This is a genomic window from Actinomadura sp. KC216, from assembly GCF_004348535.1.
Taxonomy (GTDB): Bacteria; Actinomycetota; Actinomycetes; order Streptosporangiales; family Streptosporangiaceae; genus Spirillospora.
The window spans coordinates 1-56,418 of record NZ_SMJX01000014.1; the positions used below are offsets into that span (position 1 = coordinate 1).

The following is a 56,418-nucleotide window of genomic DNA, read 5'->3' on the forward strand; positions in this document are numbered from 1 at the left end:
CCCTCCGGGAGCCCACCGCCCCGCCCCATCGCAGCGGTGGCAGCGACCCAGGGCGCAGCGGCCACCGGGCGCACGATCTTCAAGGCCGGGAAACGTTGCCACCGGTGGCCCATGGGCACCGCATATCGCGCACTTAGGCGTTCAGCCGGGCTTCGGCCGACGTCCGCGCGCTCTTCGTCGCCTTCCCTGCCATCGTCCGGCGGTCAGGTCTGGTCGGTGCGGCGGCCGGGATCGTGGGCGTGCGGCGGGCGCAGGGAGCTCACGACGGCGGGGTCGTCGTCGATGACGGCCTGGGCGAGGTCGGCGAGTTTGCGGTTGGTGTTGCGGGCCTGGGTGCGCAGGGCGGCGAAGGCCTGATCGAGGGAGGTCTGGTGGCGTTCGGCGAGCATGCCCTTGGCCTGCTCGATGATCACACGGCTGTTGAGGGCGATCTGCAGTTGCTGGGACAGCAGTTGATGTTCGCGGGCCGCGCGTTCGCCCAGGATGCCGATGGTGGCCACGTCGGCCATCGCCTGCCCCAGCCCCTGGATCGTGGCCGCCTCGGCGGCGGCCAGGACGGCGGAGGGCGCGGTGAACAGGTTCATCGCGCCGATGATCCGCTCGCGCATCCGCATCGGCAACGCCAGGACCCCGCCGTAGCCGGCATCGAGGGCCGCGGAGGTGAACAGCGGCCATTGGGCGGCTTCGGCGGCCAGGTCGGCGACCGTGATGGGACGGCCGGAGGCGAAGCAGTCCAGGCAGGGGCCCTGCCGGGATTGGAGCTGGAACAACTCCAGCAGCCGGGTCTGTTCGCTGGAGGCCGCGATCACCTGCAGCTCGTCGGCCTGGTCGGTGAGCAGGATCCCGGCCGCCTCCACCTCCAGCAGTTCCACGCAGCGCTCGGCCAGCCGGTGCAGGAACTCGATGAGATCGAAGTCGGCCACCAGGGTGTCGGCCAGCTCGACGAACACCTCAGCGAGTCGTTGTTGCTGTGGCATGCCTGCTCAATCCATTTCCTTGGTCCAGTGGCCGGGGTGTCCTGTCGTGCGACGCTGTCCATCGGTAGGCATCGTGTCGATCCATTCGTGTCGTCAGCCGTCGGGGAAGTCGCCGGGGTGAAACCGCAGCCGCCGGTCCACCACCCGGCGGGCCAGCCGGGCCAGCGGGACACCTTCGGTGAAGGCGCGGGCGCGTAACACCGCGAACGCGTCCTGCAGGCCGACGCCGAGCTGGACCGCGACCATCCCGGTCGCCTGGTACACCTCGATCCGGCCCTCGCCGGGCCCGCCCAGCGGCCACGCACCCTGATCCGAGGCCGCCCCGTTCGGCGTGGTCTGGCCGGCGGCCAGCATCACCGCCACCGCCGTCCGGCACAGCGTCACGGCGTCGGCGACCTGCTCCCCGGACAACGAACCCGGCCTGGCCCGGTACAGGGTGAGGGTGCCGAGCCGGATCGCCCCCACCTGCAGCGGAAAGGCGAACACCGCCCAGGCCCCTGCCGCCGTGGCCACCGGCGCGAACATCGGCCACCGGGATGCGCAGGCAGGCGAGGACACATCGGCGACCAGGACCTGGCCTCCGGAGGCCCCCGCCTCGATGGAGGGGCCTTCCCCCAGGGTGAACTGCTGCTCCTCCAAGAGCGCGGCCACCGCATCGGTGGCGTGCGCCCGCTGCCGCCGGTCCGGCCTGGTCGCCACCGACAGGGCCGCCCCGTCCACCTCCACCGCCACCACGGCCGCCTGACACACATGCGCGGCCGACACCAGCTCACCGTCCGCGCACCCGGCGACCAGCTCCCACAACCGGGCCGCCCGGGCCTCGCCCGCCGTCGGTATCGCCGCTCACCGCCTCACCCTGCCCGAGGCGACCGGATGGCCACGCCTCACCCCAGCCCCCCACAGCCTCCCGCACAGGGCCGCCGGGCACGAACACAGACCGGCATCGGTGACGGGGCCACTCCCGCGTGTGGACCACCGCGAGGTGAAGCGGCCGGGCCGCCGGCCCGGCGGCCGGGCTACCGCGTTCCTCGGGGCCCGGCGCGGCCCCGGTGCCTGGCTGGCCCGACACCAGGCATGGAAGGGTTCCACCTGCATCTCACCGCCCTGTTCTGGGTGCTCCCCCGCTGCAGGCCGTGGATTTCCTCCCCGTCCAGCAGGGATTGTTCGGCCTGTACCTGGGCTGTTCGCTCGCGCCCAATCACAAGGGCATGCCGACGCTGGGCAGGAACGACAAGACTGATTTCCTGCGCCGGCAGGTTTTGACCGCGGAACATCCGCGGTGGCCGGATCACCGATTTCGCGCTCGGTGGCTGAACTACCAGCTCGAGCACCATCTGTTCCCGTCCATGCCGCGGCATGCGGTCGGCGGCCATTGCGTCCCGAGCTGGAGTACCGACCTCGCCGGCCGGTCACCGCCGCCGGATGGTGACACTGGGCTTACCCAAGCTTTGAACGTTCCTTGTTGATCGGGCAGTGCCGCCCGCTGCCCGAGGGAACAGTGAGGGGACTAGGGGCCTGCGAGACGGTGGATGGTGCCGGTGGATCGAAGCGAGGGGTTCGGTGAGCGGCTGCTGGGCCAGTTGCTGGACCGGGCGCACGAGATGCCGCCGCAACTCATCGCACCGCTGGTGGCCGAGGAGGTGCACGCGATCGGCGGCCGCGATGTCTCGATCCTGCTGCAGGACTACGCGCAGCTCACACTGGTGTCCCTTCCGGGGCGTGGCCTCAAGGAGACCGAGCCGGTGCCGTTGGTGGGCTCCCTGGCCGGGCAGGCGTTCCTGACCGAGACCGCCGTCGAGCACGCCGAGGCGGACGGTGTGCGACTGTTCCTGCCGCTGCTGGACGGCAGTGACGAGATCGGGGTGATGGCCCTCACCCTGGACGTCGTCGACGATGACGACCGCCGGCTGCTGCGGCGGCTGGCGGGTCTGGTCGCCGACATGCTGGTCACCAAGAACAGCTACACCGACCAGTTCTTCCAGGCGCGGCGGCGGGAACCGATGAGCGTGTCCGCGGAGATCCAGTGGTCGCTGCTGCCCCCGCTGACCATGACGACGCCGCAGATCGCCGTCGCCGGGATCCTCGAACCCGCCTACGACGTCGCCGGCGACAGCCTGGACTACGCCCTCAACGACGACGTCCTGCACCTGGCCATGATCGACGCGATGGGCCACGGCCTGAACGCCGCGGTACTGGCCACCGTCGCCGTGGGCGCCTACCGGCACGCCAGACGGGCCGGCGCCGGCCTCGCAGAGCTGTACGCGTTCATGGACACCGCCATTGACGAGCAGTTCGGCCCCGACCACTTCGTCACCGCGCAGATGATGCGCCTGAACGTCGGGACGGGCCATCTTGAATGGGTCAACGCGGGCCATCCGGCGCCCCTGCTCATCCGGGACCACCACGTTCTGCGCGCCTTGGAGGGTCCCGGGACGCTGCCCGTCGGCATCGGCGGCTCGACACCCGTGATCAACACCCAACAGCTCCGTCCCGGCGACCGGATCCTGACCTACACCGACGGCCTCGTCGAAGAGCACACCGCCGGCGGGGAACAGTTCGGCGAGGACCGCCTGATCGCCACCATCGAACACGTCGAGCCCAGCGCCACGACCGTGCAGCAGATGGTCCGGGACCTCTCCCACACGCTCAAGCGGGAAAGGGGCGGGATCACCAGCGACGACGCCAGCCTCTTCCTCATCGAATGGCGCGGCGGCACCGCCGACCACCTCGCCACGCCCTCGCTGTAACCGCCCGGCCCCCGGTCCCGCGACACCGCCTCTCAGAGTCGAGGAGTGCGAGTAGGTGGGTGAACGGTGCTGCTCACCGACGGCCGGCTCGACGCCGGCATCGGCCCGCGCCGCGCTCGCCCCGCCCCAGATCGCCTCGCAGATGTTCCGGCACGACCCGCTCCGTGATGACCCGGCCGATCCAGATCCCACGGCGGACCGAACCACCGGACGGGACCTCGAACTCGCCCCTGCGGCCACCAGCAGGCGCGCGTGGGTCATTCGTCGATGGTGAGCCGCTGGATGGCTCGCCGGCGGTCCTGCTCGGTGGGCGGACGATGGTGGCGGGCGGTTTCCAGGGAGAGGCCAAGGAGATCAGCGACGACGACGGTGTCAGTCCCCTGGCGGGCCATCGTCTGGCCGGCGGTGTGGCGCAGCACGCGGGGTGTGAAGGCGCCGTCGCGGCCGAGGGGCAGTCCCGCGGCGTCGGCGATGGCGCGCAGCACGGCGTGGGCGGAACGCGACGACAGGCGAGAGCCCCGGCGGTTGAGGAACAGCGCCCGGCTGGTGTCGGCGCCCGTCCAGCCGGCCCGTTCGCCCAGCCACTCTTCCAGCACGGCACGAAGACTCGGGTGCAGGGGCACTTCACGGAATCCGCCGTTCCTGCCGTAGCGGACGATCAGGTCGCCGCCGCGGGCCGGCAGGCGCACGTCGTCGATGTCCAGCCTGCTGATCTCGACGATCCTGGTCCCGGCGTAGTAGGCGGTGAAGGCGATGGCCTTGTCGCGCGCGGAGGCGCGGGCGGCCTCCCGCAGCAGCCTGGCCTGGTCGCGTTCGTCCAGCACGCGCGGGGCGGCGGCCAGAGGAAGCGCGGCGCGTTCGGCGGACGCCGGGCCGAGCCCGCGGCGGCGGTAGAAGTCATCCACCGCGGTCAGATGCGCGTTGACAGTGGCGGGCCTGCGCTGCGCCACGGTCTCCAGGTGGACACGGTAGGCGCGCACGGCCAGGTCGCGGGCGTCAGGCTCGGTAAGCGGGTCGCCCTCGACCGTCCCGTCGACGTCGGCGGCGGCTAGCCAGGCCAGGTACTGGCGGACCCGGGAGGCATAGACGCGGACCGTGCCGGCGTCCAGCGGGCCATCGCACCGGGCGAGGGCGCGTTCGTACTCGGCGAACACCGCTTGCGCCCCCTCCGGAAGCGGAGTCGCGCGGGCGTTGGGCCGCCGCCCGCGGCCGCGTTCATGGCGCCGTCCAGGAGCTTGTTGCGGATTGCCGGGCGGGCGCCGCGGGTCATCGGCCCCGGGCTGTGGGAGCTGGGCTCCAGGCGAGGACGGCGCATCGGAAGGCACCTTGAGAAGTTTACTTCAGATATTCTGCTATATCGGAATTCCCGCAGTAGGGTGAAGGTATCCGGCAACGACGACATCCCCACCCTGAGGGTGACCCGCCAAACCGGCTCACCTCACAAGAAGGGGACGTTCATGCCGATCTTGAATCGTGCTCGTCGACCCGATCTGCCCGGGACGATCCCGGACGGGTTGGCTTCCCGGATGGACCAGGTCTGGCCGGCTGTGATCGCGCTGGCCGCGGTGATCGTGTTCATCGTCTTCCTGGTCCTGGCCGGCCTGCCGATGGCTCTGGCCATGGCGCTGACGACCCTGGTCGCCGGCGCGATCCTCGTCACCCTGGTGACCGGGACCGCCTGGCTCACCGGACTCCGCCGCCTCGCCCCGCAGCTGCGGGGACGCCACTGACCGGCCCGGCCGGCCCGTCCCGATCGACCACCCACCCCCGGGGGACTGCCCTGCGGCCCCCCGGGGAAAAGGGCACAGCGCCGGGCGCTATTGAGTCGGTCGGATCTTTGCCGCCGCGTCATGGAGCAGGCCGGGCGCCAGTCGGCGATGGACTGCGGACAGCGGGGACCACACGAGACGGCCAGGGATCCTGGTCGTGACGGAGGATGGTCACCAGCGGCACACGCCCGTCAGCTGCCTGGACGAGGAGGTTGCCGGTCAGGAACCAGGAGGCGGCCTCGAGCCGGAACCAGTTCTGGCCGCGCCCGGTGATCTGCCATCCGGCCACGGTGTCCGACGATCGGCCCTTGGCGAGCCGCAGACCGAGCAGGACGCGCCAGATCAGCCGTTCCGCGAGGGTGGGGACGTCGCCGAACATCGCCCGGTCCACCGTTCCGGCACCGCGTCTTTGTCCGTGATGAGGGTGAACATATCGGCGTGGCCAACGCATTTGCCTTCAGCCGACGGCTGCCCGGCGACAACGCCGGATTCCGCGAGGTCTCGCTACGAAGCAAGGGCGTCGAACTGCCAGCGCGGCCAGCCTGCTTGACCAACCGTCCCCACCCTTCGCTGCGCCCGAACTGACTGCCGATCACCTTCACTGGTGGCAGATCCCCCGCTGACGTGTGGCTGGCCACCGCCCACTGCCACGCGCGCAACTGGACGTCCGGATCTGCTGTTCTCGCCGTACGGTGAAGAATGTGATGGCTGTCCCACGCGGTATCGACTCCGTCACGCCCGTGGGACGCCTCCGAGGCACGAGAGCAAAGCCGCTGACGCTTGGAGCCTTCTCGGAGTTCCGTCCCGAGCGGCTGGCTGCTTCAGAGCTCCTCTGCGGGACGCTGTGGCCAGGCAGGTTCTCCATGAGAGTCCTCAGAGGGTCGACGAGTCGCCGTGGGGCCTATGGGCGGTCTTAGAGGTCCTATGCGCGGCATCCGACCGGAATGCGGTGGGGCGCGCCGAGCGGTGAATGTGCGGGCCATGTGCCGTCGGTGCGTGTCGCCCCTCGGACACATTTCACGTTCAGGTGCTAGGTCTCTGACCTGGCGCTTTTACCTTTTCGTGGCATGGGGCCAGACCCACCGACCGACAAAAACGCAGGTCGGCGCCATGGGGGGTCATGTCCGCGGGTTCTCCCGATTAGTGCACGTCTTGGCGTAGCGCCTCTCTGTCGATGGGTACAGCCGATCGGAGCTCACAGCTGCGGACGGCACCGGCACTGCGTGGCGGCGGCGCTGGTATCTGGTGCGGGACCGGGGGGTTCCGTCCACTCACTGCTCCCCATCAACCGATCATCAGCCGGCACGAGCCGTGTGCGCTTCGACACCTTGATGATCTCATCGCCCCGGCTTCGGGCGATCAGGATGGTGTCTGTACTGGCGATGGAACCTCTCTGCCTCATTAGGTAGAAGGTGACCACGTAACGACAACTCACCGTGCCAAGTGGCGGCGACCAGGGTCGCATCCGTTACCTGGGCAACCCGTCAATCCCCTTGCATGTGCGAGAGGTTCTTGGGCCGGTCCGGTCAGAGCGCGAGGCACTGCTGTGGCCGTCCCGGCACCGGTACGCCGCCCGGTTGTTGACCCGGCACGGCTCCAGCCGCCGCCCGCAGATTCCGCAGGCAGATGGAGGCGAGCGCCGCGCCGCCGCTCAGTCCGCCGAGGAAGGGGAACTCCGTTGCAGCGCACCGGGTTCGCCGAGGGCGGCCAGTGAGCGCTCGGCCACCGCGCGGAACGCGCTGATCGGTGTTTACAAGCTGACCCCGGGACGAACAAGGGAACGCGCTGTCCACCACCACACCTGAGCGCAACATTGACGCCCGACGCTAGCCTCCATTACTTCGGCGGACGCGCCCGCATCGACGATTGGGCGGAAGGCCACCTGTCCTGGCGGACGGCGGAGTGGACCTGGTGGGTCAGTTCCCGGGCGACGACCTCGACGCCGGGTGGCGTCCGTCCCGCTCGCGGGGTGCACAGGACGACCGAGCGCCAGACTTTGGGATCGCACAGGGGAGCGGCGCTGAGCGTGCCGTTCGCGACGCCGGTGTCGATCCCCACCCCGGCAGGATCGTCCAGCCGTGACCGGCGAGGACGAGCCTCTTTTGCACCTGCATGGAGTTGGTTTGGACGACCACGTCCATCTGGGTCTCGTCGACCCTCGCCCGTGCCGCGGCGGCGTCGATCAGGGCGCGCAGCCCGTGCCCGGTCGCGGTCATGATATTTTCCGCGACCCGCGCGAACGGGACAGGACGGTCGGCGTGCAGGCACGCAGAGGGCGGTGCCACGGCCCACGGCCGCCCGCGGACGAGGGGCTGGGCGTTGAGCGACGGGGTGCTGTCCATGTCGTAGAGGAGAATGAGATCCAGGTCTCCCCTGCCGAGCCGCAGTTGCAGGTGGCCGGAGTAGGCGGTGAACAGGCGCAGGTCGATGCCGGGCTGGTCACGGGCGAGGGCCGCCACCAGCGGCCCGGAGAGCAGGTCCGCCGTGCTCTCCAGCAGGCCGACGGTCACGATCCCGGTCACCATGCCGGGGGAGGGCCGGACCTCCGCGCGGGTCCGATCCAGTTCGCCCAGGGCACGACGGGCGTGCTCGATCACGACGACCCTCGCCTGCGTGGGGCGCATAACCTGCCGGGTCCGTTCGCGAATGGTTGACTGCGTGCCGCTTCATGAGCCCGGGGGTGGTCCGGATGGGATTCCCGTGTTCCGGCGGTGACGTGGTGACATCTGGCGGAGTTCGCATCGACGTCCGCCAGATGTTCGTGTGAGCATGGCGTCCAGAATGACCACTACCGCCCGGGCCTCTGGGCTCAGGGTCCCGGGCCTGGACATCGCCGCTCACTCCGCCCCAGGTGGGCCAGGAGTGCGACGAAGGTGCCGGCGGTCGGGGTGATAAGGACCGGCTCGGCGAACAGGCCGGCGCGGCGCTGGTCGTCGCCGACGGAGTCCCGGGCGTACGCCCAGACCTCCACGACCTCCTCGTCGGCCGGGTGATCGATTTTCGGCGCGCTCCAGCACAGAACCTCGCGCAGCAACACCACCGCGCGCTGCGTGGCCGGCAGCAGCTGCAGAGCCGCGACGAAGGCCAGCGCTACCGACTCGCGTTCCTCCACCACCCGGACAGGGTCGAGCACAGCGGGCACGCGCCTGATAAGTGCGCAGGCTCCGCCACGCCCGCAGCATGGTGGCCTGAATCGCCTCCTCGGCATCGGTCAGCGACCCGAGCATGCGGTAACGGTGCAGATGCAGGGCCCGCCGACGCGGCGCCGGCAGCGTCTCGAACGCCACCTCGTCGCCGGACCGCGCGCGGCCGCCAGCGGCCCCGCCACAGCACATGACACCCGAAGAGCGTCTTTGGGACCTGGTCGAGCCGACGCTCACCGATCCCACCGTCACCCGGTCGACCATGATGGGGATGCCCTGTGTCCGCCACCGCGGACGCTTCTTCGCCGCACTGAATACGCGCAACCAGACCTTGCTGGTCAAGCCACCCCAGGACAGGTCGCGCAACTCATCGCCGAAGGCGTCGGTGAGCCGTTCACACCGGCGGGACGAAGGTTCCGCGAATGGGTCGCCCTGCCCGACGATCGAGTGGAACGACGGCTGCAGCCCGGCAGCCTGCCCGGGGTTCCTTCCGAGGGGTTCGCGCTGGTCGACCCCGGCGACCTGGCGATCCGCCGACCCTGAACGGACGCCCGGCCCCTCGGAACCAAGCGCCGCCCTGTGATCATCACCGCAAAATTTCGCGGAATTGTGCGCTCCATTGGTGTGCACTTTGGCGTCACTCATTTGTTCGCACCTTTGAGGATTGTCGCGTCCCGCCCGAGCTCGTCATTATTGAGGAAATCTGTTCTCGACGGGATGTAATTGCCATGGCGCTGCGAAGACCTTATGCCGGCGACCACGAAACGCTGGTGGACCTTGTGCGACGACGTGCGCTCGAGCGGCCGGAGCGGCGTACGTTCACGTTCCTCGTCGACGGCGGGGAGCGCGAGGAGAGCATCACCAACGCGGAATTGGACGCGCAGGCACGCGCCATCGCCTGCCTATTGCAAGAGCGCGAGCTGAGTGGCGAGCGTGTTCTTCTGCTCTTTCTCCCGGGCCTCGAACTGATCACCGCACTCTTCGGATGCCTTTACGCTAAGACCGCCGCCGCCCTCGCCTATCCCCGACAATTCGGCCGTAACCGGTCTCGGCTGCTGTCGATGGCCGCCGACTCACAGCCGAGTGCGCTGCTGACGACGTCGATGATGGCGAAACAGAGTGCACAGGCCTTCGCCGATGCGCCGCTGCTCGACGCGCTGCCGAAGCTCACGACCGACGACGTCGATCCGGCGAGGGCGGCGAGTTGGAGGAATCCGGGCATCCGCCCCGACGACCTGGCGCTGCTGCAGTACACCTCGGGTTCCACCCGGGCGCCCCGCGGTGTGATGGTGACGCATGCGAACCTGATGCATAACCTCGGGTCCGCCACCGGTTCCTTTCTCGGGATCACCGCCGACAGCCGAGGGGTCCTTTGGCTGCCCCCCTATCACGACATGGGGCTGATCGGCGGCATCTTCGCATGGCCGTACCTCGGCGCCACGGTGACCTTGATGTCGCCGATGGCCTTCCTGCAGCGGCCGGTGCGGTGGCTTCAGGCCATCTCCCGGACCAAGGCCACGGTCAGCGGGGGCCCCAACTTCGGCTACGACCTGTGCGTTCGCAAGATCACACAAACCGAGTCGGCCGGTGTGGACCTCACGAGCTGGACGGCCGCTTGGAACGGCGCCGAGACCGTGCGCACGGAGACACAGGCGCGGTTCGCGGAGACCTTCCGGAGTCGCGGCTTCCGCGGCGAGGCGTTCCGGCCCTGCTACGGGCTCGCGGAGGCCACGCTCATCGTCACCGGGTGCTCGTGGCCGGCGACGTCCGTCAGCCGTCCGGCCTCGCCACGGGCGGCTGACGGCGCCGGCGCCCGAGAGACGGGAAGCATCGTGAGCTGTGGCCGTCCGTTGAGGGGCCAGCGGGTCGTCATCGCGGATCCGGAGCACCGGACGCGCCGCGCGCCCGGAGAGGTCGGCGAAATATGGGTGGCGGGCCCGAGCGTGGCCGCCGGGTACTGGGGCCGTCCCGAGGAGAGCGCGCGCGTCTTCGGCGCCACGCTCGCCGACGGTGACGGCCCGTTCCTGCGTACCGGTGATCTCGGCTTCCTGCGGGACGGCGAGCTGTACGTCGCCGGTCGCCTGAAGGACCTGATCATCATCCGGGGCCGCAACATCCATCCCCAGGACGTGGAGCACACGGCCGAGAGGTGCCACCCCGCGCTGCGGCCGGGGTCAGGGGCCGCGTTCTCGGTCGACGTGGACGGCACCGAGAACCTCGTCGTCGTCTTCGAGGTGAACGCCGGCCCCGCGACGTCGCTGAGCGAGGTCGCCGAGGCGGTCCGGCACGCGGTCGTCCTCGGCCACGAGGTGCACCCCCACGCCGTCGTCCTGATCGAGCCGCGCGGCATCCCGAAGACATCGAGCGGCAAGATCCAACGCGGCGCCACACGGGATTCGTTCCTAGCCGGGACGCTCCCGGTGCTGACCGAGGTCCGCGCCGCGACGGCGCCCGGGCAGCGGCCGGGGCGGGGTCCGGAGCGCATGGACAGGCAGTGGATCCAGGACTGGCTGGTCACCGAGCTGGCCCGCCGGGCGGATGTCGATCCCGAACGGATCGACCTGGACGCGTCCTGGCACGACCACGGCCTCGACTCGCTCCAGAGCGTCGCGCTGGTCCGCGAACTCGAGGAGCTCCTCGGCATCGCGCTGCCGGAGACGCTGGCCTGGGACCACCCCAGCACCACCGCGCTGGCGGAGCATCTCGCCCGCCTCACCGCGGATACGCGGCACACCGCGGACACGTCCGGCGATCGTCTTCCGGCAGGGGGCTAGGTCCATGGAGCCCGTCGCGATCATCGGCATCGGATGCCGGTTCCCCGGCGCCGACGGCCCCGACCAGTTCTGGCGGCTCCTGCGCGACGGGGGCGACGCGATCACAGAAGTGCCGCCGGACCGGTGGGACGCCGACGGCTTCTACGACGCGGACGGCGCGGCGCCGGGGAAGACGAACAGCCGGTGGGGCGGTTTCCTGCGCGACATCGACCGCTTCGACCGCGAGTTCTTCGGCATCTCGCCGCGTGAGGCGAGCACCCTCGACCCCCAGCAGCGGCTCCTTCTCGAAGTCACCTGGGAGGCGTTCGAGGACGCCGGTCAGGTGCCCGCAGCCCTCGCCGGCGGCGACGCCGGTGTCTTCGTCGGCATCAGCACCTACGACTACGCCCTGCTGCAGGCCCCCCGGCTGGGCGCCGTCGACGCGTACTGGGGCACCGGCAACGCGCTCAGCGTCGCCGCGAACCGGATCTCCTACATGTTCGACCTGCACGGTCCGAGCATCGCCGTGGACACGGCCTGCTCGTCGTCCTTGGTGGCCGCCCACATGGCATGCCAGAGCCTCTGGAACGGGGAGTCGCGGCTCGCGGTGGTGGGCGGCGTGAACGTGATCCTCTCCCCCATCGCCGCGATCAACTTCGCCAAGGCCGGGGTCATGGCGCCCGACGGGCGGTGCAAGACGTTCGATGCAGGTGCGGACGGTTACGTGCGCAGCGAAGGCGCGGGCGTGGTGGTGCTGAAGCCGCTGTCGCGGGCTCTCGCCGACGGCGACCCGATCCGGGCCGTGATCCGCGGAGGAGCGGTCGCGCACGACGGGCGCACGAACGGGCTGATGGCCCCGAACAGCGGGTCGCAAGAGGCCCTGCTGCGCGCCGCGTACCGGCACAGCGGCGTCGCCGCGGGCGACGTCGACTACGTGGAGGCGCACGGAACCGGCACATTCCTCGGTGATCTGATGGAGGCGCGGGCCCTCGCGGACGTGGTGGGGCGCGGCCGCCCGCCGGATCGTCCCTGCATCGTCGGGGCGCTCAAGTCGAACATCGGCCACCTGGAGGCCGCCGCCGGCATCGCGGGTCTGATCAAGACGGCGCTGATGCTTGAGCACCGGCAGGTCCCGCCGAGCCTGCACGTCCGGAATCCGAATCCGCGGATCGACTTCGAAAGGCTGCGGCTTCGGGTGGCACGCGCGCTCGAACCCTGGCCGGACCGCGAGGGCCCGGCCCGCGCGGGCGTCAGCTCGTTCGGGTTCGGCGGCACGAACGCGCACCTCGTGCTCGAAGAGGCGCCGGCCGTACCGGAATCGGAACGGGACGGCGCGTCGCCGGATCCGGAGAAGGCCGTCCTGGTCCCCATCTCCGCCCGCGGCCACGAAGCCCTACGGCAGGCGGCGCGACGGTTCCTGGACGTGCTCGGCCCCGAAGTCGGTAACGGGCACGGCCTCGCCTCGATCGCCCACACCGCCGGTGCCCGCCGTTCGCATCACCGGCACCGCCTGGCGCTCGTCGCCACCGCTCGCGAGCGCGCCGCGGACCAGACTCACGCCTTCCTGGCCGGTGCGCCGCACCCCGGGGTGGCCACCGGCGACGCCGGTCCGCGGCGGCGGCGCCTGGTGTTCGTCTGCCCGGGGCAGGGCCCGCGCTGGTGGCCGCTCGACCCCGCGCTTCGCGAGGAACCGGCGCTGCTCACGACGCTGGAGGAATGCGAACGCCTGGTACGGGCCCAGACCGGCTGGTCCCTCCTGGAGCAGCTGTGGGCGGACGAGACGGCGTCCCGCCTCGACGAACCGGACTTCTGCCAGCCCGCGCTGTTCGCGCTCCAGGTCGCCCTGGCCGAGCTGTGGCGATCGTGGGGCATCACCCCGGACGCCGTGGTGGGGCACAGCGTGGGCGAGGTCGCCGCCGCGTACCTCGCCGGGGCGGTGCGCCTGGACGAGGCCGTGCGCGTCGCCTGCCGGCGGGGCCAGGTGATCCGCACCGCCTCGGGCAGCGGGCGGATGGCCGTCCTGGAGCTGTCCGCCGAAGCCGCCCACGAGGCGCTGCGCGGGTACGCCGATCGCGTGTCGGTGGCGGCGATCAACGGGCCGACCTCGACCGTGATCTCCGGAGACGTGGCGGCGATCGACGAGATCACCGGCCGGATGAGGGCCGACGGCGTCTTCTGCCGGATTCTCGAATCCGTCGACTTCGCGTCGCACAGCCCGCACATGGATCCGCTCAAGGCCGAACTGGCGAAGGCCCTGGGCGACGATGTGCGGCCGACACCGGTGCGGCTGCCGATGTACTCGACGGTGACGGGCGCCGTGGCCGACGGCGAGACGCTCGACGGCGCCTACTGGGCCGAGAACCTACGCGCGCCGGTGCTCTTCGACACGGCAGTCACGGGCCTCCTCGAAACCGGTCATGACGTGTTCGTCGAGCTCTCGTCGCATCCCATGTTGCTCGCGGCGATCGCACAGCGTGCGCAGGGCCGCGGGCGGGAGGCCGTGCTCCTGGCCTCGCTGCGCCGCGCCGAGCCGCCGCGCGAAACACTGCTGACATCGCTCGGGAAGCTCTACACGGTCGGTTTCGACCCCGCATGGGACGCCCTGCGTCCCGAGCCCGCGAGGCCGGGCCGTCCCGTGCGGCTGCCGGGCTACCCGTGGCAGCGCGAGCGGTGCTGGTTCGACCCCCGGCGCGGCCTCATCGCGCACCAGCCGGGCGAGGACGCCGGCCATCCCCTCCTCGGGCGGCACGTCGAGCTCGCCGGGCCGGACGGCGACCACGTCTGGCAGGGCACGTTGGGCGTCGGCGCCCCGGCGTTCCTCGGCGGCCATCGTGTGGACGGCGCCGCGGTGGTGCCCGCGGCCGCCTGGCTCGAGATGGCGCGGGCCGCCGCGGCGGTCGCGATCGAAGCGCCGGTCACCGTGCTGACCGGGGTCGAGTTCCGGCGCATGCTCCGCCTCGCCGACGCGGGCGCGTCCACCACCCAGCTGCGGGTCGTCGACACGGGTGCGCAGGGGGCGGGTTTCCGCGTCTTCGCCCGCCCCGCCGAAGACGCGCATGACCGGTCGGCCTGGACCTTGCACGTGACCGGGACGATCGCGTCCGGCGAACCGGAACGCGCGGCCGTCGATCTCGATGCCGTCCGCGGACGGTGCGGAAAGACGATCGACGTCGCCGACCTCTACGCGGCAATGCGCTCGCATGGACTGGAGTACGGCCCCTCGTTCCGAGGCGTCGGGCGGCTATGGCGGGGCGAGGGGGAAGCGCTGGCCGCGCTCGCGGTGCCGTCTGAGCTGGACCCCGAGCTGGACGCGTACGGCATCCATCCGGCGCTTCTCGACGCCGGGCTCCAGGTGCTCGGGGCCGCTCTGCAGGGCCGCACCGATGACGAGAACCCGCGTCCGTACGTGCCCGTCAGGATCGATCGGGCGATCCTGCAGCCGGGACTCGCGGGCCCCTGCGCGGGGCGTCACCTATGGGTGCACGCACGCGTGCGACCCGGGAACGACGTGGGGCCGTCCCACGCGGCGGCAGGCGACGTGACGCTGACCGACGGCGACGGCCAGGCTCTGGCGGTGCTGGAGGGCGTCCATCTGAGACGCCTCACGGGCCTTCGAGGAGCGGGACTCGATCGTGCCCTCTACGAGCTGCGGTGGCGGCGAGCGGATCGCCGGGCCGTGGAACGGGCGGGCGCCGCGGGAGGCTGGCTGCTGTTCGCCGACGGTCGCGGTGTGGCGTCCGATCTCGCGGGACGTCTCGCCGACGGCGGCGAACGCGCCGTTCTCGTGGTCCCGGGGGCCGGCTACGACGAATCGGGGCCGGACCGGATCACGATCCGTCCCGACAGCGCCGCAGACGTGCGCCGCGCGGTGAGCGCCGCGCGGACGCGGATGGGGACGCTGCGCGGGGTCGCGCATCTCTGGAGCCTGGACGCCCCATCGCCGGACCGGTCCGGAGTCACCGGTCTTCGCGATGCGCAGGTCCGCGGCGCGGTCAGCGTGCTGCACCTGATCCAGACGCTCACTTCGGCTCCTGGCCCGCCGCGGCTGTGGCTGGTGACGAGCGGCGTCCATGGTGTCGGCGCCGCGCAGGCTCCGGTCTCCGTGGCTCAGGCGCCGGTCTGGGGGCTGGGCAGGGTCGCGGCACTGGAGCATCCGGAGCTGCACCCCGTGCTGGTGGACCTCGATCACGTCCGCGACCACGTGCGCGACGTCCCGGCGGCGTGGCTGGCGGACGAGCTGCGTGCCGACGACGACGAGAACGAGGTGGCGTGCCGGGACGGCGAGCGCTACGTGGCCCGCCTGGTTCCCGCCGGGACGTCCACGGCGCCGACCGTGCCGTCCGACGCCGTGCGCGCGAACGCGACCTACCTGATCACCGGTGGCCTGGGAGCGCTCGGACTGCACGTGGCCGGCTGGCTGGTCGAGCACGGTGCGCGCCATCTCGTCCTCGTCGGCAGGCGGGGCCCTGACGAGGGCGCGGAGCAACGGCTCCGGACGCTGCGGGACACGGGGGCCGAGGTCCGCCCGGTGCGCGCCGACGTTGGCGACGAGCAGGCGTTCTCCCACGCCCTCGCGGAGGCGACGGAGTTCATGCCGCCACTGCGGGGCGTCGTCCACGCGGCCGGTGTGCTCGACGACGCGACGCTCCACACGCTCACCGCGGAACGTCTCTTGGCCGTCTTCGAACCCAAGGTGGCCGGCGCCTGGAACGTCCACGCCTGTACGGCGCACCTGCCGCTCGACTTCTTCGTGATGTTCTCGTCGGCCGCGGCCGTGCTCGGCTCGCCGGGACAGGGCAACTACGCGGCGGCCAACGCGTTCGTCGACGCCCTGGCATCGCTGCGCGCGTCGCAGGGGCGCCCGGCCCTGAGCGTCGCCTGGGGCCCGTGGGAGGACGCGGGGCTCGCGGTCCGGTCCGGGGGCGCCGACAGGCTGGCCGCGCTCGCCGGGATCGAGGGCATCGAGCCCGCCGACGGTGTCGAGATCTTCGGCCGGCTGCTCGGCGCGCGGACGCACTGGCTCGCCGTGATGCCGATCGACCGGCGGCGCTGGGCGGAGCGCCCGCCGGTCGCCGCGCGCTCCCCGCTCGTCGCCGAGCTGGCCGTCCCGGACGCCGCCACGCCGCCCGACGGCGGACGGGGCGCGCTCACCGCCGCCGACCTGCTCGCCGCCGACCCGGCGGACCAGCAGGAACTGCTCGAGTCGTACCTCCGCGTCGAGATCGCGCGAGCGCTCGAGATGCCTCTGGACCAGCTCGACATCGACGAGCCGTTGACCAGCATCGGTGTGGACTCACTGGTCGCGGTCGGTGTGAAGAACCAGATCGAAGTGGAACTCGGCATGTCGCTGCCGCTGGCCGACGCGCTGGAAGGCTCCAGCCTGCGGGAGATCGCCGCGCGGATGCTGGCCGGCGACCCGGTCGGCGCCACTCGGCCGCGGGAGGACGGAACGCAAGAAATGGATTGGGAAGAGTTCGAAATTCTCTGAATTCTCCTTGGGGGAGTCATGGACCGTGTGAACGACCTGCTCGCGGACCTGTCACGACGTGGAGTGGACCTGTGGGTCGACGGCGACGAGCTGCACTGCCGCGCCCCGAAGAACGCCCTGACGGCCAGTCTGCGCACCGCGATGCAGGACCAGAAACAGGCGCTCATCGCGGCGCTGCGCGAGCGCTCCGCCACCCCGCCGACGGCCATCGGCAAGATCGAGCCGGCGCCGGACCGGCTGCACCTTCCCTTCCCGCTCTCGGACATGCAGCAGGCCCTGTTCGCCGGGCAGCGCGACGCGTTCGAGATCGGCAATCTCTCGGGCAACGGCTACGTCGAATTCGACACGGTCGCCCTCGACTGGGACCGGTTCACCTGGGCGTGGAAGCGCATGCTCGAGCGGCACCACATGCTGCGGTGCATCGTGCTTCCGGACGGTCACAACCAGATCCTGCCCGACGTGCCGGAATACCGGATCGAGGAACTCGACCTGCGGGGCCGACCGGCCGCCGAGGTCACGGCGAAGCTGGACGAGCTCCGCCGGACGATGCCGCAGGAGACGTTCAGGCCGGACAGGTGGCCGCTGTTCCGGCTGCGCGCGGTCCGGCTCGACGACGACCGCAGGCGGTTCCACCTCGCCTCGAGCCTCATGGTCGCCGACTCGCTGAGCCTGCAGATCCTCTTCAAGGATCTCGCACGGCTCTACGCCGGGGAGGAGCTGCCGCCCCTTGAGCTGTCCAATCGCGACTACATCGTTGCCAAGGCGGAACTGAAGGGCACGCCCGTCCACGACCGCGCCCTCGACTACTGGCGGCGGCGGCTGCCGACGCTTCCTCCTCCGCCCGAGCTCCCGATCGAGATCCCGCGTTCCACCGAGAGCATGCCGTCGGTGGCGCTGAGCGCCCGGCTGCTCGAGCCCGAGCCCTGGGCGCGGATGAAGGAGCGCGCGAAAGAGGAGGGCCTGATGGTCGGCGCCGTGCTCCTGACCGCCTTCTCCGACGTCATCGCGGCCTGGAGCAAGACCCCCGAGTTCAGCCTCAACGCGCCGTTCTGGGACAGGTTGCCGGTCCACGACCAGGTGAACCAGATCGTCGGCAGCTTCGCCCTGCCGAATCACCTCGCGGTTCGTGCGCTGCCGGACTCCACGTTCCTCGAGCGCGCCCGGCGCCTGCAACGCCAGCTGGTGGAGGACCTGGAGCACTGCCGGTACGTCAGCGGCGTCCAGGTGATGCGCGAGCTGGCGAAGGCGCACGGGGGGACGCCGCGCCGCAACACCTATGTGGTGTTCAACAGCGTCGAAATGAGCAGCGTCGACGTCTCGGCGCTGGGCACGCCCGGCTACACCGTCAGCCAGACGCCGCAGGTGTACCTGGAGGCGCGCAGCGCCGAGCGGAACGGTGCGCTCGAATTCACCTGGGACATCCTGGAGCCGGTGTTCCCGCCCGGACTCGCCCGGGACATGCTGGACGCCTTCGCGCGACATGTGCGCCGGCTCGCCGAGGAGCCGGGCGGCTGGGAGGAACGCAGCCGGCGGCACATCGTGCCGGAGGCCCAGCGTGCGCGGCAGCGCGAGGTGAACGCGACGGCGGCGGCGCTGCCCGGCGGGCTCCTGCACGCCCCGTTCATGGCCCAGGCGGCACGCAGGCCGGAGCAGCCGGCGGTCATGTCGACGGCCGGGAGGCTCACGTACGGCGACCTCGACCGGCGCTCCACCCGCCTCGGCCGCCGGCTGCGCGAACAGGGCGCCGTGCCCAACTCCCTCGTCGGTGTGGTGATGGAGAAGGGCTGGGAGCAGGTCGTGGCCGTGCTCGGCGTGCTCAAGGCGGGAGCCGCCTATCTGCCGCTGGACGCGACGCTGCCGCAGGAACGGCTGCACCACATCCTGGAGAACGCCGAGGCCGGGATCGTGCTCACCCAGCGGGCCGTCGACGAGCGGTTCGACTGGCCCGCGGGCGTACGGCGGCTGTGCGTCGACACCCAGCCTCTCGACGACGTCAGCGAGGAGCCCCTCGAACCGGTCCAGGGCGAAGGCGACCTGGCGTACGTGATCTACACCTCCGGCTCGACAGGCCGGCCGAAGGGGGTGATGATCTCCCACCGCGCCGCGCTCAACACGGTCGCCGACGTCAACCGGCGGTTCGGGATCGAGCACGGTGACAGGGTTCTGGGCCTGTCCGCGCTGAGCTTCGACCTGTCCGTCCACGACGTCTTCGGGACGCTCGCGGCGGGAGGAACGCTCGTGCTGCCGGACGTGTCCGGCCTGCTCGACCCGCAGCACTGGCTGGAGCTGATGCGGCGGGACCGCGTCACGGTGTGGAACTCCGTGCCGGGCTTCATGCAGATGCTGGTCGAATACGCCGAAGGCGTCGGGACGGCCGTTCCGGGCTCGCTCCGGCTGGCCCTGCTGAGCGGCGACTGGATCCCGGTCGGGCTTCCCGGCCGGCTCCGGCGCCTTGCGCCGGGGGTGCGCATGATCAGCCTCGGCGGCGCCACCGAGGCGTCGATCTGGTCGATCCTGCACCCGATCGAGGACGTGGATCCGGACCGGCCGAGCATCCCGTACGGCAAGCCGATGGCCAACCAGCAGGTCCACGTACTGGACCACGAGCTGGACATGCGACCGGACTGGGTGCCGGGCGACCTGTACATCGGCGGCGTGGGCCTGGCCGAAGGTTACTGGCGCGACGAGGAAGCGACGCGCGCCGCGTTCATAGTCCATCCCGGGACCGGCGAACGGCTGTACCGGACGGGTGACATCGGACGCCGTCTACCTGACGGCGCCATCGAGCTACTGGGAAGAGAGGACTTCCAAGTGAAGGTCGGCGGGTACCGAATCGAACTGGGCGAGATCGAGAAGACGCTGCGGGAGCACCAGGCGGTCGGAGACGCGATCGCCATAGCGGCGGACGAGGAAGGCGGAGGCAAGCGGCTCGTGGCGTACGTCGTCGCGGCGAACGACGCGCGGCCCGGGACGAGCGAGCTGCGGACCTTCGTCCGCGACAAGCTGCCCGAGTACATGGTCCCCAAGAACGTGGTCCTGCTCGACGAGATGCCGCTCACGGCGAACGGCAAGGTCGACAGGGCGGCCCTGGCCGCCCGCGACCTGCCCGCCGCGCCCGCCGCCGGCCGTGGTCCGGTGGCGCCGCGCACGCCGCTGGAAAGGCAGCTGGCCGGGCTCTGGACCGACGTCCTGGGGGCCGCCGAGCTGAGCATCTACGACAGCTTCTTCGACCTGAGCGACGACTCGCTGCAGGCCGTGAACCTCGTCTCGAAGATCTCGGAGCTGGTCGGGAAGCAGATCGGGGTGCGCTACCTGTTCGCGCACCCGACCATCGCCGAGCTGTCGGCCGCCCTCGGCGCGCCGACCGACGGCCAGGGAGCGAGCGCCGAAGCGCTCGCCGGTTCGGCCAACGGGGAGCAGGGCCACGGCGGCGTCTCCATCGAGCGGCGGGACCTGCTGACGCTCTTCGCGTCCGGCCGGGCCGAGCCGGTGGAAGGGGCGGCCATCCTGGCCCTGCCCGCGGGCCTGTTCGAGCGGGCGGGCCTCGACCCCACCGAGAGCAAGGCCGCCATCGACAACCTGGGCGGGCTGCCCATGCTGGTCGGCGTCATCACCACCCAGCTGGGCCGGATCGCCGCGGTCATGATCCCGCGCCTCGACACGGCGGAGCTCTACCTGGACCGGGAGGGCCTGGTCGGCACCATTCTGGAGGGAATCGAGATGGCGGGCCGGCTCGGGGCGGGCAGCGCCTCGCTCAGCGGCCTGCTGGTGTCGGCGACCGAGTACGGCCAGGCCGTCGCGAACGCCCTGGAGCAGCGCACCGACCTGCCCCGGGTCACAAGCGGCCACGACACCACCGCGGCCTCGGTGCTTCTGGTCGTGGAGGCCATGCTGCGCCACGGCGGCCGCCGTATAGAGGACGAGGTCCTGTGCAGCCTCGGGGTCGGGTCCGTGGGCCGGGCGTCCCTGGAACTGATGCTGCGGCACCTGCCGCACCCCCGCGAGCTCATGCTCTGCGACCCGTACGCGCAGCGCGGCTCGGTCGAGCAGGTCGCAGAGGAGGTGCGCGACACGTTCGGCTACCGGGGCGAGATCCGGGTCATCGGCGCCACGGCCGAGCTGCCGGACGAGTTCTACGAGGCGACGCTGATCAGCGCGGACACCAACGCGCCCGACATCGTCGATGTGGCGCGCCTCCGGCCGGGGGCCATCCTGGTCGACGACTCGATCCCGCCGTGCTACGACCGTGACGCCGCGCTCGCCAGGGCGGAGGAGCGGGCCGACGTGCTGTTCGCCCAGGGCGACGTGGTGCGCGCCAAGACGCCGATGGGCAAGGTGCTGTACTGGCCGCCGGCGATGACCCAGATGTTCGGCGCGGAGGGCATCGACGAGTTCATCCGCAGCACCCCCGACGCCTCGAGCCCGGTGGACATCACCAGCTCCGTGCTTTCCTCGCTGCTCGTCGAGCGAGTGGAGGGAATCGAGCCCACGGTGGGCCCGGCCGACCCGGACAGGTGCGTGAAGCATCTCGAGACCCTCCGCGGTCTCGGGTTCGACGGCGGCGCCCCGCAGTGCGACGGCATCTTCCTCAGCGAGGGGGCGGTCACCCGGTTCCGGGAACAGTTCGGGGTCACCTCCGAGCAGGCCGCCGCGCCGAGGCCGTAGGCATCCGATGGAGCCGCGGGAACGGCGGATGCAGCGCCCGCGTCCGAACCCGGACGCGGGCCTGCGTCTCATATGCCTGCCCTACTCCGGCGGCCGGGCGGCGGCCTTCAAGGGGCTGGCGGCGGAGCTTCCCGGCGACGTGGAGCTGTGCGCCGTCGAGCTGCCCGGACACGGCCGCCGCCTCCGCGAGAAGCCGCGCACATGCCTGCGGCCGCTCGTCGAAGAGGTCACGGACGTCCTGATCGAGCAGGTCCGGCCACCGTTCGTGCTGCTCGGGTACAGCCTGGGGGCGCTGCTCGCCTTCGAGGTCGCGCGCGAGCTGGCCCGGGACCGTCGCCCCGGGCCGGCCGCCCTGTTCGTCGCCGCGTCCGGTGCCCCGCACAGGCCGTCGACGGGCCCGCAGATCCATGATCTGCCCAAGGCCGAGCTGGTCGAGCAGCTCGTACGCCTCGACAGTTCGCGCAACGCGCCGCTGGAGCACGAGGATCTCGTCGACGTGATGCTCCCCGTCGTGCGTGCGGACCTGACCGCCGTCGAGACCTACGTCTATGAGCCGGGGCCGCCGCTGGACTGCCCGCTGGTGGCCTTCGGCGGCAGGGACGACCCGAGCCTGCCGCGGAGCGAGCTGGCGGCGTGGGCAGAGCAGACCGCCGGGGACTTCTCGGTCATCCTCCTGGCCGGTGGGCATTTCTTCCTCCACTCGTCGCAGGCCTCGTTCGCGCGCGTCCTGACCGCCGAGCTCGAACGTCTCCTGGACGGTCCGTGCTGATGGGGTTCACCGCGACGAACGATGAACGGCAGGCCTCCCTGCGCGAAGGGCTGGCACGGGACATCAAGCCGCTCGGCGACCGATACGGCGACGACCACCTGCCGCGCGACATGCTGCCGGACATCGTGCGGACGCTGCGCGCGCACGGCTATCCGGCCGACTCGGACTCCCCCGACGTGACGGCCGACGCCCTGGCGAGCGAGGAGCTCGCACGCGTCTTCCCCTCGCTGGAGGGCTGCCTGCTGATCACGAAGGCGTGCGCCCGCTACATCGCGGCCGCCGGCCCTCCGGAGCTCCGCGCGCGGGCGGTGCCGCGGCTGCTGGCCGGCGAGCGGGTCGGTTGCGTGGCCTCCACCGAACCGAACCACGGATCGAACAACGCGGCGATGGAGACCCGGGCGGTCCCGCAGGGCGACGAGTACGTCATCAACGGCTGCAAACGCTGGATCTCGAACGGCGACATCGCCGACTACGCGGTGGTGCTCTGCCTCGTCGGCGCCGAGAACGGGCATCGGCGGATCGCGCCGGTCATCATCGAGCGCGAACGCTCGCCCTACCGGACCAGAGACCTGCCCAAGCTCGGACTCAAGGCGTTCGTGACTTCCGAGATGATTTTCGAGAACTGCCGCGTCCCGCGTGAGAACTGCCTGGGGCCGGCGGGGACGGTGCAGAACCTGCAGCTCATTTTCAAGGGGTTGCAATGGTCGCGCTGCCGGATGGCGCTCGTCTCAGTGGGAATCGCGCGGGCGGCTTTCGAGGCCGCGGTGGACTACGCCCGGCGACGCCACCAGTTCGGACGGCCGATCGGCGAGTTCCAGCTCATCCAGGACAAGATCGCGACAATGGCCACCGAGATCGACGCCGCACGGCTGCTCGTCCATCGCGCCTTGGCCGCCGCCCAGGAGGGCCGGCGTTGTGATCGGGAGTCGTCGATGGCGAAGGCGTTCGCGACCGAGATGGCGGTGCGCGTGACGTCGGAGGCGATCCAGATACATGGCGCGAACGGCCTGTCACCCGACTACCCGCTCGAACGCCATTTCCGGGATGCGCGGGCGCTGACGATCGCAGAGGGAACGACCGAGATACACAAGCTCGTGGTGGCGCGGGCCGCCCTCGGGCTTTCCGCCTTCAGATGAGGGAAAGGTATGGAAACGGCCTCCGACACGATTCGCCGGAACGGGTGCATGCTGAATGCAGAAGAGGAGTCGCTGCGTGCCGTCGTCCAGCGGTGGGCGGACGAAGAGCTCCGGCCGAGGGTGGCCTCGATGGATCGCGAAGCCCGCATGCCGCAGGAGCTGATCGACGAATTGTTCGGCCTCGGCGTGATGGGCGTCCAGATCCCGGCGCACCATGGCGGCCGAGGCGGCTCGCACCTCATGAGCGCCCTGGTCATCGCCGAGCTCGCCCGGGTCGATCCATCGGTCGCGGTCTGCGTTGACGTGCAGAACGCGCTGGTGAACAACGCGCTGCTCCGTTGGGGCGGCCCCGCCCAGCAGGAGCGGTATCTGCCGCTGCTGTCGCGCGGGCTCGTCGGCGCGTACGCCCTGTCAGAACCGGAGGCGGGCAGCGATGCGTTCGCTCTCCGGACGCGGGCCCGCCGGGACGGAAAGGGTTATGTGCTGACCGGTCAGAAGGTCTGGACCACCAACGCGCGGGAAGCCGGTGTCTTCATCGTCTTCGCCAATGCCGCACCCGAGCAGGGCCCGCACGGCATCACGGCCTTCTTGGTGCCGCGCGACACGGACGGGCTGTCGATCGGACCGAGCCAGGACAAGCTCGGGATCCGGGCCAGTTCCACCTGCGAGCTGCGCCTCGACGGCGCGCGTGTTCCGCGGGACGCGATGCTCGGCGAGGAAGGGGACGGCTACGACATCGCGATCGATACGCTCAACCTCGGACGAATCGGCATCGGCGCGCAGATGGTGGGGCTGGCGACCGGCGCCCTCGACGTGGCCGTCGAATATGCCGGAAAACGCCGACAATTCGGGCAGGCCATCGCGGAATTCCAGGGCGTGCAGCTCCCGCTCGCGCAGGTCGCCACGGAAATAGAGGCGGCGCGCCTGCTGGTATACGACACGGCACGTTTCGCCGACGCCCACCGTTACGCGCCCGAGCTGTTGACACGGGCCGCAATGGCGAAATACTTGGGCGCACAGGTGGCCGGGCGGGCCGCGTCACAGGCCGTACAGACCTTTGGAGGAAACGGGTACAGCACCGCATATCCGGCGGAAAAGTATTACCGGGACGCCTTGATCGGTCAGATATACGAGGGGACATCGAACATTCTCCTGCGTACGATTGCCCGTAGCGTTCTCGACAGGTGACACCACGACCGAAGGGATTCTCCATGCGGGCGCCGATGCGACGTTGGCGCGGGCATCCGCGAGCGGTTCTGGCGACGTTGTGTCTCGCCTTCTTCATGACCCTGCTCGACACGTCGATCGTGAATATCGCGATTCCCGACATGCTGGAGGGGCTGGACGCGACCTTCGATGAGATTCTCTGGGTCCTGAACGCGTACGTTCTGGTGTTCGCCGTCCTGGTCCTTCTGTGCGGCCGGCTCGGCGACCTGCTCGGGCCGCGCGCCATGCTCGTCGCCGGGATGACGGTGTTCACGGTCGCCTCCCTGCTCTGCGGGACCGCCCCGAACGCGGGTGTTCTGATCGCCGCGCGCGCGATCCAGGGCCTGGGCGCGGCGTGCATGATGCCGCAGACGCTGACGTTGCTCACCGAGACGTTCCCGCCCGAACGGCGGGGCATGGCGTTCGGGATCTGGAGCGCGGTCGGCGGTGTCGCGCCGATCGCGGGACCGCTCGTCGGCGGCGCCCTGGTGGACCTGTACTCGTGGCGGTGGATCTTCCTCATCAACCTGCCCCTCGGCGCGCTGATCGTCGCGATGGCGCTGCTGCTGGTGCCCGAGGTCGCCGAGCGCCCTCGCAGCCGTCCGGACGTGCGCGGCGTCGTCCTGTCCACGCTGGCGCTGTTGCTGGTCACCTACGGTCTGATCGAGGGGCAGAAGCACGACTGGGGCCGGGTCTGGTCGTTCGTCACCATCCCGCTGATCATCGGTACCGGGGCGGCGCTGTTCGCGGTGTTCCTGTTCGATCAGCGGCGGCGCCAGGGCCGGCAGCCGCTGTTGCCGTTCGCGGTGTTCGCCGTCCGGGACTTCAGCACGATGATGTACGTGACCGGCGCCGTGCTGTTCGCGGTCGCGGCCTTTCTGCTGCCCGTCACCGTCTACCTGCAGGCGGTGCTCGGGCTCTCCGCGTTCGGCGCCGGTCTGGTCCTGGCCCCGCCCATGGTCATGCAGTTCATGATCGCACCGGTCAGCGGCCGGCTGACCGACCGCATCGGCGGAAAGTTCATCCTGCTCACCGGCCTGGTGCTGGTCGCGGCGGGCATCGCGCTGATGGCAGCGATGGCGCATCCCGACTCGCACTGGTCGGCGCTGATGCCGGGACTGCTCATCGCGGGCTCGGGTCTGGGGGCCGTGTTCGCCACCATGAACGCGATGGCGATGAAGAACGTGCCGCAATCGCTGGCCGGCACGGCCTCCGGAGTCGTCAGCACGGTCCGCCAGCTGGGCATGGTGTTCGGCGCGGCCGCGATCGGGGCGGTGCTCCAGAACCGGCTCGCCACCGAGCTGCCCCAGGAGGCCGAGCGACGCTCAGGGGAGCTGCCCCCGGCGGTGCGCACGGAGTTCGTGCGGAGCTTCGACCGGGTGTCCGAGGGCGGTCTGGAGGTCGGCGACCCGCGGTCCGGCGGGCTCGTCCAGCCTCCCGCCGGCCTGCCGCGCGACCTGCTCGCCACCGTCAGGTCCGCCGCGGAGGAGGTCTTCGACCATGCGTTCACCACCGCGATGCGGGTGGGGATCGCGGTGCCCGTGGCCCTGCTCGTTCTCGCCGCGGTGGCCTGCCTGCGGTTGAAGCGGACCGGGCCTGCGTCGGTCCCGGCCTCCGGGGAGCCGAACCGGGCGTCGAGGCCGACCGGCTAGGCACCCGAACGTGGACGTCACTGTGCCAGGGGCGGCGCCTCGGGCGGTGCCGCCTTGCCCGGCTGCATGGCGTGCAGCATGACGCCGGGGTTCAGCAGGCTGTAGGGGGAGCGTTCCATGTTCACCACCCGCAGGAGGGCTCGGTTGACGTGCCGATCGTGCGTCGCGGTTCGCACCACACGGTCGAGATAGGGACGCATGATCCGGTTACGCAGAGGTGGCCGTTCCCCGCTGTGCAGTGCGAGGTAGCGCAGATCCTCACCACCGGCGAGAACCCAGGCGTCCGCGCTGGCGCGGACGATCCGGGCTTGGAGCCGCCCGGTGAGGTCGGAGGACGGCGAACGCCGGAGTTCCGCGTCCAGACCGAGCGCGCCGATCGCGGCCACGGTCATGCCCTGCGCGTACACGGGGTTGAGAGTGCAGACGGCGTCGCCGATGACGACGAAGCCGGCGGGCCTGCCGCTCATCCGGTCGAATCGGCGCCGGTAGCTGTGCGAGATCCCGAACCCGCGCACGGGCGACACGGGATCGGCGCCCCGCAGGGCCTGATGCAGGAGCGGGCTGCGCAAGGTGGCGGCGAACTGCAGGAACCCCTCGTCATCGGTGGGCGGACGGTCGCCGAGGCGCCCGACGAGGCTGACGATCCAGCGATCGCCCTCCACGCAGGCGATCATCCCGCTACGGGTGTGGTCGGGAGGCTGCGCCTGAAGGAGCAGGAGCCGCCAGTCCCTCTCCTGCGGCGGCCGGGCATAGAAGCGGCTTGCGTAGCCGACGTCGCAGGCGATGGACGTTTCCTCCGGAGCGGGATAGCCGAGCGTCGTCAGCCACCGGCAGCACTGCGATCGGCGCCCGGTGGCGTCGACGATCAGATCCGCGCCGATGGTGTGATCGGATCCCGGCCGGCCGCGCTGCCGGACGAGTATGCCGGTGACCCTGGTGCCGTCCGGGTCGGCGAGCAGGCCCGTGGCTTCGGTGGAGGTGCGCATTTCGATTCGCGGGTCGTCCAGCACTCGCTGCCGCACGGTCCATTCGATGAGGTCCCGCGAGAGCGAGATGAGCGAAATGCCCGGGCGGAAGCGCCGTGACCATCCCGCCGCGGTGAGCCATAGCGCGTCGCCCGGCCAGTCGAGAGGCACGGCACCGGCTTTGAGGAACTCGGACCGGATATTGGGGAACAGCGCCTCGAGCAGAGCCGCGCCACGGCCGAGGAGAACGTGAGTGTGCGGGGATTGCGGCACACCGCTCCGGAATCCTGGATTGTCGGGCATGCGGTCACGATCCAGGATCGTCACCCGCTTGTAATGCTCGGCCAATACCCGTGCCGCCAACAGACCCGCCATGCCCGCGCCGGCGATCACGACATGATCACGACTTGATGGGATTGGGGCGTGCGCTGTCATTTTTGAGCTCCGATACGTTCGGATAGCACCGACAGAAGCCAGCTACTATTCAGTGTGACTTGCCGGACGGGACGGGTCAAGTTCTGTATACGCCCTCAGCCTCAGAGTAAGCCTCAAAGAAGGAGCTTTCTTGGGTAAAATCGGTCCGCCCCGCCTTGCCCTCGAGTCATGGTCGGCGGATAATTAGATCCTGATCAATACTTGGATGGCCCTGAACCTTTCAGCGGTCCTACGTGTACGGATGTGCAATAGATGTCGCCTTCGACACCTTGCCGTTGTCAATCGAATACTCCATCGGTCGCGGCGGGCGGGGCGCGACCGTGAAGCAGACCATAATCACGGCCGTCGTCCGGCAGTTCGGAAACCCTCGGGGCGCAGCCGGGCGCGTCGCCGGCTGGGTGCTCGCGCACCGCTCCTCCAACCGAAGGCGCAACGAATGGGTCGTCTCCCTCCTCGATGTGCGGCCCGCCGACCGGGTTCTGGAGATCGGATTCGGTCCCGGTCTGGCCATCGCCGAGGTGGACCGCCGAATCGGTCCATCGGGACACGTCTACGGGATCGACCACTCCGACGTGATGGTCCGGCAGGCGAGCAGGCGCAACGCCGCGGGTATCCGGGCCGGTCGGATCACGCTCGCCCTGGCTTCGGTCGAACAGCTGCCGCCCGCCTTCGACGGTCCTTTCGAGACCGTCTTCGGCGTCAACACGCTCGCGTTCTGGACGGAACCGGTCCGTCGACTCGACGATCTGCGGCGGCGGCTCGCGCCCGGCGGGCGCATCGCCATCGCCTCGCAGCCGCGCCATCCCGGTGTCACGAGGGATCCCGCGCGGGCCGCCGCCGAGACGGCGGACCTGTTCCGCAAGGCCGGTCTCACCCAGGTGAGAAGCGAGACCCTCGATCTCGACCCTCCTGTGATCTGCGTCCTCGGCGTCAACCCCGGCCCCTCTCAGGAGCCCGGCCGGAACGGTTGACCCGAGCCGTATCCCTATCCGGGCCGGAGCTTCATTCGGCACGGAGCATCCGGGCGACGAAGTGTGCACGGCTCGGTGAGTTCGCCTTGTGCAGCACGGCCGAGACGTGTCGCTTGACGCTGTGCAGGGATATCCCCAGCTGATGCGCGATCTGCCTGTTGCTGAACCCTTCGAGCAGGAGCGCGATGACTTCGCGCTCGCGCGGACTGAAGTAGGGCTGGGTGTGTGACGGCGCCGGAAACCTGCCGGTCGATCGGGCGTATTCGAGGAGGTAGTTCGCCACCGGCGGAGGCATCGGGCGCTCCCCTCGCATCAGAGCCTCCAGCGTGTTGTTCAGCGTCGACTCGGTGATGTCGCGCAGCATGAGGTAGCCGTCTGCGCACCTCTGCGCGGACATGGCGAGGTCCTGAGGCTCGGTGCCGACCACCAGTTCCAGCACACGGCTGGCGGGGAACCCGCTCCGGACGAGATCGGCGACTTCGTCATCGTGCGCGCAGGTGACGATGATGACGTCCGGGTTCAGTCCGCTGATATTCGCCTTTCGCGAAGCAAGCAGTTCCCGGAGGCTCCCATGGCATTCGAGGCTTTCCACCCCGGCAATTCTTCTCAGCATTGTTGCCAAGCCGCAGCGAATGACTTCACATGGCTCGAGGACGGCGACGTCCATGCCATCAGCCTCCCACCTAGCAAAGCTACATACTGAAGCCAAATCCCAAATAGGACGGAAGCGGTCCATATCGGACGATATCCAGCCGGGTTGCCACGTCTGGACAAGCACACCTTCGATGTTAGACGACCATGCCCGTCAGAGCATGTCAACCTCGCCATGACCGATACTTTTCAGTCACTCGCATCCGGATGTGCTCACTACACCAAGCCGGTCGCTGAACGGTACGGCCCGCAGCCGTGGACCCGATTCAGGTAATGAACTCCCGGCAATTTTTCTCCAGCTTACCGGCGAGGTAGGCATGAAAGGCGTTCGCGACCTGAAAATGAGCCCACTCGGTGACGCCTACGGCGCGACGGTCCGAGGACGAGTCGCGGCCTCACGCGGACGTCGTCCCAACTGAACCGGATCTTGGCTGATGCTCATCGTCATGCTTGACGTCAAATGCACATTAAGTCGCATTATGACGAGTTTGTTCTCATCGACGATAGGCATCGAAACCCTCCTCCCGGTGCTCGACGCCATGGAATCGTCCCCGGCGCCGCCGAGCTGCGCGTCCGCCCGTACGAGCTGCTCGATCCGGCTCCGGGCGCGCTCGTGACCGGTCGGCTGCGGCGCCGCCCGGGCCGTCGCGGAGCGTTCCAGGACCGCGAGGTCGCCGGCTATCGGGCCGAACTTGCGTCGCCACGCCCGCCTTGCGGTACTGGGAAGAGTGCGGCCTGTTCCCGCCGCCCGTCCGGGGCTCCGGGCGGCCGTCAATGGTCGCCGGGAGCCGACCCAGCGCCTGCTCACCGAGCTGGACGATCGGATCGCCCGAGCTCAGGTGTGTCCGAGGGGCGACACGCCCTGACAGCACATGGCCGATGGGCTCGCCGATTTGCGAACCCGGTGCACCGGCCGTCGGGCAGTGGGTGCTCGCCGGTCGGCGCGACGTCGGCGGCGTGAGCACCGCTACGGCGCGGATGCCGTAGAGGTGCCCGGTTGGATTCCGGTTAGGACGAGTTGGGTCAGATGACCTGTGAATCGTTCGAGCAGCTCCTCGTCGATCTGCTCTTCGAAGGCGCGCTCCATCCAGCGTCGCGCCGAGAACATGTACTCGGCGGCGCCGAGCACTGAGAAAAAGAAGAAAGTCGGATCCACCTCGCGGAACGTCCCTGCCTCTTGCCCTTCGGCGAGCACGCTCGCGTACCAGCGGCGCATCGGGAGCGCGAATGACCGGCTCAGCCGCTCGACCGCTTCATCATGCCCGGAAAGAAGGCGTTGGTTGAGCAGCCGGTTCAGGTAAGGGAAGCGGACGTAGTTGCGCACGACAGCGCGAAGGTGTCTTGCCAGCTTCTCGTCCGGAGGAAGGTCCTGACGGTCGAGTCGCTCGACGTCGGCGACCAGGACGCTGACGATCCGTTCGAGCAGCGCGTCGAAGAGGCCGTCCTTGTTGCCGAAGCAGTACTTGACCATGGCCACGTTGGCCGCTGCGTGGGCGCAGATCTCGGCGACCGGCACATCGCTGCCGGCGCGCTCGTACAGGAGCGCATGAGCCGATTCCAGCAGCCGGTCGGCGGTGGCCGCCGCCTGCCGGGGCGCCCCGGAGGCGGGCCAAGGTGGGAGGGCGGGCCGCGCCCGCTTGCCGGTAGGACTCATCGCGGATGAGTCTGCCACCAGCCCTTGACGTTAAACAAACATTTAATTAGCGTGCCCGGCATGGCTAGGGAGACCCGTATCGGGTGCTGGTCCGGCGCGTGGGGCGACAGTCCCGCGTACGCGCCGCAGCTCGTCGAGCGCGGAGAGGTCGACTATCTCGTCGCCGACCACCTCGCGGAGGTGACGATGGCGCTGCTCGCCCGCAGGCGCATGCGGGACGCCGATCGCGGCTTCGTTCCGGACGTCGTGGAATCGCTGGCGCCGCTTCTCGGCCGGATCCGCGACGGCGGACTCCGCGTGATCACTAACGGCGGCGGGCTGGACCCGCGCGGCTGTGCGGCCGCGCTGGGCGCGGCGGCCGCAAGAGCCGGCGTCGAGCTGCGCATAGGGGTCGTCATGGGCGACGATCTCCTTGACCGCGCTGACGAGCTGTGCGGGGAAGCTCTCGTCGCCGCGGGTTCACCGAGGCGACCGATGACGTTGAACGCATATCTCGGCGCACGGCCGATCTGCGCCGCTCTCGATCGCGGGGCCGATGTCGTCGTCACCGGCCGCTGCGCTGACTCCGCGCTTGCGCTCGGTGCGCTCATGCACGAGTTCGGCTGGGACGACCAGGACTACGACCGGCTGTCCGCGGGCAGTCTGGTCGGGCACGTCCTGGAATGCGGTGCCCAATGCACCGGTGGCCTGTTCACCGATTGGGAGTCGGTCCCGGGCTGGGACGACATGGGCGCGCCCATCGCCGTGTGCCGCGAGGACGGGACGGCCACGATCACGAAGGCGCCGGGAACCGGCGGCCTGGTGAGCGTCGGTTCCGTGGCCGAGCAGATCGTCTACGAGATCGGCGATCCCGGCGCGTACGTGCTCCCGGACGTGGTCTGCGACTGGCGCGCCGTGCGAGTCGAGCAACGCGGCCCCGACCGCGTCACCCTGTCGGGCGCCCGCGGCCGGCCGCCCACCACCACCTACAAGGCGACGGCGGCCTACCATGCCGGTCACCGCCTGGTCGGGACCGTGATGGTCGGTGGTCCGGACGCCGGCGCGAAGGCCCGGCGGGCGGGCCACGCGATCCTCGCCCGCGCCGAACGGCTGGCCGGTGCGACCGGGCACGCCCCCTTCACCGAGACGTCGGTCGAGGTCATCGGGGCGGGCGACACCTATGGGCCGGACCGTCGCGATGACGCGGCCCGTGAGGTAGTGCTCAAAGTGGCCGCCCGGCACCCGGACGCGGATGCGTTGACCGTGCTCGGCCGGGAGGTGGCGCCCGCCGCGCTGGCGATGGCGCCCGGCATCACGGGCCTGTTCGCCGGCCGTCCCCGACCGGCGGCGGCACTCGGGATCGCGTCGGTGCTCGTCAGCAAGGAGCAGGTGCCCGTGTCCGTGCACTTCGACGACGCGGTGCACGAGGTCGCGGTCGCGCCGGGGGACGGCGGCGTCCCGGTCACGAGCACCCCGCTCAAGGTCGCCTCCGGCGAGCACGGCGATCAGTCCGGCGAACGCGTGCCGCTGGGTCGTATCGCCCACGCGCGCAGCGGCGACAAGGGCAATGATGCCAATATCGGCGTGATAGCCCGTCGCCCGGAGTATTTGCGCCTGATACGCGAGCAGGTGACCGCCGAGCGCGTCCGCGCGTTCTTCGACCACCACCTCGACGGGGACGTGACCGCCTGGGAACTTCCCGGCCTGCACGCGGTGAACTTCCTGCTGACCGACGTGCTGGGCGGAGCCGGGGGCACGACGTCCCTGCGCTACGACCCGCAGGGCAAGGCGTACGCGTCCATGCTGCTCGAGCTTCCGATCATCGTGCCGCGGGACCTGCTCGACCGTGGCGGGCTCGCGGCGGGGAGCGCGAGATGAGCGCACGCGTGGAGATCGTGGACGGAGTCGCGACCGTCACGATCGGGCACGCCGGGGGCCGTGCCGCGCTCGACCTGGACTCGACGCGTGAGCTGGCCGCCGCGGTGGCGGCCGCGGAGGCCGACCCCGCCACCCACGTGATCCTGCTGCGCGCGGAGGGCACCGCGTTCTGTGTCGGCGGCTCGATCGACTTCTTCGCTGATTGCGGGACGATGCTGCACGACCGCCTGCTCGAGTTCTTCGAAGTGCTCAACCCCGCGATCCGGCTCCTGCACGAGACGTCGAAGATCACGATCGCGGCGGTGCACGGGGCGGTGGCCGGCGGCGGAATCGGTCTCATGGCCGCCGCCGACGTCGTGATCATGGCACGGAGCACAGTGGTGACGCTGGCATACGAGCCGCTGGCCGCGAGCCCCGACGCGGGAGTGAGCTGGTTCCTGCCGCGCGACATCGGTTACCGGCGCGCGCTGGCGCTCTACCTGTCGTCGGAGCGCGTCGACGCGCGGCACGCCATGGAGCTCGGGCTGGTCACGTCCGTCGTGGAGGACGACGAGCTCGACCAGCACGGTCGGGCGTTCGCCCGGCGGATCGCCACGGGTTCGCCCGTCGCACACGCCACGGCCAAGCGGCTCTTGCGGCAGGCGACCGCCACGGCGCTCGACCGGCAATTGGAGGACGAGCGACGCGCGTTCGCCGACAACGCGCGGCGGCCCGAGTTCGCCCAGGGCGTGGCGGCCTTCCTGGGGAGTCGCGGGGAGGGCCGGCATGCCGGTACTTGACTCCTCCTTCGAGCCCGCCGCCCCGGCGGCGGCCGCCAACCGGAGGGTCGCCGAGGAGCGCCTCGGCGAGCTGACCGGGCTGCTGGAGCAGCTCAATTCCGGAGGCGGCCGGCGCTACATCGAGCGTCACCGAGCACGGGGGAAACTTCTCGCGCGCGAGCGCATCGAACTGCTCGTCGACCCCGACAGCCCGTTCCTCGAGTTGATGCCGCTGATCGGCTGGGGCACCGATCATCCGCTGGGAGGCGGCATCGTCTGCGGAATCGGGGTGGTCGAGGGTGTCGCGTGTGTCGTGTCCGCCAACGATCCGACAACGCGCGGCGGAACGATGAGCCCCTACACGATGCGCAAATTCCTGCGCGCCATGGAGATCGCGCACGAGAATCGCCTACCGCTGATCAACCTGGTGGAGTCGGGGGGCGCCGATCTGTCGTCCCAGGCCGAGTTGTTCGTCCCCGGCGGCGCGATGTTCCGGAACCTCACCCGGCTGTCGGCGGCCGGCGTCCCGACGATCGCACTCGTCTTCGGGAACTCCACCGCCGGTGGTGCCTACATCCCCGGCATGTGCGACTACACGGTCTTCGTCGACGGTGGCGCGAAGGTCTTCCTCGGCGGGCCACCGCTGGTGAAGATGGCGACCGGCGAGGACGCCGACGATGAGGAACTCGGCGGCGCGGCGATGCATTCGCGCACGTCGGGACTCTCGGACTATCTCGCCGCCGACGAGCGGGACGCGCTGCGGATCGGGCGTGAGATCGTCGCCAACCTCACGGTCGGTGCGACCGTGACGCCCTTGCCGGTCCCGGCGGCCCCGTTGCACGACCCCGCGGATCTGCTCGGCATCGTTCCTGCCGATCCGCGGGTGCCGTTCGATCCGCGCGAGATGCTGGCGCGGATTCTCGACGGCTCGCGTTACGACGAGTTCAAGCCACTTTATGGAGCAGCGTTGAGCACTGGGTGGGGAGCGATACACGGTCACCCCGTCGGTGTCCTGGCCAATGTGCGAGGGGTCCTCTTCTCGGAGGAGGCGCAGAAGGCGGCGCAGTTCATCCAGCTCGCCAACCGGAATCACGTACCGCTGCTGTTCTTGCACAACACCACCGGCTTCATGGTCGGCCGCGACTACGAGCAAGGCGGAATCATCAAACATGGCGCCCACATGATCAACGCGGTATCGAACTCGGCCGTACCGCACATCGGCGTGATCCTCGGTGGCTCCTACGGCGCCGCGCACTACGCCATGGCCGGCCGCGCGTACGCGCCGCGCTTCCTGTTCTCGTGGCCCAGCGCGAGGTCGGCCGTCATGGGTCCGCAGCAGTTGGCGGGAGTGTTGTCCATCGTCGCGCGCGCCGGTGCGCGGGCGCGTGGTGAGGTCTTCGATGAGGAGGCCGATGCCCGCATGCGCGCATCGGTCGTGGGTCAGATCGAGGCCGAGCAGACCGCGCTGGCCAACACGGCGCGGGGCTACGACGACGGCATCATCGACCCGCGCGACACCCGGACCGTCCTCGGACTCGCGCTCTCCGTGGTGCACAACGCGCCCGTTCGCGGCACCGACGGCTTCGGCGTCTTCAGGTTGTGATCCCCATGACCGAACGGCCCATCACCCGGCTGCTGGTCGCCAACCGCGGTGAGATCGCACGGCGCGTGTTCGCGACCTGTAGGCGCCTGGGCATCGCCACTGTGGCGGTCTACTCGGATCCGGACGCGCAGGCCTCGTTCGTCGCCGAGGCGGACGCGGCGATCGCGCTGGGCGGCACCGGCGCGGCGGAGTCGTACCTGCGCGCGGACGCGATCGTCGCCGCGGCGCTCCAGGCGGGCGCGGACGCCGTCCATCCCGGTTACGGATTCCTGTCCGAGAACTCCGCGTTCGCGCAGGCGGTACTCGATGCGGGACTCGCATGGGTCGGGCCGTCCCCCGCCGTCATCGCGGCAATGGGCTCCAAGACCGAGGCACGCGAGCGCATGGACGCCGCCGGGGTACCGGTACTGCCCGGCCGGACGCTGGACGGCGCACGGCGCGCGGACCTGGCAGTGCTCGGCGCGGAGGTCGGCTATCCGCTGCTCGTCAAGGCCGCCGCCGGTGGGGGCGGCAGGGGCATGCGGCTGGTGCCGGACGCCGCCGCGCTCGCCGCCGGCGTCGAGTCGGCCCGCCGGGAGGCCGCGAACGCCTTCGGGGACGACACGGTCTTCCTCGAGCGGTTCGCGGGCGGCGCGCGGCACGTCGAGATCCAGATCATGGGCGACCGCCACGGCCGCGTCGCGGCGCTCCACGAGCGCGACTGCTCGGTGCAGCGCCGCCATCAGAAGGTCATTGAGGAGGCGCCCTCCCCGGCGGTCGACGACGAGACGCGCGGCGCCATGAGCGCCGCCGCCGTGACCGCCGGGAAGACGCTGGGCTACGTCGGCGCGGGCACCGTGGAGTTCCTGCTCACCGAAGGAGGCGAGTTCTTCTTCCTTGAGGTCAACACCCGCCTGCAGGTCGAGCATCCGGTGACCGAGCTGGTCACCGGCCTGGATCTGGTCGAGCTGCAGATCTTGGTGGCGGAGGGGCGCGCCCTGCCACCCGAGGCGCTCGCGCCGCCCCTGCGCGGGCACGCGATGGAGGCCCGTCTTTACGCCGAGGACGTCGCGAACGGCTTCCTGCCGGTGACCGGCACCATCAGCCGGTTCCGTATACCCGGCGACGTCCGCGTCGACAGCGGTGTGGGCGGCGGATCGGTGATCGGCCCGCACTATGACGCGATGCTGGCCAAGGTAATCGCCCACGGTCGCACCCGGGACGAGGCCGCGCGCAAACTCGCGGACGCGTTGACGCGCGCGGAACTGCACGGCACCGTGACCAATCGCGACTTCTTGGTGCGGGTCCTACGGCATCCGGAATTCCTCGCGGGCGCGGCCGACACCTCGTTTCTGGAGCGCCACGATCCGGTGGCACTGGCCGCGCCGTTGCCGGGCGCCCAGGAGACGGCCGCGGCGGTCGCGGCGGCGGCGCTCGCTCGCCAGGCCGGACGTCGCCGGACGGCCCGCGCGTTCGCCGGGCTGCCCAGCGGCTGGCGCAACAACCGCGCGCTGCCGCAGCGCACGGCCTTCGTGCTCGGCGAACGCGAAGTGACGGTCGAGTACGCGCTCGGACGAACCGGCGACCTGGAGACCCTTCGCGTCGATGGTGCCGAGCTGCCCCGGATCGTCCTGCACCAATGCGACGGCCACAGGGTCGACCTGGAGATCGACGGCCTGCGCCGACGCTACGACGTCCACTCCGGCAGTGGCGAAATGGTGTTCGTCAACACTGCCGAGGGCCAGATCGCGCTGCGGGACGTCCCCCGGTTCCCCGGCGCCCGGAAGGCAGAGGAGGCGGGCTCGCTGCGCTCCCCAATGCCGGGTCTGGTCGCCCGCGTTCTGGTGGAGGACGGGGCAGACGTCCATGACGGCCAGCCGCTACTGGTGCTTGAGGCGATGAAGATGGAACACCAGATCGTCGCATCGCACCGCGGCGTGGTGGAGTTGAAGGTCCGTGAGGGCGCCCAGGTCGAGGCGGGCAGCGTACTGGCGGTGCTCAATGCCGGATCGGAGCGGTGAGTCGTGGCGTCATCGCTCCGGACCGGCGGCGGACTCGGTGAGGTTGAGAGCGTTGGCCCAGAGCCGGGTGGAGGCCCTGACGAGGTCGTCGATCGAGCAGTCCTCCCCCAGCGCCAATGCGAAGTGGGCCATCCTGCCGACCATGCCCGAAAGCCCCAGGGCCGCCATGAACGGGTCGAGGTCACGGTCGGCGAGCCCCTCGGCCTGGAGCTTCCTGATCGCGCGGGCGTTGCGTTCGACGAACGCCCGCGCACGGCGCTGGCGTACCTGGCGGAAGTTCGGGTCGCTCGCCGCCACCTCGTCGAGGATCAGCATCATCTTGGCGTTGCGTTTGTAGGCCTCGAAGTAGGCCCGGTTGCTCGCCTCGATCACCGCGACGGGTGAGCTGGCCTCGCGGTCCAGCCGCGGCATGCCCGGATGCAGCATGTCGTCCTGAGCGGCCTGCAGCACCGCCTGAAGGATCTCCTCCTTATCGGAGAAATAGGTATAGAAGGTGCCCGCCGAGCAGTTCGCCTCGGCGGTGATGTCCATGAGACGCGAATCCCGGTATCCGTCGCGCTCGAACACCGTCCGGGCGGCGGCCACGAGGGAGGCGCGGGTGCGAGCTCCGCGAGGGGTGACGGGCGGTTCACGGAGAGCCGAGGGATCCACCAGCGAGGGGATGTCCTCTTCGCCCGACGCCTCGTGGCGGGCGGTCGTGGTCATTATGTCCGTCCAATCGTTTCTGTCGGTTGCCATATGGCGAGCCGGGCACCGAAATGCCGGCCCTAGAGCCGGTAGGAATGGATCAGGTCACCTGCCTGGTCTATCAATTGGTCGATCGCGCGCGGCGAGGGCGGGCCGCCGTCCGCGGCGTTGCGCGGATCGTCCAGCGCCCGGCGGCGCACGCCTTCGGCGATGACGGCGATCTTCCAAAGGGCGAGCACGTGCCAGAAGCCCAGTGTGCCGACATCGCGCCCGGTCGCCTCCGCATACGTGTTCACAAGCGCGTCACGGCCGACGAAACCGGATTGGGCGGAGGCGGCGAAGACGCCCTCCGGGGCCTCTCCCGGCTCCCACCAGTAGGCGAGCAGCGTCCCCAGGTCGGCCAGCGGATCACCGAGTGTGGACAGCTCCCAGTCGAGCACCGCCCGTACCTCACCGGTCCGCGGCGAGCAGATCGCGTTGCGGACGTGCAGATCTCCGTGCACGAGCACGAGTTCGCGTTGCTGCGGAATCCGCTCACGCAGGTGCGCCGCGATCCGGTCCATGGCGGGCAGTTCCCGGGTCCGGCTCTCGTCGAGCTGACGTTCCCAGCGACGCAACTGCCGCTCGGCGTAGGGGCGATGGCCGGCGAGGTCGAGCAGGCCGACCTCGCCGATGTCGACCGCGTGCAGAGCGGCGAGCGCGGTGACCAGGGACGGTCCGATACGTCCTCGCACCTCATGTGGCAGCGCGGCCGCCGCCTCCATCCGGTCGATGACGAGTCCGTCGACATGTTCCATGACCAGTTGGTCGGCGCTGGGCAGGCCGAGAACGCGCGGCACCGGAACGCCCGTGCCGTTCAGCGCCCTGAGGATACGGTGCTCGCGCCCGATGTCGTGCGCGGACTCGAGGAGGCGCCCGAGGGGCGGCCGGCGTAGTACCCATCGCCTGCCCTGGACGTCCTCGATCCGATAGGTCAGGTTGGACTGCCCGAGGCCGATCCGGTGGCAGGCCAGGGGTGGGCTCACCTCCGTCCCGATGTCGGTCAGCCAGCGAGCGACGGCGTCGAGGTCGACGCCGGCGACACGGTCTGTGTCCTGGTTCGTCACGCAATCCCCTAGATAATTGGCTGGCCCTAGATGAGGAGCTGGCCGCCGTCGACCACCATCGTCTCCCCGGTCATCCAGCGCGCGGCGTCGCTTGCGAGGAACGCCACGACCTCCCCGATGTCCTCGGGTTCGCCGATCCGGCGAAGCGGGGTCGATGCCGCGAGCCGCTCCTCGTGCTCCCTCCACAGGGCCTCCGCGAGCCGGGTGCGCACCACGCCCGGCGCGATCGCGTTCACGCGCACCTTCGGTCCGAGCTCGAGGGCGAGATGCCGGGTGAGGTGGATCAGTGCGGCCTTGGACACGTGGTAGACACCGAGGTTCTCCACCACCGTGAACCCGCCGACCGAGGCGGTGTTGATCACCGCGCCACCGTGCTCGCCCATCCACGCCTTGACCGCCATGGACGTCCACACGATCGGTGCCCAGAGATTGACGTCCATGGTCTTGGCGAACCGCGCGTGGTCCTGGTCGATGATCGGCCCGTACGCCGGGTTGGTGCCGGCGTTGTTCACCAGGACGTCGAGCCGCCCGTAACGGTGGATCGCGAACTCGACGCAGGAACACGCCGCATCCTGGTCGGTGGCGTGAGCGGCCCATCCGATCGCCCCCTCCCCCAAGGTCGCCGCCGCTTCCATGGCCGCCTCCTCGCTACGGGAGGTGAGAACCACCCGGGCGCCCCGCCGGTGCAGCGCCGCCGCCGCGGCGAGGCCGATGCCGCGCGAGGCGCCCGTGACGATGGCGACCTTGTCATGAAGGCTGTCAGGGTCATGAAGCCTGTCAGGACTCATCGGCTCCTACCCCGTCGCGGCTTGCCGTCGGCGCAGCTCCATCGATGCGATCGTGCGTTTGTGCACCTCGTCCGGCCCGTCGGCGAGACGCAGGGTGCGCAGGAGGGCGTACATGCGGGCGAGCGGAAAGTCGTCGGAGACGCCCGCACCGCCGTGGACCTGGATGGCGCGGTCGACGACCTTGAGCGCCGCCACGGGTGCCGCCACCTTGATCGCGGCGATCTCCGTCCGCGCCTTCCGGTTGCCGACGGTGTCCATGAGGTACGCCGTCCTGAGCGTGAGCAGCCGGACCATCTCGATCTCGATCCGGGATTCGGCGATCCAGTCCTGGACGTTGCCGCGGTCGGCGATCGGCCGGCCGAACGTCGTGCGCGCCCGGGCGCGGTCGATCATCAGATCCAGGGCCCGCGTGGCCATCCCCACGATCCGCATGCAGTGGTGGATGCGCCCGGGGCCGAGCCGCGCCTGGCTGATCATGAAACCGTCGCCCTCTCCGGCGAGCAGGGCCGTGCGCGGCACCCGGACGTCGTCGAACAGAACCTCGCCGTGGCCTTCGCGGTCGCTGTAACCGAAAACCGGAAGGTTCCGCACGACGGTGACCCCGGGCGTCTCGATCGGGACGACCATCATGCTCTGCTGGCGATGTTTCGGGGCATCGGGATCGGTCTTGCCCATCACGATGAGCACCTTGCAATTCTTGTGCAGGGCGTTGGAGGTCCACCATTTGCGGCCGTTGAGGACGTACTCGTCGCCGTCGCGCCGCATCCGGAGCTGGATATTGGTGGCGTCGGAGCTGGCGACCGCCGGCTCGGTCATCGCGAACGCCGAGGCGATCTCACCGGCGAGCAACGGCTTGAGCCATCGCTCCTTGTGCTCATCAGTGCCGAAGAGCGTCAGCACCTCCATGTTGCCGGTGTCGGGGGCATTGCAGTTGCAGGCCTCTGGCGCGATGAACGGGCTGCGGCCCATGATCTCGGCCAGCGGCGCGTACTCGAGGTTGGTGAGGCCCGGCCCCCACTCCGTGTGTGGATGGAACAGGTTCCACAACCCGCGCTTCCTTGCCTCGGCCTTGAGTTCTTCGAGGATCGGGGGATGGAAATGGGGGTCGCCCGCATCCTCCATCTGGGCTTCGTAGACCGGCTCGGCCGGAAAGACGTGCTCGTCCATGAAGGCGAGCAGCTTTTCCTCGTACTCTTTGGCCCTTGCGGACGGCTCGAACACGGACTCACTCCTCAAACGTCGATGGGATGTCGGACGTACATGCGATGCCGGGGTCACGACAGCCGCTCGATCACCATGGCCATCCCCTGGCCACCGCCGACGCACATCGTCTCCAGGCCGAGTTCCTTGTCGTGGAAGCGCAGCGAGTTGATCAGTGTGCTGGTGATCCGCGCCCCGGTCATGCCGAACGGGTGCCCGACGGCGATCGCTCCCCCGTTGACGTTCAGATCGTCGATGTCGACTCCGAGGTCGCGGGCCGACGGAATCACCTGGGCCGCGAAGGCTTCGTTGATCTCCACCAGGTCGATGTCCTCGATGGTCATGCCGGCGTGCGCGAGCGCCCGCCGCGAGGCCTCGACCGGGCCGAGGCCCATGATCTCTGGAGACAGACCGGAGACGCCGGTCGAAACGATGCGCGCGAGAGGCGTCAGTCCCAGCTGAGCCGCCTTCGCATCCGACATGATCACGGCGACCGCCGCGCCGTCGTTGAGCGGGCAGCAGTTGCCGGCGGTCACCGTCCCGTCGGGGCGGAAGACAGGGGCCAGCTGCGCGACCTTCTCCAGGGTGACCCCCGGCCGAGGACCGTCGTCGGCCGTCACCCGGGTACCGTCCGGCAGGGTGACCGGTGTGATGTCACGCTCCCAGAAGCCGTTGGCCAGTGCCTGCTCGGCGAGGTTCTGGCTGCGGACGCCGAACTCGTCCTGTTCCGCGCGCGTCACGCCCCTGAGCCGGGCGACGTTCTCGGCGGTCATCCCCATGGCGATGTAGACGTCCGGCAGCAGGCCGTCCGCACGGGGGTCGGACCACGGCCCGTCGGCTTCGGTGAGCTTGCCCGTCCGCCGCCCGGCGTCCTCGAAGAGCGGGTTCCCGGTACCGGGAACGCCGTCGGCGGTCCCCTTGCCATAGCGGCTGACGGTCTCCACTCCGACCGAGAGGAACACCTCGCCCTCCCCCGCGCGGATCGCGTGCATCGCCATGCGAGTGGTCTGGAGACTCGATGCGCAGTAGCGGTTGACCGTCGTACCCGGGACGTGATCCATTCCGGCGAGCACCGCGACGACCCGGCCCATGTTGAAACCCGACTCCCCCGCCGGCTGCCCGCAGCCGAGGATGAGGTCATCGATCTGCTGGTGGTCGAGCTCCGGAACCTGTTCCAGCGCGGCGCGCACCATCTGCACGGCGAGGTCGTCGGGGCGGACGTTCTTGAGCGAACCCTTCGCCGCCCGCCCGATCGGCGATCGGGCGGTTGAGACGATCACTGCTTCTGGCATGGGGGCTCCTTTTCGAGAGTGTCGGGGGAGCGCTCACCAGTGCGGCCCGTCCGCGCGGCGGCCACCGGACCTGCGGCGGCCGCCGGACCTGGGGGGTCAGCCGTGCCGCTGCTCCCTTGTCCCATGACCGAGTCGGCGATCAGGTTCACCGTCCGGCCGGTGAGCTCGACGGGCATACCCCCGAAGGACACCCGCAGGTTCACGTGGGTGACGCCGGCTTGGCGGTATTCGGCGAGCTGCTCGCTGATCCTCTCCGGAGAGCCGATCAGGCAGAGGGAGTCCGCCATGCGTGCGAGGACGTCACGGGTGGGCTTCGCCGGGTTGCCGTCCTCGTCCACCAGCCCGCCCAGTGCCGCGTATTTCTCCAGCAGCGCGGTGACATACGGCAAGCCGTCGGCGAGTGCCGCCTTGGTCGTGTCCGCGGCGAACGCCATGCGGTTGACCACGATCTTCGGTGGCTTGGACGGATCCGTCGTTTCCAGCGCGTCGAGATACCGCCGGGCGGCCGGGCGAAGCTGCGAGCCGAAATGGTGGTTGGTCGCGGCATACCAGCCGTCGAACCGGGCCGCGCGACGAGCCGCCGCGGGTGCCAGCCCGCCCACGAGGATCGGCGGCCCGCCCGCCTGGCACGGCCTCGGGTGTACAGGGCCGTCGATGTCGAGACCGTCATGGTGGTGGCCGTCGGACCCGGTCCAGAGCGCCCTGACGGCGTTGAGCGTGGCGTCCATCAGCGCGCCTGGGACGCCGTCGCGCCCGAACCGACGCCAGAGTTCACGTGAGCCGAGCCCGACGCCGAGGGTCAGGCGACCGGCACTGAGCTGGTCGACGACCGCCGCCTCGTACGCCAGTCGCAGCGGGTGCCAGGCCGGGACCAGGAGCACACCGGTGCCCAGGCCGATGGTCGTGGTCCGCGCCGCGAGCCAGGACAGCATCGCCAGGGACGAGGGCGCGGCCCACGCGCCCGGTGTCGGAGCGTAGATCTCGCCCACCCACAGCGAGGCGAACCGGCGCCGCTCGGCGAGATCGACGATCGGCTGGAGCCCGTCCGCCACCTGCCGCAACGACCTGCCGGGGGCGCCCAGGTCCAGGGCGAGGCCGAACGTGAGCCCGGCACCGCGAGAGCGCGCCGCCGTCACGCGACCACCACGGTCTCGGACGTCGGCAGGACCACCGACGGCACGCCGCCCTCGGCGAACCGCGCCCCATCCTCGCTGGCCTCGGCCGCCTCCGGTGTCGTGCCGGAGGCTCGCATGTCGGCCGGCGTGTCGAACCACACCATGCCCACGCCGTCGAACTCGGCAGGGGGCTCTCCAGCGGCCCGCTCCCGCACATGTGCCTGCACATAGCGCCGTATGTACGAGTTGCGGACCGCGATCGGGCCGTGGACGTCCCGCCAGTGGTCCTGGAAGCGGCTCACGGAGAGGTCGGCGCGCCGGCGCACGAACATGATCAGTTTCAGCGGGGTGCGCGGCCCGTCGATGAGCGGTATCTCGTCGATCCGTAGACACGCCATGCTCGGAGGATCGGCGAGGGCCAACGCGTCCGCCTCCATCGCCGCGTATCCCGGCGTGGCGGTCAGGCCGTCGAGATGGTCGTCCTCGAACCAGAATTCCGCCACGGCGTCGAACTGCGGCTCACGCCCTCGCGAATAGACCGATTCGAGCGGCATGTTCTGCACGTACCGCTGGATTCCCGGCAGTCGGCTCACCTTTTCCGCATGAACGGTGGCCCAGCGGTCCCGGAAGACCTCGACCGGCATGTCCGGACGCCGCTTGAACGCGGTGATGAACTTCTTCATGTGGCCCGCCTCCGGTTCTCAGGGCTCGCCGGCGATGTGGCCGACACGTCGGAGGCGAGCCCACCGGGCGCGATGTCGAGGCCGAACAGCCGGGAGAACTCGCGGTAATAGTCGTCATCGGAGTCCAGGCCCCCGAGCGCCACCCATTCCTCGTCCGTCATCGACCTGCGGCCGGCGGCCAGCTCCGCCGCCCCCCACGAACAGACATGCCGCAGCGCAGGCTCGTCGGCGCTGAGCGCCGAATAGACGACCTCACCGACCTCCTGCGGCCGCGTGGCCTCCCGGAGCCCGGCCGCGAAGAACTGGAACATCCGCCGGTAACTCGCCTCGTACGCGCCCGTGGACGCCGGAACCTCGGTGGCCTTGGCGAAGATGGGCGTCTTCGTCACACCGGGTTCGATCAGGACGACACGGATCCCGTGTGCGCGAACCTCCTGGGCCAGGCCCTCGGTCAGTCCCTCGACGGCCCATTTCGACGTGGCGTACGGCGCCTGGGCCCCCATCGCGACCCTGCCGGCGATCGACGCGATGTTGACGATCGTTCCCCGCCGCCGCTCGCGCATGTGGGGCAGCACGGCCGCGCTGCACCGCACGATGCCGCACACGTTGACGTCGAAGACCCGCTGGAAGCTCTCGGCAGAGGTCTCCTCGACCGTCCCGTTCTCTGTGATTCCGGCGTTGTTGACCAGGACGTCCACGCCGCCCGCGTCCTCCGTGATCTGCGCGACCGCGGAGCGGACCAGTTCCTCGTCGGTCACGTCCAGCCGGATGGGACGCACCTCGACCCCTTCGGCCGCCGACCTCTCGGCGAGCCTCGTCCCGGACGCCAGGTCGCGCATCCCCCCGTAGACCGTGTATCCGCCCGCCGCGAGCCTGATCGCGGTCGCACATCCGATGCCCGAGTTCGCACCCGTCACCAGGGCCACGTCCATGAGAACTTCCTTCCTGAAGGTCGTGCCGGCTCTACCGGCCCGGCGGGCCTCATGAGCGGACGTCATGAGGGGAGGGCCAGCCGCTCGATCGCCCGCCGCCGGAGAGCGGGGTAGTTGAGCTTGCCCGCGGCGCTGCGGTCGATGCTGTCGACCACGACCAGCCGCCGTGGGGCCTTGAAGTCCGCGAGGTGCTTCATCGCGTGCGCCCTGAGCTCCGTCAGATCGGGCGCGGCGCCCGGCGCGGCCTCGACGACGGCGCAGATGATCTCACCGAAGCGTTCGTCCGGCAGCCCGATGCAGGCGGCGTCGCGGACGGACGGATGGAGCTTGAGGATCTCGTCCACCTCTTCGGGGAAGACCTTCTCGCCGCCGGTGTTGATGCACCCGGAGCCGCGGCCGAGCAAGCGCAGGCCGCCGCCGGGCTCGACCGTGCCGAAGTCGCCGGGAACCGAGTACCTCACTCCGTCGATCGCCACGAACGTCGACGCCGACTTCGCGGGGTCCTTGTAATACCCGACGGGGATGAACCCCGACATGGCGAGAAGCCCGCTCACACCGGGCTCCGGCGTTCGCACGCGGCCCTCGGCGTCGATCAACCGCAGCGACTCCGAAGGGTGGAAGCAGCCGGAATCGGTGACGTTCGACCGGGTCGTCCGCGACCGGGCCATCCCGATCGCCTCCGTCGATCCGAGCAGGTCGACGAGGCTCACCTGAGGAAGATGTGCGAGCAGCCGGCGTTTCGCCGCCACGCTCCACGCGACCCCCGAGGACAGGATCGACGACAGGCCGGACAGGTCCCACCGGCCGGGCCGGGCCTCGAGTGCTTCGGCGAGGGGGTGGGCGAACGCGTCGCCGACCATGCCCATCGTGGTGACGCGGTGGCGCGAGACGGCGTCCCAGAAGTCCTCTGCCCGCGGGCGGTGCTCCGCGAGCATGACGAGGCAACCGCGCTGGCTCAGCGTGGCGAACGCCGCGAACAGGCCCGCGCCGTGCATCAGAGGTGAGGCGGGCAGCACCCGCGAGGAGAACGGGGACGAGCCGGGACGAGGCGAGTCGCCGGCCGCGCCTCCCGTCACGAGACCAAGCCCCGAGACGAGGTCGCCCTGCGCCCACATAACGCCCTTCGGCATCCCCGTGGTGCCGCCCGTGTAGATGATGACGAGGTCGTCCGCGCTTCTCCCCCATGGGGCCGCCGCAGCCCGCGCGGCACCGTCGGTCACGACCGCCGCGAAGTCGATCGCCCAGTCCGGAGCGGGCCTCCCGTCGTCGACCGCGACCCAGGCGCGCACCCGCGGAAGCCCGGGACGGATCGCCTCCGCCAGGTCCGACAGCGACGAGTGGAACACCACGGCCTCGGCGTCCGCGTCGTCGAGCAGGTAGGTCGCCTCCCGCGGCGAGTACCGGTAGTTGACGTTGACGGGCACCATGGCGGCCTTGAACGCCGCGAAGCACACCGTCATGTACTCCACCGAGTTGTACAGCAGGCAGGCGACCTTCGCCTGAGGGCCGAGCCCGGCGTCCAGCAGCCTCGAAGAGAGCGCGCCGGCGTCACGATCGAACTCTGACCACGTGAACTCCCGCTCACCCTGGATGAGGACGGTTCGTTCGGGGTCGCTCTCCGCGTGCGACTCCCACAGGTCCGCGAAGTTCATCATCGTCCGCCCTTCCTGTTGCGTTCGGCCCGGGCCGGTCGGTCGGCGTCCGAGCCGGCGAGACGGCCGCCGAGCCGATCGGAGCCGACCGCCGCGTCCGCCGATGCCGTGCCGGTCCCGAGGTACCGCTGCTTGATGACCGGCCAGTCGCTCCGCGCACCGGCGCCCCTCCACTCGACCCGGCCGTTCACCAGCACGACGAGGGCGTCGACGTTGCCGAGCACCATCTCGACGAACTGCTCGGTGATGACGGCGGTGACCCGCATCTCGCGGCAGGTCCGCACGAGGTTTCCCACGATCTGCTCGCGCATCGACGGCGACAGGCCCACCGACGGTTCGTCGAGGAGCATGACCCGGGGCCGCCGGCACAGGACCCGGGCGATGGCCAGGACCTGGCGCTCACCGCCGCTGAGGTGGCCCGCCCGCCGGTCACGCAGCTTCGCGAGGATCGGAAACGCCTCGTAGCTGCGTTCCAGGGCGCCCCGGGTGGCGGCCCTGCCGAGCCCTGCGCACCCGACGACGAGGTTCTCGTGCACGTTCAGCTCATGGAACAGCTCCCGTTCCTGCGGCACGACGCCGACGCCGGACCTGGTGCGGGCCGCCGTGCCGAGACGGTCGATGGACCGGCCGTCGAGGGCGATGTCGCCCCGGTACCGGGCGCGTCCCGCGACGGCCTCGACCAGCGAGGACTTGCCGGCTCCGTTGGGGCCGACGACGGCGAGGAGCGATCCGCTCGGCACCGTGAGATCGACGGCGTGGGTCGCGATGACCGAGCCGTAGGTGACGGTGAGGGATCGAAGCCGCAGCTCTGTCACGTCATCTCCCCAGGTAGGCGCGTGAGACGGCGCGGTCCTCGGTGACGTCCTCCGGTGCGCCGGAGAACGCGACACGGCCGTCGTCCAGCACGGTCACGTGATCGGCCACGGCGAGCACCAGCCGGATGTCGTGTTCGATCAGCAGGACGCCGATGCCCGCCTCGCGCACTCGGAGGATGCTGTCGAGCATCCGGCCGCGGTCCGCCTCGTCCAGCCCCGAGGCGGGCTCGTCCATCAGCAGGACGCGAGGTGTCCCGGCGAGGGCCCGGACCAGGTCGGTCAGGCGCACGCCCATGAGGTCCAGCCCCGCCGCGCTCCCGGTGCCGATGTCGGTGAGCAGGGAGTCGACCAGCGCGTCGCAGGCCGGATTGGTGCGGCCCTCGGCGTTGGACGCGGCGCCGGTGAGCACGTGCTGCCGTGCCGTCAGCGTCCGGAAGACGAGGGGGTGCTGGAACGTCCGCGAGATGCCGAGCCTGGCCGCGTGGTGCGGCGACCGCGGCAGGTAGCGCCTCTCGCCGAGGCTCATCCGTGCGCCGGCGGACCGCACCTGGCCGGTCACCGCGTTGACGAGCGTGGTCTTACCTGCGCCGTTGGGGCCGATCACGGCGTGGATCCGGTCCGCGGCGATCCGCATAGAGACGCCGTCCAGGACGGTCGTGCCCGAGAACCGGACGGTCAGGTCGTCGATCGTCAGCTCGCTCATTTGAGCACCGTCGTCTTCTTGCCGAGGCTCAACAGGCCGGCCGGGCACAGGATGAGGATCGCGAGCAGGACGATCCCGTTCACCAGACCGGTATACGTCTGGAGACCGGTGAGAAGCTGCGGGAGGATGCTGACGACCGCGGCGCCCAGCACCGGACCGGCCGGGACGTCAAGGCCGCCGAGCCAGGTCACGAACAGCACGCTCAGCATCGCCGCCATCCCGAACTGGGTCGGGTCGATCACCCCCAGAAGGGGCGCCATCAGGCTCCCGCCGAGCGCGACGAAGGCGTTGCCCAGGGCGAAGGCGTAGAACCGGTAGCGGGCGACGTCCACCCCGCTGGCCTGCGCCGCCACGCGGGCGTCGCGCACGGCCCTGATCCGCACGCCGAGCCTGGACGCCTTGATCATCGCGTACGTCGCGACGGACGCGACCGCGAGCACCGCCGCCACCAGGTAGTTGACCTGTTGCGAGGAGAGTCCCCCCACCGCCGGCGCACCCGGGACGGCCAGCCCGTACGGGCCGTTGGTCAGCGACTTCCACTCCGTCATGATCACCTCGACCAGAAGGACGATCATGAACGACGACATCGCGGCGAAGAAGCCCTCAAGGCGCATCACCGGCACCATCACGACCGTCATGACGACGGTGCTGATCAGCGTCCCTCCCACCACCGCGAGCGGCCACGGACCGCCATGCGACTGGACGATCCCGGTGGCGTAGGCGGCGACCGACATGCAGGCGGCTCCGTGCAGCACGACGACGCCGCCCATGCCGAGGATGACGTTCGATCCCACCCCGATGACGACCCAGGTGGACGCGAGGGCGATCAGATACAGCCACAGCGGCGAGCCCGTGAACATGTGGACGACGAGGCACGCGAGCGCCGCCACCGCCACGGCCCAGGAGCGAGCGTTCATGCGCGCTCCGCCTCCGGGCGGCCGAACAGGCCCTGCGGCCGGACGACCAGGACAATGATGATCAGGCCGACCGGGAAGGCGGTGAACGCCAATGGCCCGACCCAGGTCGCGGCCGCCGTCTGGGTGACCCCGACGGCGAACGCGCCGAGGGCCGAGCCCATCAGGCTCGTCAGCCCGCCTACCGCCACGCCGGCCAGCGCGCCGATCAAGGGGTTGACCATCATGGCCGGGGCCGGTGAGATGCCGTTCGCCAGCAGGATGCCGGCGAGCCCGGACAACAGGCCGGCGACGCCCCACGAGACCGACCGCACGCGGGAGGCGTTGACGCCGACCAGCCCCATCGTCCCGGGACGTTCGGCCACCGCTCTGACGACGGCCCCGGTGGCCGTCCGGTACAACACCAGATAGGCCACTATCAGCACCATGGCCGACATCGCGTAGGTGACGAGCGCCGTGTGGCTGAACCTGTTCCCGCCGAGCACCAGGGCCCCGTCCAGAGAGAGGGATGCCGGCCAGTCGAGCGGGCTGGCGCCGAAGAAGACGTTCAGCACCGCCCGACCGAGTTCCAGGACCAGAATGCTGGCCACGACCACGACTCCCGGCCCATGCGCCGGCAGCCTCTTGAGCAGCGGCAGGGCGACGAGGAGCTCCATCACCACCGCGATCAGGGCCGCCGCGAGGCAGCCGAGCCCGACCGCCGCGAGCGCGGGCCAGCCCGCCTGGGCGAGCTTGAGACTCACATAGACCGCGGCGACCGCGAATGTGCCGATGGCGAAATTCACGACCCGCGTCGTGCTGTACATCACCGCGACCGCGATGGCCAGCAGGGAGTACTGCGCTCCGACCTGAGCACCGGTGATGAGGACATCCATCGCGACTCCAGTTCGTTCCGGGGGCTCTGCCTGCGAAGCGCTATTCGCCCTTGGCGGCCAAGGTCGCGGAGCCGTACAACCCGTTCGCGCCGGGCACTTCGTTGTCCTGATAGGTCAGCACCGTCACGGCCGTCGCTCCGGCGTGCTGATCACGGGAGAAGGAGTAGGGGAAGTACAGCCCCAGGTCGACGCGCGACATCTTCGTGGCGAGCGACTTCTGGACCGACTCGCGAGAGACGTCGCCGCCCGCGCGCTTCATCGCTTCCGCGAGCAGCATCACGCCCGCGTATCCCTGAAGGTTGCCGTTGTCCGGCCAGGCCCCGTACTTCTTCTTGAAGTCGTTGGCGAACTCGGCCATCCGCGGGCTCTTGGAGTCCCCGGCGATCAGCGTCGGCCACATGGCCGACGACGTGAAGCCCTTGAGCGTCCCGGCCTTGGCCAGCGCGGTGATGGTCGCCCGCAGCATGCCGCCGTTGAAGCTGACGAACTTCGTCGTGATGCCGGCCTGCTGCGCGGCTTTGAGCAGGGGAGGCAGGTCGTAGACGACCACCAGAGTGACCTCGGGGGCCAGCGCCTTGAGCTTGCGCAACTGCACACCGTAATCGCTGGCCGTCAGCGGGATCTCGATACGGCCCGCGAGGAGATCGCTCTTTCCGTTCTCGTCCAGCCACGCCTCGACGCCATCGGCGGACGCCTTGCCGTACGGGTTCCCCACGTGGACGACCGCGATGCTCGACGGCCGCAGGTTCTCGACCACTGAGCGGGTCAGCCCGGCGGCTTCGTAGTCAGCCGGGACGTTCGACATCCAGGTGTACTCGCCCACGGGTTTGTGGATCTCCGAGGCCGTGGCCTGGGAGACCATGGTGGGGAGCTTCGCCTGATCCACCAGCGGCTTCGCCGCGAGAGCGGCGGGGCTGCAGGTGAACCCGGTGAGTGCGACGACGCCACGGTCACCCATGAAACGGCGAACGTTGGCGAGCGTGGTGGCCGTATCGCATTTGTCGTCCCGGACCTCCAACTCGAGCTCGCGGCCGTTGACGCCGCCCTCGCGATTGATCTTCTCGATCGCCAGGACCGCGCCGTCACGGCCCGTCTCACCGAAGAATCCGGCGGGTCCGCTGAGGTCGAGCGACGCGCCGATCTTGATCGAGTCCGAACCGCCGGACGCGGCCACGCCGCAACCGGACGCCAGCACCAACGCCGCTGCGACCGCCGCACTGCCGGCACAGCGCCCGCTCATGCCGAGGTTCCCGCGGTGCCGGGCCCGGGAAAGACCTCGTTCTCGTTGACGATCATCCAGGTGCTGCTGCTCATGTCTGCGAAGTTCAGCTCGTCGGCCCGGAGCTCGTCGGCTCGCGAACCCTCGAACGATCGCCGGATGGCGTCCATGTCGTCGAACCACAGCTCGGCGACGCCGTCGTACTCCCACGCCTTGGAACGAACCCGCACGCCGACGTTCTGGATGTAGCGGCGGCACTCGGGCAGCGACCGCGTCACGACCTCCGAATGAACCGTCTTCCAGTGCTCACGGCACTCCTCGTACGGCTTGTCGTCCCGGAACTTGAACATCGCGATGATCTTGGGCATCGGGGTCCTCTCCTGCGTACGAGCGGCGCCTTCACTTCGAAGTCGAAGTTGAGACCATGTTCAAGTACTATAGTTACGCCGATCACGCTGTCAAGCGTCCCCCTATGTTTAGAAGGCCTTCTAGCCCACACAGCAGCCTGATCGAGCGCTCAAGAGGCCATACACCCCCGAATAGATTGTGAGGCGACGCCAGCGGGGCGACCCAAACACACGCCGCATCCAGCAACATGCCCGGCCGGCCCTGGCTCCCGCCGAGCAGATCCTGGTAGATGACAGCGTTGCCGCTGGTCTTCGGCTTAGCAGGCTCAGCCTGCGGGGTGCCGCCCGCCCGACAGTTCGAACACCTTGGCGTTCGCCGTCCGGCGGCCCGGCAGGTCCGTGACCCGCTTGGCCGGTGCCGCCTTCGCGCTGGACGGCATCAGGTCATTGCGCGGCATGCCTTCGGCCTTCAGCTCGCGCAACTCGGGTCCGTCATCACCGAAAAGACCCTTGAAGCGGTCCCAGGCGTTTCGCTTGCTCTCCGGTTTCCACCCGTCCCCAGGCTCGGACGCCTCAGCATCGGCCGGGGCTGCGCGGCTCTGACCGGCGGCGCCAGCGCCAGAACCACGACGGAATTCCTGCTAGAAGCCTGCGAAAGCTGCTCACCTAAAGGTCCCTCCTCACCGGCCGCTGACGGCACGACGTTCGACAGCCGCTACCCGGAGAAACGCACAGCAAGGCACGATCTCCGGGCAGCATGAACGCCCGCACGAAGACCTTGAGTTCAGACACGACGGCACCACCGCAACGGCGCCAAAACGATCAACGAGAAGACAGCGAAATCACCGCTCAACAGGCAATCAGGAACTGCCGAGGGAGCTCATACAACCTCCAATAGGCCAATGAAGGGCGTGCTCCCCCGGGCACATCACAACGTCACCGACAGCGGCGACTCCCGGTGGAGTCGAAGCACGGCCAGCTCGTCTTTATCAACCCCAGCCACCAGGGACTCCGACATCGGCCACCGTGATCGCGCGATCGTCTGCCTAAGTAGGCGGACCTCATGAGCGTCACATCGATTCTGAAAGATTTCTTGAGCGGGGCGCTGACGGGGGCAAAACAGAGCAGGCCATAAGCGGCGACCCCAACCCCCGCCTCCTACGCTATCTGCGGGCATTCGTCCGACCGACGCCGAAGAAATCGCCTCAGGACCCGTTGCTAATCCGGTGATCTTCAGGCGGTTATTGTTCTGTTCGCGAGGCGACAGCAGCGTCCTCAGGGCTTGGCGTCACCGCGTGAACGTCTTGGCGAAGATGATGCCTTGTCGCTGGTAGCCCATCTGAGCCTCGTAGAACGGGACGGATACGGGACGGGCGGCGAAGGCTTCGAGGGTGAGCAGCTGAGCACCGCGTTCGCGGCCCCACTGCTCAACCGCTTTCATCAACGCGGTGCCCGCTCCGCCACGCCAGTGACGGCGCTGCACCGCGAGCGCGTTGACGAACACCCGGGGCAAGCCAACATCTCGGGTCACCTGCCGGTCGGCCTCCTCGTGCGGGGACAGGAAGGCGGCATGGACGAAGCCAACCTCATCGCCGTCGCGGTCACCCACGCGGACGAACGTGTCTTCCCCGGCGTTGAGCAACTTGGTCGTTGTCTGCTCGGCGGCTCCGAAACGGGCGGTACGGAACGGCATGTACCGGCACGATGATGCTGCTGCTTACAGGAGGGTGTTCGCTTCGGTGATCTTCTCCAGTGCCGGGGTGACGACGTGCCGTTCGGCAGCGAGTCTGGCCTGAGCGCCATACTCCAGCCCCAAGGCGGCATCAGCGCAGACAGCCCTCTGGCACCCACGGCCGTCGTCGAGATCGACCGCAAGGCCACCAAACGGCGTGGTCTCGCTCGGACGCACCCCCGTCGCGTTGGGCAGGGACCTGATCGGCAAGCACGTCACCCTGCGCATGTACGGCGGCATCGTGTATGCCATCCACGCCGGGCTCCTGGTCAAAACCCTTCCCGCCCCGATCCTGCGCGAGCTACGCGCCAAGCTCACCGGCGCGCGGACCTCCACCACGCCACTGCCTCCGCCCCCGTCCCAGCCCCGACAGGCCATCCGGCGCATCGGAGCCGACGACACCTTCGCCATCGCCCGCCAGACACTCCGGCCAGGGATCGCCCACGCAGGCAAACCGTCACCGTGATCATCGAGGAGACCTGCTTACGCGTCCTCGACGGAGACGTCGAGATCTCCACCCACCCCGCAAAGGCGACCCCGTCACCCGCTACATAACCGACTCCCGCTAAAGTCATTGGAGCGCTGAGGCACCGCAGCACGCTACGCCGCGCACAGCCTCACTCGCCATCGCCTGACGGTAGTGCGGTCCCCGCGAACTCGGATGGTCTCGGACCGCATTTTTTGGAACGCCGTTGTCAGCTCCAGCCGCGTTGGGCGGCGAGTTTTCCGGCTTGGAAGCGACTTGTGGTGCCGAGCAGGGCGAGTAATTCGCCGACGCGCCGGGTGTAGGTGCGTGGCGACAGGTTGAGGCGCGCGGCGGCTGCTTGGTCGGTGAGGCCTTCGCTGAGGGCGGCCAGGACGGGGGCGAGGTGAGTCGGCAACTCGTGGGGGTCGTGGTCTGCGGTGGGGTCGGCTCCGGTGGCCCACCAGTGCTCATGCACGTTGACCAGCGCGTTCACAACGACAGGGTCGCGGACAACGAGCATGCCGTTGTAGAACACGTTCATGTCGAGCGGGACCAGCGCGACCGTGCGGTCCAGCACGGCAAGACGGAGCGGGATCTGCGGGATCACTCGCGCCGTCCCGCCGTCGTTCCATTGGATGGTTCCAAGGCCGGCGTCCCTGGCCAGTCCCTGCGGAGAGGTGATCTGGCGGACGGTGGGGATCTGCGCGACCGTCCGGCGAACGCAACCGGCCGCGTGCAGAAGCATCCGCTCGGGCACACCCTGGTCAAGGCAGCCCGATGGATCGTCGAAGGTCAGCAGTTCGTTCCGGGCCGCATCTGACAGCCGGGCCACTATTGGCCCCACCTTGGGTGCGTCCACGCGCTGGGCCGGCGGGCGGACCCCCCGCGCCGAGTAGTACGCCGATTCCTCCAATGCCTGGCCGACCGCTTCGCGCACCTGCGTCCGTCGTAGCTCGGGAACGTTCGGCTTCGGCATCTCATGCCCTTTCGTCCAGCCCCGGCGGCGGAGGGCCTGGCTCGTTGGTTCCTCCCTCAACCAATGGCTAGTTTACGCCACGCATTTGATCGACTTCGAGGTGTAGTCAAGACTCGCGCCTTGAGCAGCAACCGAATGGGCCAGTCACGTTGAGGAGCTGGTCGTTCCGATGTGGATGGGCTGCGCAGTGGCCGGAGAGCCACCTTCGAGACAGGAGTGCATATGAGGAAACAACGCTCGTTGACCAGGGCAGCGTCCATAACGGCGCTGGGTCTGCTCGCGGCGGTCCCGTTGGACGCGAGCGGCCAAGCTGCCTCCGCCGTCGGCGGCGGCTCGGTGAGCCGGTCGGCCCCAGCGGAGGCACCAGCCGGGAGCGTCCCGCCCGGCGCGTCGCCATCGGCCCGGCAGGGCGTCCGCGTCGTGGTCGCGCAGTGGGCGCAACCCTACCTGCACGTCCGGGACAGTCCGGGCTGGCCGGGCGGCTATCCGGGCAAGATAATCGGCACGATGCGGTCCGGGGCCGCCGCAATAGCCATCTGCACGACCGAGGGCGCCGAAATAACCGCCTTCAACGGCAGGACCGGCTCGATCTGGTCAAGCTCAGGGGCGGCGGCGCCTGGCTATGGGACCACGGGCTCAACCCCCCACGAGATCCTGCCCCCGTGCGTCGGCGGGTGCAGAAGCAAAACCGACCGCGCCACAAGCGCCACGACTGTCCGGAACGATTGCCAAGCCCGCGAGGAGGGCCGATGAACCCCTATCGAACCGGGGCCGGGATGGTCGCGACGCTGGCGCTGCTGGCCGTGGTGCCGACCTCGGCCGCGATCGCCGACTCCCCTGCCCGCCTCCGCGCGGACCGGGTCACCGTCGGTGACTGGGCCAGGCCCCTGCACATCCGGGTCGATCCGGGGCTCCGGGCATCCCGCCCGGCAGGATCCTCGGCTCGATCATGCCGCCCGCGCAGGCCAGCGCCCTGTGCCATATCACCGACGGCGCACAGATGACCGCCTGGGGCCGGACCAGGTCGGACTGGGTCAAGATCCGGTACGGCTGGGAGGGGCACGCGTGGCTGTGGGGCGGCGGCCTGAACCCCTACTCGCTCCGTGAGTGCTAGCGCCTGTCCGGTGGATCCTGTGTTGATCCACGGCAGAGCGGTGACCAGGACTTTGCGGGCCATGCCGGTGGAGTCCTTGACCGATGACGAGGCGGCGGCGTACGGGCGGTTCGCGGGGCCGCCGCCTCAGGCGGACTTGGAGCGGGTGTTCTTCCTAGATGTAGCGCCGCGCCAACCCGTCCAGCGTCCGGCCCGGCACGACGGCGAGGAGGTCACCGATCCGGGCCTGCTCGGGCGGACGGCCCAGCGGCCCGGCGAAGAACGTCCGCCGCGACGCCGCCAGGCACTCCCGCGCCCAGCCATAGAAGGCCAGCCACGCCGCCCCCGGTCCCGGGGCCAGCAACTCCACCTGCTCCTCCATCCGGCCCGGATCGCGGAACGCGCGCAGCCACGACCCATCTGCGAAGCGGTAGCGGCACAACTCCTTCGGCTCCACCATCGCGCAGCCGACCCCCAGGTTCCTGAACAGCTCCGGCATGGTGAGCAGCGACGGGCCGAGCGAAAACACGAACCCTCCCGCTCGTGCCCGGCCAGCTTCCCGCCGAGCCGGTCGAGCCGCTCGAACAACCGGATCTCATGCCCGTTGCGCGCCAGCTCCAGCGC

General features: G+C 70.0%; 45 protein-coding genes. 17 read left to right on the forward strand and 28 right to left on the reverse strand.

The window, feature by feature from the left end; all coding sequences use genetic code 11:
* Positions 1 to 203: 203 nt before the first annotated feature.
* Positions 204 to 977 (reverse strand): GAF and ANTAR domain-containing protein, encoded by a 774-nt coding sequence (locus E1264_RS04390; RefSeq protein WP_132169801.1) that lies wholly within the window; start codon positions 975 to 977, stop codon positions 204 to 206.
* A 93-nt stretch (positions 978 to 1,070) separates the two neighbouring features.
* Positions 1,071 to 1,781 (reverse strand): GAF and ANTAR domain-containing protein, encoded by a 711-nt coding sequence (locus E1264_RS04395; protein ID WP_132169803.1) that lies wholly within the window; start codon positions 1,779 to 1,781, stop codon positions 1,071 to 1,073.
* Positions 1,782 to 2,110: 329 nt separating this feature from the next.
* Here E1264_RS04395 and E1264_RS43050 point away from each other — a divergent pair, with 329 nt between their 5' ends.
* Both E1264_RS43050 and E1264_RS04405 read left to right on the forward strand, forming a co-directional pair.
* Complete coding sequence (locus tag E1264_RS43050) at positions 2,111 to 2,443, forward strand: hypothetical protein (RefSeq protein ID WP_243710742.1); 333 nt, start codon at positions 2,111 to 2,113, stop codon at positions 2,441 to 2,443.
* A 72-nt stretch (positions 2,444 to 2,515) separates the two neighbouring features.
* Positions 2,516 to 3,724 (forward strand): PP2C family protein-serine/threonine phosphatase, encoded by a 1,209-nt coding sequence (locus E1264_RS04405; RefSeq protein ID WP_243710743.1) that lies wholly within the window; start codon positions 2,516 to 2,518, stop codon positions 3,722 to 3,724.
* Between the two features lie 257 nt (positions 3,725 to 3,981).
* On the opposite strand, the gene E1264_RS04410 is transcribed toward E1264_RS04405, so the two are convergent.
* Positions 3,982 to 4,878, reverse strand: coding sequence for a site-specific integrase (locus E1264_RS04410; RefSeq protein WP_165963989.1), 897 nt, complete (start codon positions 4,876 to 4,878; stop codon positions 3,982 to 3,984).
* A 303-nt stretch (positions 4,879 to 5,181) separates the two neighbouring features.
* Between E1264_RS04410 and E1264_RS04415 the strand changes: the two genes are divergently transcribed.
* The gene (locus E1264_RS04415; RefSeq protein WP_132169811.1) at positions 5,182 to 5,454 is read left to right on the forward strand and encodes a hypothetical protein; all 273 of its coding nucleotides are present in this window, start codon (positions 5,182 to 5,184) and stop codon (positions 5,452 to 5,454) included.
* A 118-nt stretch (positions 5,455 to 5,572) separates the two neighbouring features.
* Here the strand turns inward: E1264_RS04415 and E1264_RS04420 are convergent, their stop codons facing one another.
* The 3 genes from E1264_RS04420 to E1264_RS45115 all read right to left on the reverse strand — a co-directional run bounded on the left by E1264_RS04420 (position 5,573) and on the right by E1264_RS45115 (position 8,608).
* A complete protein-coding gene (locus E1264_RS04420; protein ID WP_207935710.1) occupies positions 5,573 to 5,872 on the reverse strand; it encodes a hypothetical protein in 300 nt (99 codons plus the stop codon).
* A 1,537-nt stretch (positions 5,873 to 7,409) separates the two neighbouring features.
* The gene (locus E1264_RS04425; protein ID WP_132169813.1) at positions 7,410 to 8,117 is read right to left on the reverse strand and encodes a LysR substrate-binding domain-containing protein; all 708 of its coding nucleotides are present in this window, start codon (positions 8,115 to 8,117) and stop codon (positions 7,410 to 7,412) included.
* Positions 8,118 to 8,302: 185 nt separating this feature from the next.
* Positions 8,303 to 8,608, reverse strand: coding sequence for a hypothetical protein (locus tag E1264_RS45115; protein WP_243710744.1), 306 nt, complete (start codon positions 8,606 to 8,608; stop codon positions 8,303 to 8,305).
* An 807-nt stretch (positions 8,609 to 9,415) separates the two neighbouring features.
* Between E1264_RS45115 and E1264_RS04435 the strand changes: the two genes are divergently transcribed.
* The 7 genes from E1264_RS04435 to E1264_RS04465 are packed head-to-tail and all read left to right on the forward strand — an operon-like array spanning position 9,416 to position 26,305.
* Positions 9,416 to 11,410, forward strand: coding sequence for an AMP-binding protein (locus E1264_RS04435; protein ID WP_165963990.1), 1,995 nt, complete (start codon positions 9,416 to 9,418; stop codon positions 11,408 to 11,410).
* Positions 11,411 to 11,414: 4 nt separating this feature from the next.
* Positions 11,415 to 16,877, forward strand: coding sequence for a type I polyketide synthase (locus E1264_RS04440; RefSeq protein WP_132169817.1), 5,463 nt, complete (start codon positions 11,415 to 11,417; stop codon positions 16,875 to 16,877).
* A gap of 18 nt (positions 16,878 to 16,895) precedes the next feature.
* Positions 16,896 to 21,542: a non-ribosomal peptide synthetase gene (locus tag E1264_RS04445; RefSeq protein WP_132169819.1), complete on the forward strand. Its 4,647-nt coding sequence runs from the start codon at positions 16,896 to 16,898 to the stop codon at positions 21,540 to 21,542.
* 28 nt (positions 21,543 to 21,570) lie between these two features.
* The gene (locus E1264_RS04450; protein WP_165963991.1) at positions 21,571 to 22,311 is read left to right on the forward strand and encodes an alpha/beta fold hydrolase; all 741 of its coding nucleotides are present in this window, start codon (positions 21,571 to 21,573) and stop codon (positions 22,309 to 22,311) included.
* Positions 22,311 to 23,447 carry an acyl-CoA dehydrogenase family protein gene (locus E1264_RS04455; protein WP_132169823.1) on the forward strand — a complete coding sequence of 379 codons (1,137 nt, stop codon included), beginning with the start codon at positions 22,311 to 22,313 and terminating at the stop codon, positions 23,445 to 23,447. The genes E1264_RS04450 and E1264_RS04455 overlap by 1 nt, the downstream gene beginning before the upstream one ends.
* A 9-nt stretch (positions 23,448 to 23,456) precedes the next feature.
* A complete protein-coding gene (locus E1264_RS04460) occupies positions 23,457 to 24,635 on the forward strand; it encodes an acyl-CoA dehydrogenase family protein (protein WP_132169825.1) in 1,179 nt (392 codons plus the stop codon).
* A gap of 35 nt (positions 24,636 to 24,670) precedes the next feature.
* Positions 24,671 to 26,305 (forward strand): MFS transporter, encoded by a 1,635-nt coding sequence (locus tag E1264_RS04465; protein WP_279489758.1) that lies wholly within the window; start codon positions 24,671 to 24,673, stop codon positions 26,303 to 26,305.
* Between the two features lie 17 nt (positions 26,306 to 26,322).
* On the opposite strand, the gene E1264_RS04470 is transcribed toward E1264_RS04465, so the two are convergent.
* Positions 26,323 to 27,663 carry an FAD-dependent monooxygenase gene (locus E1264_RS04470; RefSeq protein ID WP_132169829.1) on the reverse strand — a complete coding sequence of 447 codons (1,341 nt, stop codon included), beginning with the start codon at positions 27,661 to 27,663 and terminating at the stop codon, positions 26,323 to 26,325.
* Positions 27,664 to 28,025: 362 nt separating this feature from the next.
* Here E1264_RS04470 and E1264_RS04475 point away from each other — a divergent pair, with 362 nt between their 5' ends.
* Positions 28,026 to 28,676 carry a methyltransferase domain-containing protein gene (locus tag E1264_RS04475; protein ID WP_132169831.1) on the forward strand — a complete coding sequence of 217 codons (651 nt, stop codon included), beginning with the start codon at positions 28,026 to 28,028 and terminating at the stop codon, positions 28,674 to 28,676.
* 31 nt (positions 28,677 to 28,707) lie between these two features.
* On the opposite strand, the gene E1264_RS04480 is transcribed toward E1264_RS04475, so the two are convergent.
* Both E1264_RS04480 and E1264_RS04485 read right to left on the reverse strand, forming a co-directional pair.
* On the reverse strand, positions 28,708 to 29,343 hold the full coding sequence (locus E1264_RS04480) for a response regulator transcription factor (protein ID WP_165963993.1): 636 nt from the start codon (positions 29,341 to 29,343) through the stop codon (positions 28,708 to 28,710).
* 951 nt (positions 29,344 to 30,294) lie between these two features.
* Positions 30,295 to 30,999 carry a TetR family transcriptional regulator gene (locus tag E1264_RS04485; protein WP_132169835.1) on the reverse strand — a complete coding sequence of 235 codons (705 nt, stop codon included), beginning with the start codon at positions 30,997 to 30,999 and terminating at the stop codon, positions 30,295 to 30,297.
* 42 nt (positions 31,000 to 31,041) lie between these two features.
* Between E1264_RS04485 and E1264_RS04490 the strand changes: the two genes are divergently transcribed.
* The 4 genes from E1264_RS04490 to E1264_RS04505 are packed head-to-tail and all read left to right on the forward strand — an operon-like array spanning position 31,042 to position 37,199.
* A complete protein-coding gene (locus E1264_RS04490) occupies positions 31,042 to 32,838 on the forward strand; it encodes an acyclic terpene utilization AtuA family protein (RefSeq protein WP_132169837.1) in 1,797 nt (598 codons plus the stop codon).
* On the forward strand, positions 32,835 to 33,617 hold the full coding sequence (locus tag E1264_RS04495; RefSeq protein ID WP_132169839.1) for an enoyl-CoA hydratase-related protein: 783 nt from the start codon (positions 32,835 to 32,837) through the stop codon (positions 33,615 to 33,617). Before E1264_RS04490 ends, E1264_RS04495 begins: the two co-directional genes overlap by 4 nt.
* A complete protein-coding gene (locus E1264_RS04500; RefSeq protein WP_132169841.1) occupies positions 33,604 to 35,199 on the forward strand; it encodes a carboxyl transferase domain-containing protein in 1,596 nt (531 codons plus the stop codon). Before E1264_RS04495 ends, E1264_RS04500 begins: the two co-directional genes overlap by 14 nt.
* A 5-nt stretch (positions 35,200 to 35,204) precedes the next feature.
* The gene (locus E1264_RS04505) at positions 35,205 to 37,199 is read left to right on the forward strand and encodes a biotin carboxylase N-terminal domain-containing protein (RefSeq protein ID WP_132169843.1); all 1,995 of its coding nucleotides are present in this window, start codon (positions 35,205 to 35,207) and stop codon (positions 37,197 to 37,199) included.
* A gap of 9 nt (positions 37,200 to 37,208) precedes the next feature.
* Here E1264_RS04505 and E1264_RS04510 read toward each other — a convergent pair whose 3' ends face one another.
* From E1264_RS04510 to E1264_RS04585, 17 genes are all read right to left on the reverse strand, one after another.
* Positions 37,209 to 37,904 (reverse strand): TetR/AcrR family transcriptional regulator, encoded by a 696-nt coding sequence (locus E1264_RS04510; protein ID WP_132169845.1) that lies wholly within the window; start codon positions 37,902 to 37,904, stop codon positions 37,209 to 37,211.
* 62 nt (positions 37,905 to 37,966) lie between these two features.
* The gene (locus E1264_RS04515) at positions 37,967 to 38,992 is read right to left on the reverse strand and encodes a phosphotransferase family protein (RefSeq protein WP_132169847.1); all 1,026 of its coding nucleotides are present in this window, start codon (positions 38,990 to 38,992) and stop codon (positions 37,967 to 37,969) included.
* Between the two features lie 26 nt (positions 38,993 to 39,018).
* The gene (locus E1264_RS04520; RefSeq protein WP_132169849.1) at positions 39,019 to 39,780 is read right to left on the reverse strand and encodes an SDR family oxidoreductase; all 762 of its coding nucleotides are present in this window, start codon (positions 39,778 to 39,780) and stop codon (positions 39,019 to 39,021) included.
* Between the two features lie 6 nt (positions 39,781 to 39,786).
* Positions 39,787 to 41,001 carry an acyl-CoA dehydrogenase family protein gene (locus E1264_RS04525; protein WP_132169881.1) on the reverse strand — a complete coding sequence of 405 codons (1,215 nt, stop codon included), beginning with the start codon at positions 40,999 to 41,001 and terminating at the stop codon, positions 39,787 to 39,789.
* A 53-nt stretch (positions 41,002 to 41,054) separates the two neighbouring features.
* Complete coding sequence (locus tag E1264_RS04530; RefSeq protein ID WP_132169851.1) at positions 41,055 to 42,272, reverse strand: acetyl-CoA C-acetyltransferase; 1,218 nt, start codon at positions 42,270 to 42,272, stop codon at positions 41,055 to 41,057.
* Positions 42,257 to 43,408, reverse strand: a complete 1,152-nt coding sequence (locus E1264_RS04535; protein WP_165963994.1) for an LLM class flavin-dependent oxidoreductase — start codon at positions 43,406 to 43,408, stop codon at positions 42,257 to 42,259. The genes E1264_RS04530 and E1264_RS04535 overlap by 16 nt, the downstream gene beginning before the upstream one ends.
* Positions 43,405 to 44,031, reverse strand: a complete 627-nt coding sequence (locus E1264_RS04540; protein WP_165963995.1) for an EthD domain-containing protein — start codon at positions 44,029 to 44,031, stop codon at positions 43,405 to 43,407. The genes E1264_RS04535 and E1264_RS04540 overlap by 4 nt, the downstream gene beginning before the upstream one ends.
* 35 nt (positions 44,032 to 44,066) lie before the next feature.
* Complete coding sequence (locus tag E1264_RS04545; protein WP_165963996.1) at positions 44,067 to 45,002, reverse strand: SDR family oxidoreductase; 936 nt, start codon at positions 45,000 to 45,002, stop codon at positions 44,067 to 44,069.
* 62 nt (positions 45,003 to 45,064) lie between these two features.
* Positions 45,065 to 46,657, reverse strand: coding sequence for an AMP-binding protein (locus tag E1264_RS04550; RefSeq protein WP_132169859.1), 1,593 nt, complete (start codon positions 46,655 to 46,657; stop codon positions 45,065 to 45,067).
* Positions 46,654 to 47,469 (reverse strand): ATP-binding cassette domain-containing protein, encoded by an 816-nt coding sequence (locus E1264_RS04555; RefSeq protein WP_165963997.1) that lies wholly within the window; start codon positions 47,467 to 47,469, stop codon positions 46,654 to 46,656. Before E1264_RS04555 ends, E1264_RS04550 begins: the two co-directional genes overlap by 4 nt.
* 1 nt (position 47,470) lies before the next feature.
* Positions 47,471 to 48,172: an ATP-binding cassette domain-containing protein gene (locus E1264_RS04560; RefSeq protein ID WP_132169863.1), complete on the reverse strand. Its 702-nt coding sequence runs from the start codon at positions 48,170 to 48,172 to the stop codon at positions 47,471 to 47,473.
* A complete protein-coding gene (locus E1264_RS04565) occupies positions 48,169 to 49,089 on the reverse strand; it encodes a branched-chain amino acid ABC transporter permease (protein WP_132169865.1) in 921 nt (306 codons plus the stop codon). The genes E1264_RS04560 and E1264_RS04565 overlap by 4 nt, the downstream gene beginning before the upstream one ends.
* Positions 49,086 to 49,961, reverse strand: a complete 876-nt coding sequence (locus E1264_RS04570) for a branched-chain amino acid ABC transporter permease (RefSeq protein WP_132169867.1) — start codon at positions 49,959 to 49,961, stop codon at positions 49,086 to 49,088. The genes E1264_RS04565 and E1264_RS04570 overlap by 4 nt, the downstream gene beginning before the upstream one ends.
* Before the next feature lie 40 nt (positions 49,962 to 50,001).
* On the reverse strand, positions 50,002 to 51,201 hold the full coding sequence (locus tag E1264_RS04575) for an ABC transporter substrate-binding protein (RefSeq protein WP_132169869.1): 1,200 nt from the start codon (positions 51,199 to 51,201) through the stop codon (positions 50,002 to 50,004).
* Complete coding sequence (locus E1264_RS04580; RefSeq protein ID WP_132169871.1) at positions 51,198 to 51,548, reverse strand: EthD family reductase; 351 nt, start codon at positions 51,546 to 51,548, stop codon at positions 51,198 to 51,200. Before E1264_RS04580 ends, E1264_RS04575 begins: the two co-directional genes overlap by 4 nt.
* 305 nt (positions 51,549 to 51,853) lie before the next feature.
* On the reverse strand, positions 51,854 to 52,009 hold the full coding sequence (locus E1264_RS43060) for a hypothetical protein (protein ID WP_165963998.1): 156 nt from the start codon (positions 52,007 to 52,009) through the stop codon (positions 51,854 to 51,856).
* Positions 52,010 to 52,815: 806 nt separating this feature from the next.
* Positions 52,816 to 53,220 (reverse strand): GNAT family N-acetyltransferase, encoded by a 405-nt coding sequence (locus E1264_RS04585; RefSeq protein ID WP_132169873.1) that lies wholly within the window; start codon positions 53,218 to 53,220, stop codon positions 52,816 to 52,818.
* Between the two features lie 196 nt (positions 53,221 to 53,416).
* Here E1264_RS04585 and E1264_RS04595 point away from each other — a divergent pair, with 196 nt between their 5' ends.
* Complete coding sequence (locus E1264_RS04595) at positions 53,417 to 53,725, forward strand: hypothetical protein (RefSeq protein ID WP_132169875.1); 309 nt, start codon at positions 53,417 to 53,419, stop codon at positions 53,723 to 53,725.
* Between the two features lie 229 nt (positions 53,726 to 53,954).
* Here E1264_RS04595 and E1264_RS04600 read toward each other — a convergent pair whose 3' ends face one another.
* On the reverse strand, positions 53,955 to 54,701 hold the full coding sequence (locus tag E1264_RS04600) for a response regulator transcription factor (RefSeq protein WP_132169877.1): 747 nt from the start codon (positions 54,699 to 54,701) through the stop codon (positions 53,955 to 53,957).
* A gap of 949 nt (positions 54,702 to 55,650) precedes the next feature.
* Here E1264_RS04600 and E1264_RS43065 point away from each other — a divergent pair.
* Positions 55,651 to 55,815: a hypothetical protein gene (locus E1264_RS43065; RefSeq protein WP_165963999.1), complete on the forward strand. Its 165-nt coding sequence runs from the start codon at positions 55,651 to 55,653 to the stop codon at positions 55,813 to 55,815.
* A 154-nt stretch (positions 55,816 to 55,969) separates the two neighbouring features.
* Here the strand turns inward: E1264_RS43065 and E1264_RS04605 are convergent, their stop codons facing one another.
* Positions 55,970 to 56,323: a hypothetical protein gene (locus tag E1264_RS04605; protein WP_132169879.1), complete on the reverse strand. Its 354-nt coding sequence runs from the start codon at positions 56,321 to 56,323 to the stop codon at positions 55,970 to 55,972.
* Between the last annotated feature and the right edge of the window lie 95 nt (positions 56,324 to 56,418).

What these genes read in the sequence shown, in the direction of transcription:
- E1264_RS04490 (WP_132169837.1), top strand. Translation starts at nt 31,042, where the DNA reads ATGGCTAGGGAGACCCGTATCGGGTGCTGGTCCGGCGCGTGGGGCGAC.
- E1264_RS04505 (WP_132169843.1), top strand. Translation starts at nt 35,205, where the DNA reads ATGACCGAACGGCCCATCACCCGGCTGCTGGTCGCCAACCGCGGTGAG.
- E1264_RS04575 (WP_132169869.1), bottom strand. Translation starts at nt 51,201, where the DNA reads ATGAGCGGGCGCTGTGCCGGCAGTGCGGCGGTCGCAGCGGCGTTGGTG.
- E1264_RS04425 (WP_132169813.1), bottom strand. Translation starts at nt 8,117, where the DNA reads ATGCGCCCCACGCAGGCGAGGGTCGTCGTGATCGAGCACGCCCGTCGT.
- E1264_RS04565 (WP_132169865.1), bottom strand. Translation starts at nt 49,089, where the DNA reads ATGAACGCTCGCTCCTGGGCCGTGGCGGTGGCGGCGCTCGCGTGCCTC.
- E1264_RS04530 (WP_132169851.1), bottom strand. Translation starts at nt 42,272, where the DNA reads ATGCCAGAAGCAGTGATCGTCTCAACCGCCCGATCGCCGATCGGGCGG.
- E1264_RS04480 (WP_165963993.1), bottom strand. Translation starts at nt 29,343, where the DNA reads ATGGACGTCGCCGTCCTCGAGCCATGTGAAGTCATTCGCTGCGGCTTG.
- E1264_RS04545 (WP_165963996.1), bottom strand. Translation starts at nt 45,002, where the DNA reads ATGGACGTGGCCCTGGTGACGGGTGCGAACTCGGGCATCGGATGTGCG.
- E1264_RS04450 (WP_165963991.1), top strand. Translation starts at nt 21,571, where the DNA reads ATGCAGCGCCCGCGTCCGAACCCGGACGCGGGCCTGCGTCTCATATGC.
- E1264_RS04580 (WP_132169871.1), bottom strand. Translation starts at nt 51,548, where the DNA reads ATGCCCAAGATCATCGCGATGTTCAAGTTCCGGGACGACAAGCCGTAC.
- E1264_RS04570 (WP_132169867.1), bottom strand. Translation starts at nt 49,961, where the DNA reads ATGGATGTCCTCATCACCGGTGCTCAGGTCGGAGCGCAGTACTCCCTG.
- E1264_RS04390 (WP_132169801.1), bottom strand. Translation starts at nt 977, where the DNA reads ATGCCACAGCAACAACGACTCGCTGAGGTGTTCGTCGAGCTGGCCGAC.
- E1264_RS04445 (WP_132169819.1), top strand. Translation starts at nt 16,896, where the DNA reads ATGGACCGTGTGAACGACCTGCTCGCGGACCTGTCACGACGTGGAGTG.
- E1264_RS04495 (WP_132169839.1), top strand. Translation starts at nt 32,835, where the DNA reads ATGAGCGCACGCGTGGAGATCGTGGACGGAGTCGCGACCGTCACGATC.
- E1264_RS04600 (WP_132169877.1), bottom strand. Translation starts at nt 54,701, where the DNA reads ATGCCGAAGCCGAACGTTCCCGAGCTACGACGGACGCAGGTGCGCGAA.
- E1264_RS04460 (WP_132169825.1), top strand. Translation starts at nt 23,457, where the DNA reads ATGGAAACGGCCTCCGACACGATTCGCCGGAACGGGTGCATGCTGAAT.
- E1264_RS04500 (WP_132169841.1), top strand. Translation starts at nt 33,604, where the DNA reads ATGCCGGTACTTGACTCCTCCTTCGAGCCCGCCGCCCCGGCGGCGGCC.
- E1264_RS43065 (WP_165963999.1), top strand. Translation starts at nt 55,651, where the DNA reads ATGCCGCCCGCGCAGGCCAGCGCCCTGTGCCATATCACCGACGGCGCA.
- E1264_RS04510 (WP_132169845.1), bottom strand. Translation starts at nt 37,904, where the DNA reads ATGACCACGACCGCCCGCCACGAGGCGTCGGGCGAAGAGGACATCCCC.
- E1264_RS04465 (WP_279489758.1), top strand. Translation starts at nt 24,671, where the DNA reads ATGCGACGTTGGCGCGGGCATCCGCGAGCGGTTCTGGCGACGTTGTGT.
- E1264_RS04520 (WP_132169849.1), bottom strand. Translation starts at nt 39,780, where the DNA reads ATGAGTCCTGACAGGCTTCATGACCCTGACAGCCTTCATGACAAGGTC.
- E1264_RS04420 (WP_207935710.1), bottom strand. Translation starts at nt 5,872, where the DNA reads ATGTTCGGCGACGTCCCCACCCTCGCGGAACGGCTGATCTGGCGCGTC.
- E1264_RS04560 (WP_132169863.1), bottom strand. Translation starts at nt 48,172, where the DNA reads ATGAGCGAGCTGACGATCGACGACCTGACCGTCCGGTTCTCGGGCACG.
- E1264_RS04440 (WP_132169817.1), top strand. Translation starts at nt 11,415, where the DNA reads ATGGAGCCCGTCGCGATCATCGGCATCGGATGCCGGTTCCCCGGCGCC.
- E1264_RS04550 (WP_132169859.1), bottom strand. Translation starts at nt 46,657, where the DNA reads ATGATGAACTTCGCGGACCTGTGGGAGTCGCACGCGGAGAGCGACCCC.
- E1264_RS04415 (WP_132169811.1), top strand. Translation starts at nt 5,182, where the DNA reads ATGCCGATCTTGAATCGTGCTCGTCGACCCGATCTGCCCGGGACGATC.
- E1264_RS04585 (WP_132169873.1), bottom strand. Translation starts at nt 53,220, where the DNA reads ATGCCGTTCCGTACCGCCCGTTTCGGAGCCGCCGAGCAGACAACGACC.
- E1264_RS04455 (WP_132169823.1), top strand. Translation starts at nt 22,311, where the DNA reads ATGGGGTTCACCGCGACGAACGATGAACGGCAGGCCTCCCTGCGCGAA.
- E1264_RS04540 (WP_165963995.1), bottom strand. Translation starts at nt 44,031, where the DNA reads ATGCCGGTCGAGGTCTTCCGGGACCGCTGGGCCACCGTTCATGCGGAA.